This is a genomic window from Lentibacillus salinarum (genome assembly GCF_042679865.1).
GTDB lineage: Bacteria > Bacillota > Bacilli > Bacillales > Amphibacillaceae > Lentibacillus > Lentibacillus salinarum.
This window is the reverse complement of record NZ_JBHTNH010000022.1, coordinates 1-40,835: the sequence shown is the minus strand read 5'-3', so window position 1 is coordinate 40,835 and position 40,835 is coordinate 1. Positions and strand designations below refer to the sequence as shown.

Annotated in this window: 37 protein-coding genes and 2 pseudogenes; 1 reads left to right on the top strand and 38 read right to left on the bottom strand. The window is 48.0% G+C overall.

The window, feature by feature from the left end:
• Positions 1 to 176: 176 nt before the first annotated feature.
• Complete coding sequence (gene mreB, locus ACFQ4A_RS10240) at positions 177 to 1,178, bottom strand: rod shape-determining protein (RefSeq protein WP_382400215.1); 1,002 nt, start codon at positions 1,176 to 1,178, stop codon at positions 177 to 179.
• 606 nt (positions 1,179 to 1,784) lie between these two features.
• On the opposite strand from mreB, the gene ACFQ4A_RS10235 reads away from it, so the two are divergent.
• The gene (locus ACFQ4A_RS10235; RefSeq protein ID WP_382400213.1) at positions 1,785 to 2,828 is read left to right on the top strand and encodes a nuclease-related domain-containing protein; all 1,044 of its coding nucleotides are present in this window, start codon (positions 1,785 to 1,787) and stop codon (positions 2,826 to 2,828) included.
• Between the two features lie 570 nt (positions 2,829 to 3,398).
• Here ACFQ4A_RS10235 and spoIIID read toward each other — a convergent pair.
• From spoIIID to prfA, 37 genes and pseudogenes are all read right to left on the bottom strand, one after another.
• Positions 3,399 to 3,686: a sporulation transcriptional regulator SpoIIID gene (gene spoIIID / locus ACFQ4A_RS10230; protein WP_382400211.1), complete on the bottom strand. Its 288-nt coding sequence runs from the start codon at positions 3,684 to 3,686 to the stop codon at positions 3,399 to 3,401.
• A 436-nt stretch (positions 3,687 to 4,122) separates the two neighbouring features.
• On the bottom strand, positions 4,123 to 4,365 hold the full coding sequence (locus tag ACFQ4A_RS10225) for a hypothetical protein (RefSeq protein WP_382400209.1): 243 nt from the start codon (positions 4,363 to 4,365) through the stop codon (positions 4,123 to 4,125).
• 98 nt (positions 4,366 to 4,463) lie between these two features.
• Positions 4,464 to 5,513 carry an AimR family lysis-lysogeny pheromone receptor gene (locus ACFQ4A_RS10220; protein ID WP_382400207.1) on the bottom strand — a complete coding sequence of 350 codons (1,050 nt, stop codon included), beginning with the start codon at positions 5,511 to 5,513 and terminating at the stop codon, positions 4,464 to 4,466.
• Between the two features lie 255 nt (positions 5,514 to 5,768).
• A complete protein-coding gene (locus tag ACFQ4A_RS10215) occupies positions 5,769 to 6,686 on the bottom strand; it encodes a peptidoglycan DD-metalloendopeptidase family protein (protein ID WP_382400205.1) in 918 nt (305 codons plus the stop codon).
• A 253-nt stretch (positions 6,687 to 6,939) separates the two neighbouring features.
• Positions 6,940 to 8,064, bottom strand: a complete 1,125-nt coding sequence (spoIID, locus tag ACFQ4A_RS10210) for a stage II sporulation protein D (RefSeq protein WP_382400203.1) — start codon at positions 8,062 to 8,064, stop codon at positions 6,940 to 6,942.
• Positions 8,065 to 8,281: 217 nt separating this feature from the next.
• Positions 8,282 to 9,304: an ABC transporter ATP-binding protein gene (locus tag ACFQ4A_RS10205; RefSeq protein WP_382400201.1), complete on the bottom strand. Its 1,023-nt coding sequence runs from the start codon at positions 9,302 to 9,304 to the stop codon at positions 8,282 to 8,284.
• Positions 9,301 to 9,873, bottom strand: a pseudogene (locus ACFQ4A_RS10200) (C40 family peptidase); the annotation flags it as partial. The pseudogene ACFQ4A_RS10200 and the gene ACFQ4A_RS10205, both read right to left, overlap by 4 nt.
• Positions 9,874 to 9,942: 69 nt before the next feature.
• Positions 9,943 to 10,164, bottom strand: a pseudogene (locus ACFQ4A_RS10195) (peptidase); the annotation flags it as partial.
• A 131-nt stretch (positions 10,165 to 10,295) separates the two neighbouring features.
• Positions 10,296 to 11,213, bottom strand: a complete 918-nt coding sequence (locus ACFQ4A_RS10190; protein WP_382400199.1) for a S66 peptidase family protein — start codon at positions 11,211 to 11,213, stop codon at positions 10,296 to 10,298.
• A 246-nt stretch (positions 11,214 to 11,459) separates the two neighbouring features.
• Positions 11,460 to 13,118, bottom strand: a complete 1,659-nt coding sequence (locus ACFQ4A_RS10185) for a peptide ABC transporter substrate-binding protein (RefSeq protein ID WP_382400197.1) — start codon at positions 13,116 to 13,118, stop codon at positions 11,460 to 11,462.
• A 20-nt stretch (positions 13,119 to 13,138) separates the two neighbouring features.
• A complete protein-coding gene (locus ACFQ4A_RS10180; protein WP_382400195.1) occupies positions 13,139 to 14,146 on the bottom strand; it encodes an ABC transporter ATP-binding protein in 1,008 nt (335 codons plus the stop codon).
• Positions 14,147 to 14,155: 9 nt separating this feature from the next.
• Positions 14,156 to 15,112 carry an ABC transporter permease gene (locus ACFQ4A_RS10175; protein ID WP_382400193.1) on the bottom strand — a complete coding sequence of 319 codons (957 nt, stop codon included), beginning with the start codon at positions 15,110 to 15,112 and terminating at the stop codon, positions 14,156 to 14,158.
• A gap of 1 nt (position 15,113) precedes the next feature.
• Positions 15,114 to 16,046 carry an ABC transporter permease gene (locus ACFQ4A_RS10170; protein ID WP_382400191.1) on the bottom strand — a complete coding sequence of 311 codons (933 nt, stop codon included), beginning with the start codon at positions 16,044 to 16,046 and terminating at the stop codon, positions 15,114 to 15,116.
• A gap of 273 nt (positions 16,047 to 16,319) precedes the next feature.
• Positions 16,320 to 17,654 carry a UDP-N-acetylglucosamine 1-carboxyvinyltransferase gene (gene murA / locus ACFQ4A_RS10165; protein ID WP_382400189.1) on the bottom strand — a complete coding sequence of 445 codons (1,335 nt, stop codon included), beginning with the start codon at positions 17,652 to 17,654 and terminating at the stop codon, positions 16,320 to 16,322.
• Positions 17,655 to 17,687: 33 nt separating this feature from the next.
• Positions 17,688 to 18,404, bottom strand: coding sequence for a YwmB family TATA-box binding protein (locus ACFQ4A_RS10160; RefSeq protein WP_382400187.1), 717 nt, complete (start codon positions 18,402 to 18,404; stop codon positions 17,688 to 17,690).
• A gap of 101 nt (positions 18,405 to 18,505) precedes the next feature.
• A complete protein-coding gene (locus tag ACFQ4A_RS10155) occupies positions 18,506 to 18,739 on the bottom strand; it encodes a DUF1146 family protein (RefSeq protein ID WP_382400185.1) in 234 nt (77 codons plus the stop codon).
• A 740-nt stretch (positions 18,740 to 19,479) separates the two neighbouring features.
• Positions 19,480 to 19,875 (bottom strand): F0F1 ATP synthase subunit epsilon, encoded by a 396-nt coding sequence (locus ACFQ4A_RS10150; RefSeq protein WP_382400183.1) that lies wholly within the window; start codon positions 19,873 to 19,875, stop codon positions 19,480 to 19,482.
• Positions 19,876 to 19,972: 97 nt separating this feature from the next.
• The gene (gene atpD / locus ACFQ4A_RS10145) at positions 19,973 to 21,376 is read right to left on the bottom strand and encodes a F0F1 ATP synthase subunit beta (RefSeq protein ID WP_382400181.1); all 1,404 of its coding nucleotides are present in this window, start codon (positions 21,374 to 21,376) and stop codon (positions 19,973 to 19,975) included.
• Between the two features lie 38 nt (positions 21,377 to 21,414).
• A complete protein-coding gene (atpG, locus tag ACFQ4A_RS10140) occupies positions 21,415 to 22,278 on the bottom strand; it encodes an ATP synthase F1 subunit gamma (protein WP_382400179.1) in 864 nt (287 codons plus the stop codon).
• Positions 22,279 to 22,377: 99 nt separating this feature from the next.
• The gene (atpA, locus tag ACFQ4A_RS10135; RefSeq protein ID WP_382400177.1) at positions 22,378 to 23,889 is read right to left on the bottom strand and encodes a F0F1 ATP synthase subunit alpha; all 1,512 of its coding nucleotides are present in this window, start codon (positions 23,887 to 23,889) and stop codon (positions 22,378 to 22,380) included.
• A gap of 21 nt (positions 23,890 to 23,910) precedes the next feature.
• Positions 23,911 to 24,450 (bottom strand): F0F1 ATP synthase subunit delta, encoded by a 540-nt coding sequence (locus tag ACFQ4A_RS10130; RefSeq protein WP_382400175.1) that lies wholly within the window; start codon positions 24,448 to 24,450, stop codon positions 23,911 to 23,913.
• Positions 24,447 to 24,971 carry a F0F1 ATP synthase subunit B gene (locus ACFQ4A_RS10125; protein WP_382400173.1) on the bottom strand — a complete coding sequence of 175 codons (525 nt, stop codon included), beginning with the start codon at positions 24,969 to 24,971 and terminating at the stop codon, positions 24,447 to 24,449. The genes ACFQ4A_RS10130 and ACFQ4A_RS10125 overlap by 4 nt, the downstream gene beginning before the upstream one ends.
• Positions 24,972 to 25,096: 125 nt before the next feature.
• The gene (gene atpE / locus ACFQ4A_RS10120) at positions 25,097 to 25,306 is read right to left on the bottom strand and encodes a F0F1 ATP synthase subunit C (RefSeq protein ID WP_135110686.1); all 210 of its coding nucleotides are present in this window, start codon (positions 25,304 to 25,306) and stop codon (positions 25,097 to 25,099) included.
• Positions 25,307 to 25,406: 100 nt separating this feature from the next.
• Positions 25,407 to 26,129, bottom strand: a complete 723-nt coding sequence (atpB, locus tag ACFQ4A_RS10115; RefSeq protein ID WP_382400171.1) for a F0F1 ATP synthase subunit A — start codon at positions 26,127 to 26,129, stop codon at positions 25,407 to 25,409.
• 24 nt (positions 26,130 to 26,153) lie between these two features.
• Positions 26,154 to 26,522 carry an ATP synthase subunit I gene (locus ACFQ4A_RS10110; protein WP_382400169.1) on the bottom strand — a complete coding sequence of 123 codons (369 nt, stop codon included), beginning with the start codon at positions 26,520 to 26,522 and terminating at the stop codon, positions 26,154 to 26,156.
• 389 nt (positions 26,523 to 26,911) lie between these two features.
• The gene (locus ACFQ4A_RS10105; protein ID WP_382400167.1) at positions 26,912 to 29,080 is read right to left on the bottom strand and encodes a S8 family serine peptidase; all 2,169 of its coding nucleotides are present in this window, start codon (positions 29,078 to 29,080) and stop codon (positions 26,912 to 26,914) included.
• A gap of 292 nt (positions 29,081 to 29,372) precedes the next feature.
• Entirely contained in the window at positions 29,373 to 30,488 is a 1,116-nt protein-coding gene (gene wecB / locus ACFQ4A_RS10100; protein WP_382400165.1) for a non-hydrolyzing UDP-N-acetylglucosamine 2-epimerase, read from the bottom strand.
• 14 nt (positions 30,489 to 30,502) lie between these two features.
• On the bottom strand, positions 30,503 to 31,132 hold the full coding sequence (gene upp / locus ACFQ4A_RS10095; protein ID WP_382400163.1) for a uracil phosphoribosyltransferase: 630 nt from the start codon (positions 31,130 to 31,132) through the stop codon (positions 30,503 to 30,505).
• A gap of 1,430 nt (positions 31,133 to 32,562) precedes the next feature.
• The gene (locus tag ACFQ4A_RS10090) at positions 32,563 to 33,798 is read right to left on the bottom strand and encodes a serine hydroxymethyltransferase (RefSeq protein ID WP_382400161.1); all 1,236 of its coding nucleotides are present in this window, start codon (positions 33,796 to 33,798) and stop codon (positions 32,563 to 32,565) included.
• Positions 33,799 to 33,853: 55 nt separating this feature from the next.
• Positions 33,854 to 34,411, bottom strand: a complete 558-nt coding sequence (locus tag ACFQ4A_RS10085; protein ID WP_382400159.1) for a TIGR01440 family protein — start codon at positions 34,409 to 34,411, stop codon at positions 33,854 to 33,856.
• Positions 34,412 to 34,476: 65 nt separating this feature from the next.
• Positions 34,477 to 35,091: a low molecular weight protein arginine phosphatase gene (locus ACFQ4A_RS10080; RefSeq protein ID WP_382400157.1), complete on the bottom strand. Its 615-nt coding sequence runs from the start codon at positions 35,089 to 35,091 to the stop codon at positions 34,477 to 34,479.
• A gap of 404 nt (positions 35,092 to 35,495) precedes the next feature.
• The gene (locus ACFQ4A_RS10075) at positions 35,496 to 36,050 is read right to left on the bottom strand and encodes a manganese efflux pump MntP (RefSeq protein ID WP_382400155.1); all 555 of its coding nucleotides are present in this window, start codon (positions 36,048 to 36,050) and stop codon (positions 35,496 to 35,498) included.
• Positions 36,051 to 36,218: 168 nt separating this feature from the next.
• Positions 36,219 to 37,241: an L-threonylcarbamoyladenylate synthase gene (locus ACFQ4A_RS10070; RefSeq protein WP_382400217.1), complete on the bottom strand. Its 1,023-nt coding sequence runs from the start codon at positions 37,239 to 37,241 to the stop codon at positions 36,219 to 36,221.
• 290 nt (positions 37,242 to 37,531) lie between these two features.
• A complete protein-coding gene (locus tag ACFQ4A_RS10065; protein WP_382400153.1) occupies positions 37,532 to 37,933 on the bottom strand; it encodes a hypothetical protein in 402 nt (133 codons plus the stop codon).
• A gap of 66 nt (positions 37,934 to 37,999) precedes the next feature.
• Complete coding sequence (gene spoIIR, locus ACFQ4A_RS10060; RefSeq protein ID WP_382400151.1) at positions 38,000 to 38,632, bottom strand: stage II sporulation protein R; 633 nt, start codon at positions 38,630 to 38,632, stop codon at positions 38,000 to 38,002.
• A gap of 65 nt (positions 38,633 to 38,697) precedes the next feature.
• Positions 38,698 to 39,558: a peptide chain release factor N(5)-glutamine methyltransferase gene (gene prmC / locus ACFQ4A_RS10055; RefSeq protein ID WP_382400149.1), complete on the bottom strand. Its 861-nt coding sequence runs from the start codon at positions 39,556 to 39,558 to the stop codon at positions 38,698 to 38,700.
• Positions 39,559 to 39,562: 4 nt separating this feature from the next.
• Positions 39,563 to 40,633: a peptide chain release factor 1 gene (gene prfA / locus ACFQ4A_RS10050; protein ID WP_382400147.1), complete on the bottom strand. Its 1,071-nt coding sequence runs from the start codon at positions 40,631 to 40,633 to the stop codon at positions 39,563 to 39,565.
• Positions 40,634 to 40,835 lie beyond the last annotated feature (202 nt).

Sequence of the window (40,835 nt, the reverse complement as noted above, 5' to 3'; positions counted from 1 at the left end):
AAAAAAGAGGCGACCTCTGACCTGCATTAACATAATGTACAGGATTCTTTACAATTAAACCGCTAACCCCCATTTTCATTTATTGCGGTGTCTGACAAGACATGGGGGTTTTGAACACGCACTTTTAAAAATAAGCACATTTTGCTCATTGGAAAAATGATGACATGCAAACAGAATCAGACGATTTTTTTTCGCTCAATTTTATCGATGTTCTCCAGCATGATGCCTGTCCCTTTGGCAACGCAATCCATCGGGTCTTCAGCCAGGAGGACAGGTACTTTCAATTCTTCGGCAAGCAATTGGTCAATGCCGTGCACCATCGCACCACCACCGGTCAGGATCACACCGCGGTCAATGATGTCGGCCGATAATTCAGGCGGTGTTTTTTCCAGCACCTGTTTGGCTGCCTGGACGATCATGGCAGCCGGTTCGCGCAGGGCTTTTTCGACCTCTTCTGAATAAACCGTAATCGTCCTTGGCAGACCGCTCACCATATCACGTCCGCGAATGTCCATCTGTTCATGACGCGAATCTTTCCAGACGGTCGCGACGTTAACCTTGATATCTTCGGCTGTCCGCTCACCGATCAACATTTTATATTCTTTTTTGATATATTGGAGAATCTCCACATCGAATTTATCCCCGGCCATTTTCACCGATTCAGCCGTCACGATATTGCCCATGGACAGAACCGCCACATCGGTTGTGCCGCCGCCGATGTCCACGACCATATTCCCGCTCGGCTGGTAAATCTCCATCCCGGCACCGACTGCTGCCACTTTTGGTTCCTCTTCCAGGTATACTTTTTTGCCGCCCGATTTCTCAGCCGCTTCTTTAATCGCCTTCTGCTCGACTTTCGTAATATTAGTCGGACAACAAATCAGCATCTTCGGTTTGGAGAAGAATCCTTTGACATTGATTTTATCAATAAAATGCCGCAGCATCGCTTCCGTCACGTCAAAATCGGCAATCACGCCATCTTTCAATGGGCGAATCGCTTCAATATTGCCTGGTGTCCGTCCAACCATGCGACGCGCCTCTTCCCCGACCTCCAGCACACGGCCGGTATTACGGTCCATCGCTACAACTGACGGTTCATTCAGGACGATTCCCTTTCCTTTCACATGAATCAACACATTGGCCGTCCCAAGGTCGATCCCGATGTCTCTTGAAAACATTCATTAGATCCTCCCTGCTATCAATTACTTTCTCGTATCCGTATGTAAACACACTACTACTAATATTATATTTTACCACAAAATACAACATATAACTGCGATTTCCGAAAAAAAGATTTGAAAAAAAACACACTGTGCAGCGTAAGTAGAGGCTCGCGCGCCGGTCGATGTTGCGGGTGCTCCGGTTGATGTTGCGCCCGCTCCGGTCGATGTTCTGCGCTCTCCGGTTGATGTTGCGCCCGCTCCGGTCGATGTTCTGCGCTCTCCGGTTGATGTTGCGTGCTCTCCGGTTGATGTGCGCCCGCTCCGGTTGATGTTCCGCGCTCTCCGGTTGATGTTCCGCGCTCTCCGGGTGATGTGCGCCCGCTCCGGTTGATGTGCGCCCGCTCCGGTCGATGTTCCGTGCGCTCCGGTTGATGTTCCGCGCTCTCCGGTTGATGTTGCGCCCGCTCCGGTTGATGTTGCGCTCGCTCCGGTTGATGTCCACGCTATGTTTCAGTATCAGAAGTATTTTGTAAAAATTATGATACTTAGGCAGGAGTTTGCAAGAATATGTCGAATTGTAATTCTGAATAAAAAATATTACACAAAAAGGAGTGGTTTCTTTTGTTCCCAACAACCATAAAGCACCGAAAAAAGTCCCATGAGCTGCTGGCCTACGAAGCGTTGTTTAGGCGTATTTTGGAACAGTACCGGCAACATGAGGCTATCGTTCCAGAATACAAACGGGAAAAGGCAGGTTACGACGGCGAGAGAAATGTTGACTACAAGCTTTCCACCTACCCGCATAAAGATTTCTTCATTTTTCAAGGCATCCGGCTGAAAAACTCTCCATTTTTCTTTCAAATCGATACGCTTATCCTGACAAAAAGTGTAATATACATTCTCGAGATTAAGAATCAAAAAGGAACATTCAACTATGATTCAGAACAGAGGCAGCTGACACAAATAGTCGATGGAACGGAGAAATCGTTAAAAGATCCGATCCTGCAGGCCGAGGCACAAAGGGGACACTTGCTGGGATGGCTGGCACGGCATGGCATTTTCAATATCCCGATTGAAACCCTTGTTGTCGTCGCTTATCCCTCAACCATCATCGAAAATGTCAGAGAAGATCCTGATGTTTATAAAAAAATCATTCATAACGAAAGCCTGCATCAGCATCTGGATAGGCTGGATAGCCGCCATACCAGAGATAAACTCACAACGACCAGCTTGAAAAAGTTGTGCCAGGCCTTGCTGGATGGAGACACACCACTGCGCACCGACCTTTTGCGGCAGCACAATATAGGCCCGCAGCATTTAATAAACGGTGTTCCATGCCAAAGATGTCACCAATATCCGATGAAACGTTTATATAAAAAGTGGCAATGCCCTAACTGCTCCGCTGTCAGTACCAGGGCCCATGAACGTACTATTCTGGATCACTTTCTTCTTCATGACATCACGCTCACAAATAGGCAATGCCGCGAGTTGTTACAGGTTGATTCGCCAAGGACAGCCTATCTCTTAATCAATTCGATGAACCTTTCCAGATCTGGTAACAATAGTGCGAGGATATACCATTCACCTTTAATAAATGACTTTCCGCAAAGTTCCACGATTCCGGTTACGTTTAAAAATCATTTTGCAAAGCAAAGTCTGGACTGAAGGGTATTCTGTCGAGACGATGTACGCGCACTCCGGTCGATGTGCCGCCCACTCCGGTCGATGTTCCGCGCTCTCCGGTTGATGTTGCGCCCGCTCCGGTTGATGTTCCGCGCTCTCCCGTCGATGTGCCGCGCTCCGGTCGATGTGCCGCCCGCTCCCGTCGATGTGCCGCGTGCTCCGGTTGATGTGCGCCCGCTCCGGTCGATGTGCGCCCGCTCCGGTCAATGTGCCGCGCTCTCCGGTTGATGTTCCGCCCGCTCCGGTCAATGTGCCGCGCTCCGGTTGATGTTGCGCCCGCTCCGGTCGATGTGCGCCCGCTCCGGTTGATGTTGCGCTCGCTCCGGTCGATGTGCGCCCGCTCCGGTCGATGTGCGCCCGCTCCGGTTGATGTGCGCCCGCTCCGGTCGATGTGCCGCGTGCTTTAACTGATACGTGATTCGCTTCAGCACGCCAAAAAACCCGGCCTCGCGGGGGTCGGGTTTTTGGCAATCGACTGCACCTCCTGTGAACCGGGTTGGGCTGGTGCGGTTGAACCACCTCCTTTGATGCTCGTCAGTCACGGGAAAACGATTATCCGACTGGTTTGAAGGTGGGGTCGTCTTCCGGGCTGGTGCTATCCCGGTATTTATTCCGGGTTGCTTCTCCACCGCGGAGATGGCGGATTGATTTGTGGTAGTTGAGTACATCTTTAACCTGGTTATAGAGTTCGGGATTGATTACCGGTAAGCGTTCTGTTAAATCTTTGTGGACTGTGCTTTTTGAGACACCAAATTCTTTCGCGATCAACCGGACAGTTTTCCTCGTCTCCACGACATATTTCCCTATCCTGATTGTCCTTTCTTTGATGTAATCGTGCACACCGTTCGCCTCCCTAAGTTGGATATTTCCGAGGTGTGGTTTGAGACAAGGTGATACAATGTAAGCTGTTCACTTATTCTCTGAACATGTCTTTCTGTGCAGCTCTAGCTGTATTGCGATCACGGTATTAAATGAGAATAGACTCCTTTCACAGATGAAGTTTGTATGTATCAAAGGAAAGATTTTGATGGCTGGATGGAAAGCTACACAAGCTCTCACCTCAGACTATTCTGAATGCTTGGTTTGTATCAGTTTATTAACGACTGGAGAGGATTATGATTAAAATTGCATCTTTCGGGGCAGTGGACAAGAAGTATTTTCTGTGGTACGCATAATATATAGAAAAAAGAAAAATAGGGTTCAGGCTTTTGGCAGTGCTTAAAATCCAATAGACAGCTTGTTGGTTTTTCTATTGACAGGTTTCCCCTGCCTGTGATTAATCCAGATCGCCCATGACTGGATCGGAATCAAGGTCGCCCATCACCGGATCAGAATCCAGATCACCCATAATCGGATCATTCGCCGGTTCGCCCATTACAGGCTTGTGATCCAGGTCGCCCATCACCGGGTCATTTTGAATAATCGACAGCTGTTCACCAGCCATGTCAGCTGCATCAAACGTCAATGTTCCCACCAGTACGGTTGCTACAACACCTAACAAAACGATCATTTTTTTCATTTAATTAACTCCTTTCCATTTCATTAATGATTGAAAGCCTTACCCTATTTTTCTATCAAACACGTTTCAGGGCGGGACAAATGGACCCGCCATGCGGATCAGGGTGTTCCTGATCCACCCATCCGTTGAACGGCGCTAAGTGGCAGTCGGCTGAAGAAGTAGTCACTGCGTTTTTCAATAAAATAGCTGTATGATTGAAGCAGAATACGTTTATCCTGTTTGGCCATGCCCAGATAATACAGTTTAAACGGGCTGTTAATCTCGATCTCCTGCAAAATAGCCTCTGCCCGGGCATAGTTCCCTTTCGCTATCTCAATATGGGCCTGCTCACTTTTGTCGGTCGATGTCACACCATCTACTTTTTTAAAATGAGCTGATAAAAATGGTATATTATGTTGCTCTATGATGTTCACAATATGTGGCATGTCCTCATTCCTAGCGATTTTCCGTGCTTCGGTCAGATGGTACATGCCCTGGTCATATGTATCAAACAAATACGATAACGCGAGATTGATGTGCAGACTGATTTTCGTTTTCGGATTGGCAATCCGCGTCAAAACCCGGAACGCATATTTGCGCGCCATAATCACTTCGTTACGGACGAGATAATAAACGAATAAATTATGATATAAACGATCACGGAAAAATTTCAGCAGATAACCATCCCTTATTTGGTCGAATAACTGCTGCTGTTTTTCCAGGATGTTACCTAATTCGCCATATGCAAACCGCCCGTAATAAATGGTAACTTTAATAAATTCGAGCAGGCATTCCAGCTCAGGTTCTTCCGTTTTCATTGTCTTGATACGCCGCAGAATCTCTTCATCCCGGTACCGTTTTTGCTTGCGGTCCAGCGTCAATTGATAGACCTCTGCCCATTTTTGATTCGAGGGATTGCTCAGCGATTTATTTTTATCAATCAGCTGCTGCAAATCATCGTAAAAACCATTCATATATAAAAATTCCATACCTTTTTTGCGAATATCATCCGAAGTTGTTTCCAGGCAATATTGACGCACCAGCTGCTGGACCGTTTCTTCCTCATGCTCCTGACGCCACATTAACAGGATTTGTTCCATTGTCAGCTGATTATGATTGGACAAGGTTATGATTGAATCAGACATCCGGCTTGCCTTGGAATTTGGCATGAAAACATCTCCCTTATCACTCCTGTTAGCAGGCCAATCGACCCATGACATTATGACTAACTGACTAAAGATTCTGTAAAATAATTGGATACATCTCTATATTACCACAAAATTCGTCAAAATAAAGGGTAATTCTTCGACAAATTTCAGCAAACACAACTGTTTCGGAAACAAAAAAACGACCCCGGTCAGTAAAGCCAAACCAGGGTCGCTTGCGTCCATTGTTTATCCCGATTATGCTGAAAAGACGTGTCTTTATTCTTCAGCATCAGGGTCTTCGGTTTCGTTCTCGTTATCCGGTGCTTCTTCCTCGTCCATTGCGTCGTCTGCATCGTCTGCGTCGTCTGCATCGCGGTCTGATGCCGGATCGCCTTCTTCCGGCATATCAAGTGGCGGACCTACTTCTGCTTCATCGGATTCGGCATCTTCTTCAGTTCCTTCCGACTCCGCATTTTCGTTACCGGATTCTTCATCCTCAGCCACCGCTTCATCCAGCTCACTTAACGGCTGATTGAAATAGCTTTCCGGATTGACGTCCTGTCCGTCTTGTTTGATTTCAAAATGCAAATGGGTTCCGTTGTCTTTTCCGAACAGATTTTCGCCAGCCGTTCCAACGACATCACCCTGTTCAATTGACTCATCAGCAGAAACCTGAACATCGCCAAGACTCGCGTAATGGGTTGTGACATCATTCTCATGTGTCAGCGTCACGACGTTACCTAGAAGCGGATCTTCTTTCACTTCCGTAACCGTTCCACTCAATGATGCCAACACATCAAATCCTTCACCGTCAGCAGCTGCCACGTCGATACCTGTGCTTTGGTAATAGCGTTCGTTAAACACGACAATGGCATTCTCCTGATCTTCTTGGTCGGCGTTGTAATCATAGTATTTAGTTACGATTTCTGCTTCATCCATGTTTTCAACAGGCATTTGAATGATTTCCTGCTGATCCATGACAGGTTGTGCGTCTTCATCATGTTCAACTGGTGTATACTCTTCTGTATTTTCCTCTTCTTGGGTCTCATCAATCTGGTTGCCAAGGTTCTGATACCATACGACCAGCGACAGGAGAAGAGCAGCAATCGTCAAATACACGGCTGGAAAAAACCACTTCTTGCGGAAAATGCGACTCCACTTGTTTTTTGGAGTTCCGTTGTTTTCCTCATTCATTGTCATCACCTCAACAACCATTCTGATCAGAAAAATGGAAAACTATACATTTAATCCAAAAAAATTCCTCGTTTTATGCATTTTTTCCAGAATGTCGGGTAAATTAAGAGATTAATTTGATTGTTGAGGGGACGTATTACTATCATCCTAAGCTTCTTAGTCGCTGCAGGCGGACATTTTCGAGAAACGCAACATAAAAATGCCCGGGAGATAAGCTTCCCGGACATGTCCCCCGCCCAAGCGGGTGCTTCTATCATTCTTTGGCTGCCAGTGTCGGCGCTGTGTCCGATACGGTGCTGATTTCCACATCCTTGTAGTAATGCTGAACGATGTCTTCATATGACTTGCCTTCTGCTGCCATGCCGTTTGCGCCGAACTGACTCATGCCGATGCCATGCCCATATCCTTTCGTCGTAAATATTAGATGATCGTTCTTTTTCTCAATGGAAAAGTCACTTGACCGCAAGCCTAGTTCCTCGCGAATATCCCTTCCCGAATAAGATGCGTCACCCAACGTTAGCTGGTTGACACGATTGCCTTCCGTCCGGCTGATTTCCATGGACAGTTCGTCAATCGATGGGAGATCGGTGTCAAGCTGATCTTCCACTTCACCCACCGTGAAAATTTTTTGATCCATAAATTTCTGTGTATCCTTATCCCATGGGCTTTCAACACTGCGCAAATAAGGGACTTCTTCTTCCCAATAATCCTCCGAGTTTTCCGTGTAGCCGTTACTGGTGGAGAAAAAGGCAGCTGTGATCGGCGTATCCTGATACGTTAAAATTTCCCCGCTTGTTTCGTTCACCGCCTGATTAATTTTACGCATTTCTTGCTCATACTCGCTTCCCATCGATTTTCGCAGTTCCTCTTCATTATGGTAAACCTGATCACTTGTCGTGTCCGTGACGTCCGGCTGATCGGCGTCCTCTTGGTGAAGCAGCCGGTTGACAATAAATGTTCTGGCCGCCAGCGCCTGTGCTTTCAAGGCTTCCGGCTCAAATTCGGCCGGTGCCTCGGACGCGACCACCCGGGACACGTATGTCTCCAGCGGTACCTTCTCCACCTCGTCGGAACTGGCCCGCATCACTTCAACCGCAAATGAGGAATCTCCCATAGCGATTTCCACATCCTCGGCAACTTGTTCAACGGCCGCTTTCTGCTCGTCTGTATCAGACATAAATGGCACGACGATTAGTGTAGGAACGACCAGGATCACCGCGATTAAACTCGACAGGAATAAAGCAGTTGAAGCTTTCCAGGAGGACAGGGACTTATTCAGACGAATCGGTTTTTTATTTTTTTGCAGCAGCTGAACCGATTGACTTTTCCGTTGTTTGTTCTTTTTCCGTATTTCCGAGATGATTTTGTTTTTTTTCATGAATGGCCTCCTTCATCTAAGATTGGGATAATTTGATGTCTGGTACAACTTCTAGCATGCCTACTATTAAATTTATACAGTTCGGCAAAACAATAGAACCTGGAATTGCGATTATTCACCGGAAGGCTCGTATGGCAGGTATTCGTGACCGGAAGATCGACATAGGAGCGGGCGTTTTCCAGCGTTTAATAGATACCCAATTGAAAAGCCTGGGCAATCATGATGACTGCACAGGCTTTTTTTGGATAGTAATGGCTGGATGGGCGGGCTGATCGTGTGTTTCATTATATAAATGACAGGCGACATAGTGGTCTTGTTCAACCTCACGCCATTCGGGTTCTTTCGCGGCACAAACAGCCATCGCGAACGGACACCTTGTTCGGAACACACAGCCGCTCGGCGGGTTGATTGGACTTGGCAGTTCCCCTTCCAGAATAACCCGCTCCCGCGTATCTTCAATGTCCGGATCGGGAATCGGGATAGCGGACAGCAATGCCTGAGTGTACGGATGAAGCGGATTGTCATAGAGCGAATCGCTTGATGTCAGCTCGATCATATGGCCAAGATACATGACACCGATCCGGTCGGAAAATTGTTTAACCATCGATAAGTCGTGCGCGATGAATAAAAAGGTCAACCCTTTTGCCTGCTGCAGACGTTCTAATAGATTTATGACCTGCGCTTGAACCGACACATCCAAGGCAGAAATCGGCTCATCGGCAATGATGAAGTCCGGATCAAGCGCTAGGGCACGGGCGATCCCAATCCGCTGCCGCTGTCCACCGCTGAACTCATGCGGGTACCGGTTGGCGTGATCACGGTTCAGCCCGACTTCCTCAAGCAGCTGAATCACCCGGTCGAGCTGGTCCTGTTTATTGGTGAATAGACTGTGCACCTCCATCGGCTCAGCGATGACTTCTTTGACCGTTGACCGTGGGTTGAGTGATGCATAGGGATCCTGAAAAATCATTTGCATCTTCCGGTAAAATTGAAACGTTTCCCTGCTATCAAGTTCGTGCACATTTTGGCCCTCGTAAAGCACATGGCCTGCCGTTTTATCATAAAGTCCCATGATAGTGCGGCCGACCGTTGTCTTGCCACAGCCTGATTCGCCGACGAGGCCAAATGTCTCGCCTTTTTTGATTTGGAATGTCACGTCATTGACCGCCTGGAGCATTTGGCCTTTTCCCATATTAAAATGCTTGCGCAGCTTGCTTACGTCTAAAATGTTCGAGGTCATAATGATGGCTCCTCTTCCTGCTGCCAATAGCGTCTGGCAGCACATAGCTCTTGTTCATACAAGGTTCCTTTTAGCTCAATCCGTTCAATCCCTCTGCCCGTTTGCGGTGAGTGCAGCATCTTCCCGTCACCATCGTAAAATCCGACATGGTGCAGTCGCCCTTTTCCTTTCTCATAGGCGAAAAAAATTAAATCACCCGGCTGGAGCGCATCGTATGAGACAGATTTCCCTGATTTGGCCTGGTCGCCGGCATCCCTTGGTATCTGGTAACCGTTCGCTTTATGCAGTGCGTAAGCGAAACCGGAGCAGTCATAACCGAACGAGCTCATCCCGCCCCAGAAATAATTCAGTCCCAGATAGCTCTCGCCTGATTCCAGCAGGTGGCTGCCCGGCTTTTGTTCGAGTCCCTGGTTTGACGGAAAAACCGTGACAGCATTTTTCGGCAAATAGCCGCGGCCATGTGGTGTCACCACTTGAATACGATCGTCCTGTTCTTTGTGGACCGGCAAAATCGTCATATAGCTGAGTTTCATCGTGGGGTAGCCTTGTTCCGTTTCCAACCAGGTATGGGGTGCCGTGACAGCAGCTGACTGTTTGCGTTGCCAGTCCTGCCTGGTCACTTTTTTGAGTTGATTCAGCGGCATCCAACCGGGGTAACCGCGTTCATCCTTTACGGAAGGCTGCGTGGGGACGACGACGTGGGCCCAGTCATCCTGCGTTTCGGTGATGATGACCGCTTCGCCGAAAAGGGTCTGTGTCTGGATGCGATTTTCATCGGACAGGGCGACTGTTGCTGCAAATGTGAGCTGGCTGAGCCATTCATCGATATCTGTGGGGTTGGTGACACCTGGCTGATCCATCTCTCTTGGCGATGCTGGTGATGTCCATACTGTCGCGACCTGTACCGCGGTTACCCATAACGCGCCGGCATGTTGATCAAACGTTTGTTCAGTCATAAGTTTTCCCCCCTTATGTTCGGTTAACAAGCCGTTCACATGACGCCCGGTTCAACCGTCAATGCCTTGTCTTTCGTTGTCAGCACGGCTTTTGACCCTAATGGCACGGCAAAGTGCGGAAAACAATGGCCGATTTTAAATCCGGCCATAACGGGACAAGTGAGATCGGCCAAATAATCATGCAGGACCTGGTCCAATGACAAGGACGGTTTTCCTTCCAGCGGATCAGCTTCGGCAAAGTCGCCAATGATAATCCCGGCTGCTGTTTGCAATTTGCCTGCCTGTTTCAGCTGATTGAGCATGCCATCCACACGATACGGCTCTTCCCCGATTTCTTCCAGCAGCAGCATTTTTCCGTTCATTTCAATTTCATAGGGTGTCCCGAGTGTGCTGACCAAAAGTGACAGATTGCCGCCGACAAGTTCACCTGCAGCTTCTCCTGGAACGATGACATCCAGCGGTGAGATGGCTTCGGTGTAGTGTAATCTGACAGGATCGAACAACTGCCGGAACATATTAGCAGACAACGGATCAAAATTTTTTTTGACGATATCCGAGACGGGCATCGGGCCATGAAATGTCGTCAGCCCGGTCTGCTGGCGAATGGCTGTATGTAAATAGGTGATATCACTGTAGCCCCATAAAATTTTCGGATACTTTCTAATGAGATGATAATCAATTCTGTCAGCAATCCGTGGTGTGCCGTAACCGCCGCGGGCAAAGATAATCGCCTTGATGTCATCATCCGTTATCATGTGATGAAAGGCCGTCAGCCGCTCTGCATCCGTCCCGGCCAGATAACCATACGCAAGACAGGTCGTTGGGCCAAATTTGACACGCAGTCCCATCTGTTCAAAAAATGGGACGGCTCGCTGCAGCTGATCGGGGTCTGCGGGGCTTGCCGGTGCCATGATGCCGATTGTATCACCTTTCGCTAAACGTTGCGGTTTCATGCGGATCCTATCCTTTTTCATGTTTTGGTTAATCGTTCGGTATCGTCCTATATAAAAGTGATAGAAGGAGCGGCCGTTATGGGCCGTTCCTCCCACATGTCAGATTACCACGCGTTTGGATCGCACAGGTTAGTGCCGCTCCTGCTCGGTTTGGTGCTGCCCCACGCGATGTGACGTTGCTCTCGCGATGTGCTTGTGCGCTTCTTAACCGGAAGCGTTTTGGCAGCTGCCGAATTCACCCACACGTTAGTCTTTATCCGCCCACTTCAGCTCCAGATAACCGACTGGGTGGCGTACAATGTCCTGGACGTCATCTTTGTAAATATACACCTGGTTATAATAATGGATTGGAAAGATCGGCATTTCTTCTGCCAGCAGCTTTTCCGCTTCAGACATCTGCTCCCAGCGTTTTTCCTCATCTGTTTCCTGCTTGGCCTGGGCGATCAGCTCATCGTATTCGTCATTTGACCAGCCTGTGCGGTTCATTGACGAATCCGTGATGAAGCTTTCCAGGAAGTTGACCGGATCACCGTAATCAAAGATGAACGAGCTTCTGGAAAATTGCAGGTTCAATGCCTTTTGATCGTCCAGGAAAACGTTCCATTCGGTATTGGCCAATTCCACGTCGACCCCAAGATTTTCACTGAACATATTTTGCAGCGTCTCCGCAATCGCTTTATGATCGTCACTCGTGTTATACGTCAGTGTCACATCCGGCAGTTCATCATAGCCTTCCTCTTCCATGCCCTCTTCCAGCAGCTTTTCTGCCTGCTCCGGGTCAAAGTTTACTAAATCATCGTTTACATCCCGGTAATCCTCACCGGACGGGTTGGTGAAACCTGGTGACACAAATGCTTTGGCTGCCTCTTCTTTGTTTTTGGTGACATAATCAACAATATCCTCCTGGTTCACCGACAGCGCAAAGGCTTTCCGGATTTTTTCGTTCTGGAATGGTTCTTCCGTTACGTTAAACCGGTAAAAATAAACGCCTGCCTGATCTTCAATGACCACATTGTCACCATCGATCAGCTGATCAGCCAAATCAGATGGAATTTCAGTGACGTCCAATTCATCGCTTTCAAACATTTGATATTCAGTATTGACATCATTTACCATTGCCCAGTGCACCTGATCAAGATTGACCGTATCCTGATCCCAATACGCATCGTTTTTCGCCATCACCATTTCCTGATCATGTGTCCATGACTCAAGTTTAAATGGCCCGTTGGCAACAAATGAATCGGCCTCTGAATACCATTCCGGGTTTTCCTCGGCAACATCTTTGTTGACCGGGAAGAATGCCGGGTTAGTCAGGACGTGCAGGAAGAAACCGGTTGGTGCTTCCAGCGTCACCTCGAATGTCTTGTCATCAACAGCTTCCACTGCCACATCCTCTGCTGATCCATCACCGGCGTTATAAGCTTCTCCGCCTTCAATAAAATAGCCGAGAAATGCGGCTGACGAGCCTGTTTCCGGATCAAGAAGCTGCCGCCATGCATAAACAAAGTCCTCAGCTGTTACCGGATCGCCATTTGACCAGTTGGCATCGTCACGGAGATTGAAGGTATATGTTTTCTCGTCATCGGAAATATCCCAGTCCTCCGCTATCGCCGGTTGTGGCGTATCATCCTGCCCCAGACGCGTCAAGCCTTCCATCAGGTTATTCAGCACGTTCCAAGACACGGAATCAAAGCCGATCGGCGGATTCAGTGATGTCGGCTCTTCCCCATTGTTCATGTAAAGTACTTTTTCCCCGCTGTCATCGTTTTCTTCTGCTGCCTCTGCATCAGAATCGGCACCTGAGTCTTCTTGTTCATCACCGTCATTTCCGGTTGACGTTGTACATGCCGCCAGCACCAGAATGAACGCCGTGAACAGAAGTAACAACAAACTGTTTTTCTTCATACGCTTCTTTGCCCCCTTTGTTATGATTTATCGGCTGCATGAGCCAGTAGCTGTTTAGCCCGCTCATCCTGGAGCCAGCAATCCACTTTATGTGTATCGCTTCGTTCTGATGGGAACGGGTAAACTTTATCACACACCTCCATGGCCATGGGACACCGCGCTGTGAACGGACATCCTTGTGGAGGTGAGAATAAATCAGGTGGTGTCCCGTCAATCGGGATCAGTTTTTCCCCTTTGATATCAAGTCTTGGCACGGACTTCAGCAATCCTTTTGTATACGGGTGCTGCGGCTCGTAAAAAATCTCCTTCCGTGTGCCTTCCTCGATAATTTTGCCGGCATACATGACGACAATGCGGTCAGCTATTTTTGCGACAACGCCAAGGTCATGGGTGATTAAAATAATCGACACGCCGGTCTGTTGCTGAATGCGTTCAAACAGCTCCAAAATCTGCGCCTGTATCGTTACATCAAGAGCTGTGGTCGGTTCGTCAGCAATCAGCAGTTCCGGTTCACAAATCAACGCAATGGCAATCACAATCCGCTGCCGCATCCCCCCGCTGAATTGATGCGGGTATTGTTTGAACCGTTCGTCCGGATTCGGTATTCCGACAAGGTGCATCATCTCCAGCGCTTTCGCCTTCGCATCGGCACTTGACGTGTGGTTGTGTTCCATCATACCTTCCGTCAGCTGAGTGCCAATCGTTAACGTCGGGTTCAATGCGGTCATCGGATCCTGAAAAATCATCGAAATATCAACGCCGCGGATTGATCGCATGTCTTTTTCGGACACGTGGGTGAGCGTTTTTCCTTTAAAGGTAATCGTTCCGTTGGTAATTTTCCCCGGCGGATCGGGAATCAGCTGCATAATCGCGTTCGACGTCACACTTTTACCACAACCGGATTCACCGACAATCGCCAGGGTTTCCCCTTTATGTAAATCAAAGCTGACACCGCGTACTGCTTTAACGGCTCCGCCATATGTTGAGAATGTAACATGCAGGTCACTGACTTCGAGAATTTTGTCCATCTGTCCCACCTACTCTTTCAGCCTTGGGTCAAGGGCATCCTGAAGCCCGTCACCCAATACGTTAAAGGCAAACATCGTAAACGAAATGAAAAATGCCGGGAAAAATAATGTCCACCAATTGCCGGATAAAATCGCGCCCAGGGCATCATTGGCCATGACACCCCAACTGGCATACGGCGATTGGATTCCCAAACCGAGAAAACTCAGAAATGCTTCCGCAAAAATTGCATTGGGCACGGTGAGGGTCATCTGCACAATGATCGGCCCCATCGTGTTTGGTAGCAGATTTTTCCGGATGATGCGCGGTGTTTTCGTGCCAAAAGACTTTGAGGCAAGCACAAATTCGAAATTCTTGATTTGCAGTACCTGGCCTCTGACGATTCGGGCCATCCCGACCCACCCGGTGACTGACAAGGCAATGATTATCGTCGCCAGACTTGGTCCCATGACAACAAGAAGTAAAATAACGACCAATAAATACGGCAGCCCATAAAGAATTTCGATAATCCGCATCATGATACTGTCAGTGCGTCCGCCTTTATAGCCGGAAAGGCCACCGTAGACGACCCCGACAAAAAAATCGATCAGCGCCGCCATTAACCCGACAAACAGGGAAATCCGTGCCCCATACCATGTCCGGGTGAACACATCACGTCCGAGTGAATCCGTACCGAACCAGTGGTCGGCAGATGGCGGTAAAAACTGATTCGGACGGTTTTGATCCACGACAGAATACGGTGACACCATCGGTCCGATGACTGCCAAAATCCCCAATAAAATCAGAAAAACGAGGCCTGCCATTGCCAGTTTATTTTTCCGGAGGCGTTTCCATGCATCTTTCCAGTAAGAAAGCGACGGACGCGAGACGGTTTCGGCCGCTTCGAGATCTTTATCTTTCCATTTGAACCAATCATCCGGGATACCGGCAGGGGCATGAATGGTTTTGCTGTTATCGCCTGCGCTCATCTTATTCGCCTCCCTGTTTGTGCAGTTTAATGCGCGGATCGAGGAACCCGTAAGCCACATCGACCAAAAACAGCATGATAATCAGGAAAGCACTGTAGAAAACGGTTGTTCCCATAATCACCGGATAATCCCGCTGGTTGATACTTTCAACAAAATATTTTCCCATGCCAGGGATGCCAAAAATCTGTTCAATGACAAATGTACCTGTCAGAATGCCGGCAAGTAATGTCCCCATGATCGTCACCACCGGCATCAGCGCATTTTTCAAGGCATGCCTGATAATCACTTTCCACGGTTTCAATCCTTTGGCACGAGCCATTTTAATATAATCCTGTGTCAGCACTTCCAGCATCGTCGACCGTGTCAACCGGGCAATGATTGCCATGGGACCGGTTGCCAGCGCGATGGTCGGCATGATCATATGCAGCGGACTTGACCACGTGGCAGCAGGCAGAATTCCCCAGTAAACAGCAAGCGTTTGAATAAGTAATGTGGCCAATACAAAGTTTGGAATCGATATCCCCAGAACGGCAATGGTCATCGCCATATAATCAATCATGCCGTTATGTTTCAAAGCGGCAAAAACCCCGAGAATAATCCCGGAAATGACCGCAACGCTAATGGTCGCAATCCCCAATTCAAAGGATATCGGAAACCCGCGCCCCAGCAGATCATTGACCGTTTCCGTCGGCTGTTTGATTGATGGCCCGAAATCAAAGGTCACAATGGATTTGATATAAAGGAAATACTGTATGTAATAAGGCTCATCGAGATTATAGTGCTGCTCGAGATTCGCCTGAACCGTCTCATTCGTTGTCCGCTCCTCATTAAGCGGTGATCCCGGCAGCGTAATCATGAGAACGAACGTCAGCGTCACGATAATCCAAAGCGTCACGAGCATAATGGCAAACCGTTTTAAAATATAATGCAGCATCCTGTCACATCCCTGTCGAGTTTATAGCTATTGAAACCGTTTACAAAAGATATGATATGTCATCATCGATTACACCAAAAACACGTTAATTTAATAATTGTTCCGATTATAAATACCGTTTTCGGAATCTTTTTTGTTTTATAAAATTCTACCATATTTAAGAAAAAATGCAAAGTGCCATTTGCAGCATAAAATGCCATTTAAGTATAATAGTGCAGTAAAAAAACAGATGCCGGGCCATCTGTTTTTTTAAACTGTACCATTCTGTTATGATTAAGAGAGTTCCGCCATAATGTCATCATCTGCCGGTTGCTTAGTTACATGGGCGAACGGGTTGACCTGATCTCCATTTTCATCCACACGTTCAATGTCAGCACCCAATCCAGCCAGTTTGCCAGCAAAATCCACATAACCGCGGTCAAGATGCTTTAATTCCGTAACACGGGTATACCCATCTGCGCGTAACCCTGCCAAAATGAGTGCGGCCGCTGCACGCAAATCAGTTGCGGCCACTTCAGCACCCTGCAGCTCCCCGGGTCCTTCAATAATCACACTGCGGCCTTCAATTTTCATTTTCGCATTCATACGCCGGAATTCTTCCACATGCATAAACCGGTTCTCAAATACAGTCTCGGTAATCACACTCGTGCCATAAGCATTCAGCATTAGCGCCATCATTTGCGATTGCATATCAGTTGGAAATCCTGGATGTGGCAATGTTTTAATATCGGTTGCGAGCAGTTTGTCAGGTCCCATGACCCGAACGCCTTCATCCTCATCAAAAATGGTGACGCCCATTTCTTCCAGTTTGGAAATGACCGAACGGAAATGCTCACTTTCGACATTTTCGATCAGGATATTGCCGCCTGTAATGGCACTGGCGACCATGAAAGTACCTGCTTCAACGCGATCGGGTATGATGGTATGTTTTGCTCCATACATTTTTTCGACGCCTTCGATACGGATTGTCTCTGTACCTGCCCCGACCACTTTACCACCCATTTTATTCAGGAAGTTTGCCAGATCAACAATTTCGGGTTCTTTGGCACAATTTTCGATGATTGTTTTGCCTTCTGCCAGTGCGGCCGCCATCATAATGTTTTCGGTCGCCCCGACACTCGGCATATCAAGGTAAATTTTTGCACCGTGCAGACGGCCCTCAGCCTCCAATTCCACGTAGCCATTACCAACGTGGACATGAGCTCCCATCGCTTCGAAGCCTTTCAGGTGCAAATCAATCGGCCGCGAACCAATCGCACATCCGCCCGGCATTGCAACTTTGGCATGGCCGTAACGCGCCAATAACGGTCCAAGCACTAGTACAGACGCGCGCATTTTTCGGACATATTCAAAGGGAGCTTCTGTCAGTAATTGATTGGACGTATCGACGTAAACTGTATTGTTGTCAAATTGTACATTCGCATTCATATTGCGTAATACTTCATTGATCGTATACACATCTGCCAGTACGGGAACATCAGTAATAACACTTTCGCCTTCACTTGCCAGCATACTGGCCGTTATAACCGGCAGCACCGCGTTTTTGGCCCCCTCCACCTTGACGGAGCCATTCAGCCGTTTCCCGCCTTTTACGATGATTTTTTCCATATTCTATTCCCCTTATAATCCAATTTCACTATATTAGTATTCAGTAATCAGGATAGGTGTGCCTATCGTTATACGCTTGCCGTCATGGGTACTGTTTTGGACCACCATCTGCAAGTTCATCGGCTTCTTCATCGTTATCTCTTGTTCCCACAGTGGTGTATACCCGTAAACGATTTTTTTAACCGTTGAATTTTTCACATTATCGGTTTGCATGTCAATATGTTTTAAATGCAGCGATTCTTTCAGTTGACTAAAAAAATAAGCATTATCTATTTTATCATCAACGTTCGTCGTTAGACAAGCAAATTTTGTCGACTTGTTTGTGAAATATGTCGATTGTATCGTTTCCAATCTAGTAAAATAGACGTCTGCGATGGCACTGTCCCAATCTTCCCCTTCCAGAACCGCAATCAGTTGCGCATCTTGCAGCGGATTTTTTGGAATCACAACATTATAAGTTTCGGTGATGCCTGATTTTTTCTGGGTGTCCTCAATGAAATATTTTACGGCGTTTTCATCTTCCGTACCAGTGACCTTATAACCAGTTTCAGCCTGAATTTTGTCCAACATACGGCTGATTGTGTCCGCGTCCATTTCCTCTTTGATGGTAACCTGCCAGCTGTCCACGGATAAGTCGTTGTCCATCACGACAGCTGCCAAATCCGTTAGCTCATCTGCCTGTTCGGCAGCAACGCCAGAATTTATCACCATTATGAAACAAATCGTTAATATAAGTGCTGACTTGCGCATAAAAAATCCCTCCTAGTTTACTATATTAATAGTATGATCAGAAGGGATGTGTTCCATACGGTATTCATGTTAAATAGACAAGATGATTTTGCGAGGAGCGCTCAAAACAGATACATAAGATCCTGTGACCATTGAATAAACTCGAGAAAAAAACGGCTGACACCCGTACCGATAAAAATCGTAATGAAGACAATCAGCACGCGCGCTTCCGTTTCGCGGCCTTTTCTGATTAGCGGATCAAAATTGATGGTCGTCATGACCCGCCAGGTAATATAAATAAAGATTAAATGCGATACCATACTTACGATGGCTGTTAAGCCGATTGATGAAAACATAATTCCACACCTTGTATGTCAATTTCACTTATTAGCGCTAAGCTTTAACGCTTGATGCTATATGTCACTTTGCCATGGTTCATGTCTGTTGTCAATGAATTGGTCGCTAATCGTCGGTTTCTGTTTACGACATTATTATTATTGCCCGGGAAATATCGACAGAAGTTTATGTCTTCCGCCGATGTTTCACCGATCCTGTTGATATTTTTGTATTATCAACAGATATTTCACAACTTCTGCTGATGATCCTATTCTTCTGTTGATATTTTCGCTCTTCTGTTGATTCCTTCGATCTTCTGTTGATTCCTTCGATCTTCTGTTGATTCTTCCGCTCTTCTGTTGATTCCTTCGCCCTTCTGTTGATACTTTCGATCTTCTGTTGATTCCTTCGATCTTCTGTTGATACTTTCGCTCTTCTGTTGATTCCTTCGCTCTTCTGTTGATATTTCCGCTCTTCTATTGGTTCAAGTCGAAACGGCTCGTCTTTTTGTAAGGTTTTTTACCTCCGCCGATGGTAAGACTGTATTTCACGCGATAATATGGGAAAAGCAGCAATTTTTTAGAGCAAAGACAAACAGAAAAAATCTCTCATAACAACAATTTGTTACAAGAGATTTTTGTTCACCCCGCATCTAATGGACAGTAACCCGCCAGAAAACGGCGGATAACTGTCCCTAAATGTCCGATTCGGCTCAACTAACAATCAGTGGGAAAAACCACCCACTGATTGAAGTTTCGCTTTATCGTGCGATATCTAATCGGTTCATTGCGCGTTTGAGTGCTAATTCTGCCCGTTGGAAGTCAGTGTCATCCTGTTTGGACTGGAGACGACGTTCGGCGCGCTGTTTTGCTTCTTCTGCCCGTTTGACATCGATGTCTGCCGGATTTTCCGCCGATTGGGCCAGAATGGTGACTTTCTCCGGTCGTACCTCCAAAAATCCGCCATTAACAGCCAGATGCGTCGTATCGTTTTCATCCTTCAAACGTACGGAACTGATTGTTAAGGGCGCAACCATCGGAATATGACCCGGCAAAATACCGAGTTCGCCGTTTTCTGCTTTGCAGCTGATCATTTCATAGCTGTCTTCCAATACTGGACCATCAGGAGTAACAACACTCACTGTCAGTGTTTGCAATGTAACCCCTCCTCAAGACAGGTGAATGACTGGATGAAAATGACAGAAGCCATTAGAAAGCATCGCTGCCCTTTTATCCAGCATTACATCTCTGTTATTATGCCATGTTTTTTGCGTTTTCAACGACTTCCTCGATACGTCCGACCAGACGGAATGCATCTTCCGGCAGATCATCATATTTACCGTCCAGGATTTCTCTGAAGCCTTTGACCGTTTCGGTTACCGGTACATACGAGCCAGGTTGTCCGGTAAATTGTTCAGCTACGTGGAAGTTCTGTGACAGGAAAAATTGAATGCGACGTGCGCGGGAAACGGTCAATTTATCCTCGTCAGACAGCTCATCCATACCAAGAATGGCGATGATATCCTGCAGCTCTTTATACTTTTGCAGCGTTTGCTGCACTTCACGTGCTACATCGTAATGGTCTTCACCAACAACTTCTGGGTCAAGGGCTCGTGATGTGGACGCCAACGGATCCACTGCTGGATAAATCCCCTGCTCGGATAATCCACGGTCCAGGTTCGTTGTCGCATCCAAGTGGGCGAATGTCGTGGCCGGTGCCGGGTCTGTATAGTCGTCGGCAGGCACGTAAATCGCCTGAATCGATGTGACCGAGCCTTTATCCGTTGTGGTGATACGTTCCTGCAGTTGTCCCATTTCCGTTGCCAATGTCGGCTGATAACCAACGGCTGATGGCATACGGCCAAGCAATGCGGAAACCTCCATACCAGCCTGGGTAAAACGGAAAATGTTATCGATAAATAACAGCACATCCTGGCCTTCTTCATCACGGAAGTATTCAGCCATTGTCAAGCCGGTTAGGGCAACACGCATACGAGCGCCAGGCGGTTCGTTCATTTGACCGAACACCATGGCTGTTTTGGAAATAACACCGGAATCTTTCATTTCATAGTAAAGGTCGTTTCCTTCACGGGTACGCTCACCAACACCGGCAAACACGGAAATACCGCCGTGTTCCTGTGCCACGTTGTTGATTAATTCTTGGATCAGGACGGTTTTACCAACACCGGCACCACCGAATAGGCCGATTTTACCACCTTTTGTATAGGGTGCCAGCAGGTCAACAACTTTGATCCCTGTTTCCAGAATTTCCGTATCGGTTGTCAAGTTTTCAAATTCAGGCGGCTGGCGATGAATCGGGTCCCGTCTGGTGTCTTCGGGTACCGGTTCATCAAGGTCAATGTGGTCACCAAGGACGTTGAAGACACGGCCAAGTGTCGCATCACCAACCGGTACTGAAATCGGTCCGCCTGTATCCTCAACAGGCATGTTGCGCTTCAGGCCATCTGTTGAATCCATCGCAACTGTACGAACGGCACTATCGCCAAGATGAAGCGCGACTTCAAGTGTCAGATCAATATCTAAAACGTCATCTTTGAAACGGACAACTAATGCATTATTAATATCCGGGAGCTTGCCTTCGTCGAATTTGACGTCGACAACAGGTCCCATGACTTGTGTAATGTGTCCTTTGCTCATCGATTTCCCTCCTATCCAACTATCAAACGTTCGGGTGCCTATTCCAGTGCAGCCACACCGCCGATGATCTCGTTGATCTCCTGTGTGATCGCTGCCTGGCGTGCACGGTTATACGATAATGTCAAATCATCAATCATCTCGTTCGCATTGTCGGTAGCATTGCGCATAGCTGTCATACGTGCAGCATGCTCACTTGCTTTGCCGTCCAGCAGTGCACCGTAAATGAGGCTCTCCGCATATTGGGGCAGGAGCACTTTAAGAATCTGCTCCTGATCGGGTTCATACTCGTACTGACTCGTGCTGGCACTTGCCTTTTCCTCAATGTCCGTCAGCGGCAATAACGGTTTTGCTGTGACGACCTGGGAAATGGCACTGACATAGTGGTTATAATACATGGTCAGTTCGTCAATTTCCCCATCAATAAACATCTGAACCGTTTCAGATGCGAGTTCTTTTATATCATTAAAGTTCGGCTGATCCGCCATTCCGAGAATGCTTTTGGCAATCGGCATTCCTCGTTTTTGGAAAAATTCATAGCCAACACGGCCGACAACAATAATGGTGTACTCATCCGTGGATTGATGACGTTTTTGAATGGTTTCATAAGTCTTTTTCAAAACACCGCTGTTATACGCACCTGCCAAACCGCGATCGGACGTGATGACAAAATAGCCGGTCCGTTTCACATCGCGCTTCTCAAGCATTGGATGAGCGGCGTCCATATTGCTGCTGGCAATGCTGGCGACAACTTCCTGAATTTTTTCACTGTAAGGAACAAATGATTTGGCATTTTCTTCCGCCTTGCTCATTTTCGAAGCCGAAACCATTTCCATTGCCTTCGTAATCTGCTTTGTTTTAGATGTCGAATCAATCCGTTTCTGGATATCTCTCAGTGATGCCAAGCATTTCACCACCCTTCTTTCAGAGGTTGGAGGTTAGAAGACAGAGGCTGGCATAAAAACCGGAGCCTCTTTTCCAAACTCTCTTTACTGCCTGATCATTTATTGTTCAGTCGGCAAAAATGTCTTCTTGAACGACTCTACTGCTTCCTTCATTTCCTCATCCTCAGCTAGTTTGCCGGTTTCGCGGATGGTGGATAGCAGTTCGCTGCGGTTGTCCTCGAGCCATGCATGGAACTCGGCTTCAAAGCGGGTGACATCGTCGACCGGTACATTATCAAGGTGACCTTTTGTCAATGCATAAATAATCATGACTTGTTTTTCAACAGCCAATGGTTTATGCAATCCCTGCTTCAAAATTTCCACTGTCCGGGCACCACGGTCAAGTTTGGCTTTTGTCGATTTATCCAGGTCAGAGCCGAACTGGGCGAATGATTCCAGTTCACGGAACGATGCTAGATCAAGCCGCAATGTCCCGGCAACTTTCTTCATCGCTTTCAGCTGTGCTGAACCACCGACACGGGATACGGATAAACCTGCGTTGATCGCCGGGCGTACACCTGAGAAGAACAAGTCTGACTGCAGGAAGATTTGCCCGTCGGTGATGGAAATGACGTTTGTTGGGATATACGCACCGATGTCGCCTGCCTGTGTTTCGACAAATGGCAGAGCTGTCAGTGAACCGCCGCCTTTCGAGTCATTCAGTTTAGCCGCACGTTCAAGCAAGCGGGAATGCAAGTAGAAAACGTCCCCGGGGAAGGCTTCACGGCCTGGCGGGCGGCGCAGTAACAAGGAAAGTTCACGATAGGCCGCTGCCTGTTTTGTCAGGTCATCATACACAACAAGCACATGCTTGCCGTTATGCATGTATTCCTCACCCATGGAGACACCTGCATATGGTGCCAGATATAAGAGTGGTGCTGGATCGGATGCACCCGCAGACACGACAATGGTGTTGTCCAGTGCGCCATAGCGACGGAATGTTTCAACCGTGCTTCTGACGGTCGATTCCTTCTGCCCGATGGCAACATAAATACAAATCATATCCTGATCTTTTTGGTTCAGAATCGTATCAACTGCAATCGTCGTTTTACCAGTCTGACGGTCACCGATGATCAATTCACGCTGTCCGCGACCGATCGGTACAAGGGCATCAATCGCTTTAATACCTGTCTGTAATGGCTCATTAACTTCCTGCCGATCCATAATGGATGGCGCGGGGGACTCAATTGGACGGTTTTTGGTCGTTTCCACGGTACCTTTGCCATCAATCGGCTGTCCCAGCGGATTGACAACACGTCCAAGCAATTCCTCCCCGACAGGTACTTGCATAACGCGTCCTGTACGACGAACCTCATCGCCTTCATGAATATCTGAGAACGGGCCAAGGATGACAATACCGACGTTTCCTTCTTCAAGGTTTTGCGCCATTCCCATAACACCGTTGGAGAACTCGAGAAGCTCACCGGCCATGGCATCATCAAGGCCGTGTGCGCGGGCAATCCCGTCACCGACTTCAATAACAGTGCCGACATCCGAGACTTCAATTTCCGAGTCAAAATTCTCGATTTGCTCTTTAATCAGCGAACTGATTTCTTCAGCTTTAATGCTCATACCATTTCACCCCTATCTTCATTAGTCTGCCGCTGTAATACGCCGTTCGATCCGTTTTAATTTGCCTTGAATCGTCCCATCATAAATGGTATTGCCGATCCGCAGTTTCAGTCCGCCGATAATCGACGGGTCGACAATGCTTTCCAGTTTGATGGCCTGCTTATTAAAGCGCTTGGCAAACGTAATTTCAAGCTGTTCTTTCTCACTTTCCGACAGTTTCCGGACAGAATATACTTTAGCTTCCGCGATCCCTTTGGCCTCATTTACCAGATGAATAAACGCGTCCAAAATGGCCGGGACGATGCCAATGCGATGGCGCTCCGCCAGTAGTTTGAGCGTCTTAAGCACATCATCTGAAAATCCTTGGAACACATCGCCAAGAAACTGCATCTTTTTGTCATGATTGATACGCGGATGCTCCATAAATGTCACGAGCTGTTCATTTTCATTAAAAATCGATTTCAGGACCTCGGACTCCTTAACCAATTGCTCCAATGTTCCCTTTTCATTGCCGAGCTGGAAGAGAGCTTCTGCATAGCGGTTAGCTGCTACTTGACTCATTTCTCTTCTCCTGCCTCTTTAATGTATTCATTAATCAGGTCTTCTTGATCCTGTGCACTGATTTCTTTCTCAATCACTTTGCTGGCAATGAGTACGGATAGGGAAGCGACTTTGTCCTGAAGTGTCTGAATCGCTTTTTCTTTTTCACTTTCGATTTCTTCCTGCGCTGATTCTTTGATGCGTTCTGCCTCACGACGGGCGGAATCAATAATATCCTGCTCCTGTTTCGTACCGGCACTTCGCGCATCTTCTATAATCTGTTGCGCTTCCTGCTTTGTCTGCTTCAATTGATCAGCTGCTTCCGCCTGTGCCTTTTCAGCTTCGGCCCGGCTCTGTTCAGCTGCTTCAATTTCACCTGCCACATGTTCTTCACGTTTTTGCATGACGTCCATTAACGGCCCCCATGCAAATTTACGCACTAAGACAATTAAGACAATAAAGAAGAAAAGCTGGGTCAGCATATCGCCAACTTGAAGTCCGCCGATCGCAGCGTAAATCGTTGATCCAGTGAATGCCTGCACAGAATTCACTCCTTTCGCTTTACATATCGAATATCGAACTTTCTATTGATTGGGCCGGAAGTACAGACAACGGCGAAGGTCCTTTGTGAAGAGCAGCTTCGCCATTATCGATATGACGCATCCAATTACATAACGATGAGTGCGATAACAACCGCGATGATCGGCATCGCCTCAACCAGACCGACACCAATAAACATGGTCGTCTGCAGCTGACCTCTCAATTCCGGCTGACGGGCAATCCCTTCAACCGTACGACTTACGATCAAACCGTTACCGACACCGGCACCTAATGCCGCCAAACCTACTGCTATTGCTGCTGCTAATGCTCCAGACATAATATAAATCCTCCTCAAATTAATTATATTGGTTTTTTTAGTAATCTCCTGTTTCAGCAACCTTTTGCTGAAACAGGTTACTTAACAATTTTTGTGAAGCCTAATGGTCGCTTGATACCTTTTGCGAGATATAAACCATTGACAGCATGGTGAAAATGAATGCCTGGATGGTACCGATAAACACACTAAATCCCTGCCATGCTAACATTGGTAACGCCCCGCCGAGGAATCCCCAGACCGATGCAGATGTCAAGCCGGCCAACAATCCTAACAGCACTTCACCGGCATAAAGGTTTCCAAACAAACGAAGACCCAGTGTCAAGGTATTCGCAAATTCTTCAACAACCTTGATCGGAAAAAACAATGGGAACGGGCGTAAATAATCTTTTCCGTAATCTTTGACCCCGCGTGTTTTGATGCCGTAATAATGGCTCAATACAATAACCATTGCCGCTAATGTCAAGGTGACGCCGGCATCCGCTGTTGGTGATTTCCACCACAATTCATGCCCGAATACCATCAACGTCATGACACCAAGCATGTTGCTCACTAGAATATAGGAGATGAGTGTAAGCCCTAAAGGCAGAAACACTTTCCCTGTTTTCCAATCCATCGTGTCACTGATCATCCCTTTGATAAAATCAAGGACCCACTCCATGAAATTCTGGGCACCTGTAGGCTTCATTTGCAGCTTTCTCGCGCCCAGGACACAAATGACAAATACGATAAGTGATGAAATAGCTATCATCATGACATTGGACAAATTAAAATCGAGCCATGATATCCCAAACACATCATGTACGATTGGTGCTTCATGATCCACTTTGCTTCACCCCTCTTCCACGCACTATTGTTTAGATTTTGACATAAAAAAATCTATCATAATGACCAGATAGGATGTCATTAATCCCACTAAAACAGAGACCATGTCGAAATATTCTTCAAACTGAAGTGCCACTAGAACGGCCAAAACGGCTGCCGCCATTCTGGATAATGTTCCGAGGCCGGTTGCGGATTGACGTTTTTCCACTGATTCTGCAAATGCGTCAATTTTGCGCTGCAGCAGCCATAAATTGTAGAAGCTTACAGCACCGCCTAAAAGAAGCCCGAGGAAAATTTGCTGGTATGGTGTGAAACCTGCGCCAAGTACGAATAGAGCGAGAAGGTAAAACATCCATTGGCGTTGCCTGTTGGCCATACTTCGATAGTTCGACATGATTTGACTCTTCTCCCAAACATCCGCGCATGATAGATTATTCTCCGCAGCGCTCACTTAATGAATAGACCCTTTGTCAAAGCAGTGAGGAAAATCACTGAACGTGCGACATAAACAACATAAAATTATGTAAGGTTTTGGCACATCTTCAGTAAAAAGACATGAAACCCTTACCATTCCACACTTAGCTAGTTTACATGAGCCATATCCTATTGTCAATCAGTATGTGGACAAATTACATTGCCAGCTGCTGCCATTTTCCCGGTGCTTTCCGGCCACCATTCAACGCCGTTTTTGCCCTATCGATTCCTTATTATATAGGAAATGGACGGCTCATTTCTATGAACATTTTGTGAACAAATGAACAGCCCTCTTACTCCGTAGTAACGTCATGGTATGTGAATGCTTGTCTGATAACTTTCCATCGTTCCATTGTCGAGTCTGACATTGATGACAGCCAGATATTGTCCCGGATCGCCAATTTCCGACGTATCCAGTTGCCCTTCATTCATTCCAATTTGAACGTCGTCCGATTGCAGCAGTGTCCGTTCATAAACAAGGGTTTCCGGATCATAAAGCATCACCTCGATACGTTCGGTTGGGTCCGGCACATAAACCTGATATTGATAGGCCTCATCGGAGAACGGTTTTAAGGAAAAGTCAAATCCCATTGCTTTCGGATAATCAGCTGTTTTGTTGACAAACAAATAGGGCAGCCGGTATTGTTCATCATCCTGATTCAGCGTCAGCCAGCCCTGGTGGATACCGGTGTCGAGCTGGTGCGAATTGATTGTCAATGCGATCGGTAGGTTTGTCGTTTCACCTTTAGCCAATGTAAACTTGAGCGGTAAATCCCAGCGTAACCCCGGTTGTTGTTTTGGCATGGAAAATGTGTAGGTCTGCTGCTTGTCGGATGTGTTTTTGACCGTTATGTGCTCTGTTTCTGTTTCCTGATTTTCAGTGGTTTTTCCAAACGACAGTAATGGGTTATCAATAATGGTTGTTGTACTGCTGGCTTGCTTTGGCCGAATTTCGCCAGCACCCTGGATAATCGGCTCAAATGGCTCTTCATGGCCACGTTTAATTGGCTTGGCTGTTGTTTTTAACGCGCCTGTCAGTTCTTCCACGGTCCATTCAGGATGTGCTTCCATCAAAAGGGCCATTGTCCCGGTCACTTGTGGTGCCGCCATGCTCGTCCCCTGCAATTCCTGGTAACCACCGGGGATCGAGCTTAAAATGCTGGTCCCCGGTGCACTGATATCCGGCTTCAAATCCCAGTTCACGGTAACCGGTCCCCGGGAACTGAATTCAGCGACGGTCTCGTCAGTTGTTTCGTATTCGGTTTTCAAGTAAGAACGGCTGCTTCTGGCGTTTTCGATCAGCCATTCGCCGTCCCTTTTCGTAATGGATGCGACGGGAATCTGAATCGGATCTTCTGTTTCAGGCAACATCCCTTGGAAATGTTCTTGTTCGTTATTGTAAATGACAGCTGCAACTGCACCAGCTTCCTCAGCCTGCTTGGCCAGCTCAGAAAATGGTATCTCGCCACGCGCGATCAGGGCAATCTTCCCTCGGACATCTTGCTCTCCCAGCCTTGCTATGTCATAACTTTTGGATAAGGTCCACGGTTTTGAGCCATCCATTTCGGTCAGCGGAATTTTTTTATCCGACCGTGATTCAAACAAGTACGGAACGGTTTGCGGGCGTGATGTCGCCCCGACAGAAAGGGCATTGGCTGCTGTTGCCGGGGAACCGATTGTCCAGTTTTCCGGACCATCGTTGCCATTGGCAATCACGACAGGGACCCCGAGATCCACCGCCCGGTTGACCGCCACACTTGTCGGAAAGTCCGGTCCGTTAACGGTATTGCCTAACGACAGATTAATAATATCCGCCCCGTCATCAACCGCCTGCTCCAGAGCGGCAATCACTTGAACAGACGTCCCCATACCACCGGGGCCAAGCGCACGATAGGCATGAATATTGGCATCCGGTGCGACGCCTTTCAGCTCACCATCCGCCGCAATGATGCCCGCCACATGTGTGCCATGCTGGGTCGGCATCCCTTCTTCAGCTGGTGTCTCCATCGGATCATCATCTAAATCGACCAGATCATAACCACCGGCGTAATTTTTGGTGAGGTCAGGATGGTTATAGTCAATTCCCGTATCAATGACCGCCACTTGAACACCTTTCCCCGTATAGGCGGTATCATTGATTTCCGCCGGGATAACACTGTTGTCCGTTTGGTTTACTGCATCGGTTTGGGTTTCATAAGTAACGGCTGGGTGTACAGCCTTAATAAATTCCAGCGAGGCCAGTTGTGCAAACCGTTTCGGATCACCTTTTAACGCCAGGCCGTTAAATAACGTATCGTATGTGTGTACCACGTCGATGGATGGATGATGGGCGGTCAAGTAGTCTTTATGCCTGTCAGGATGGCCGTCCACTTCGATGATCACGGCCTCTTCCCGGCTGTTGTCGTCCGTGGTTTCGGCTGCTGCAGGCAGACTTGCTATGGCGGCGAAGGCCATAAGGGAGATGAGGATACGGTACATGGCTGGTGCTCCTTTATCGTTTGAGATATATGGTTAGCATTTGGAAATGGTAGGAAAAACATGCATTGAAGTGGGATTGGTATAGATGATGGGAAAGCCGTTCGGACCAACGTTTCTGTTTTCAGGCTCATGTTTCGGGCTCTCACCGTCCATGGTTTCGGGGCCCGCGCCCATATTTGCCGCGTTCGCGTTCATGTTTTCGGGTTTCGCACCCATATTCCGCGGCAGCGTCCTATATATTACCGCCGAATCAACGAGGAAGGACCCGGCACAAGCCGGGTCCTTCCTTTATCTACCTATCAAAATAAGCCACAATCGCGTCAGCAATTTTGCCTGATGCTTCGCCGTCACCATATGGATTCGATGCTTTAGCCATTTGGTCATGGCGGGCGTCATTCCTTAATAGTTCATCGGCAAGGGTGAAAATGGGTTCCTCATCTGTTCCGGCTAATTTCAATGTACCGGCTTCGATGCCTTCCGGGCGCTCCGTCGTGTCGCGGAGGACAAGTACCGGAACACCCAGTGACGGCGCTTCTTCCTGCACGCCGCCTGAGTCCGTCATGATCAAATGGGCCCTAGCGGCAAAGTTGTGGAAGTCCACCACACCGAGTGGTTCGATCAATTGAATCCGATCGTCGTCCCCTAAAATATCGTTGGCGACTTGCTGTACAGCCGGATTTAAATGGACCGGATAAATGACCTGGATATCCTGATGCGTATCGACGAGCCGCTTGATGGCCCGAAACATCTGCTCCATATTACGGCCGAGATTTTCCCGGCGGTGTGCCGTCACCAACACGAGCCGCCGGTCACCAATATCATTCAAGATCGAACTTGAATACGTTTCATCGACAGTTGTTTTCAGGGCATCAATCGCCGTATTCCCAGTCACCACGATATGATCAGCTGATTTATATTCATTCAGCAAATTGTGCTTCGCCTTTTCCGTCGGGGCGAAATGCAAATCAGCCATAACGCCGGTAAGCTGCCGGTTCATTTCTTCCGGATATGGCGAATATTTATCCCATGTACGTAGGCCTGCTTCAACATGCCCAACAGCAATCTGGTTGTAGTAGGCGGCCAGTGATGCCGCAAATGTTGTCGTCGTATCACCATGGACGAGCACGATATCCGGTTCCGCCTTTTTCATCACCTCGTCAAGCCCCTCAAGCGCACGCGTCGTTATTTGGGCAAGCGACTGCTTTGCTTTCATGATGTTTAAATCAAAATCCGGTTCAATTCCGAAAATGTCCAGCACTTGGTCAAGCATTTGCCGGTGCTGGGCGGTGACCGCTACGATCGGTTCAAATTGCGCCGGACGCCTCTGCAGTTCCAGGACGAGCGGGGCCATTTTAATCGCTTCCGGTCTTGTCCCAAAGGTGGTCATGACTTTAATCCGTCCAGCCATATGTCGCACCAGCCTTATTTCGTGCCATATAAACGGTCACCGGCATCCCCAAGTCCTGGAACGATATAGCCGTGATCATTCAATTTGTCATCAAGCGCTGCCAAGAAAATATCAACATCAGGATGGTCGTTTTGAATAACTTCCACGCCTTCCGGGGCAGCGACAAGGCACATGAGCCGAATTTGTTTGGCCCCGCGTTTTTTCAGGGAGTGGATCGCATCGTTCGCTGATCCACCTGTAGCGAGCATCGGGTCGATCACAATCAGTTCCCGTTCTTCAATATCGGATGGTAACTTAAGGTAATATTCGTGCGGTTTTAATGTTTCTGGATCCCGGTAAAGACCGACATGTCCGACCCTTGCAGCCGGGATCAGCTTCAACATCCCATCGACCATGCCGAGCCCCGCGCGCAAAATCGGAATCAGCCCGATTTTTTTGCCGGCGAGCACCTGCGATTGGGCCTCCATAACCGGGGTCTCAATTGTTTTTTCTTGCAATGGCAAGTTGCGGGTGATTTCAAACGCCATCAGCATCGCAACTTCGTCCACCAGTTCGCGGAATTCCTTTGTTCCGGTCTGTTTATCGCGTATGTACGTCACTTTGTGTTGAATTAATGGATGATCCAGCACATGTACTTTTCCCATTTCACCGATCACTCCTTCATTTTAGTGGCATCTTAAAAATTGTACTGAAAAATGGATGAGCTTGCAAGTCAGGATTACATTTGTACCCGATCTGATCATCTGCGTTTTATTGTTATGGTGCGATTGATACATTTCTGGTTCCAGTATTATAAAAAAAGATGCCCCTAAAAGTGCGTGTTCAAAAAGGAGGATAAAAAGGACCGGTCGGCTAAGTTCGCAACGTCCTGTTGCAACGCCGACACTAGCACGTCCTGTGCGTCGAAAGTTCGAGGCGGTGCCGTTTCGAGCAGCGGGCTTCCACAGGATGTGTGTGGTGAGTTCTGCGTTGTCCACAGGACGTGGACGGTTTTAGCAGAACTTCCCCTAGATACATGAGCGGCGGAGAAACAAGCCAACGAAGAAATTCGACGTGTCATTTTTACCGGACTTTTTGAACAACCTCTAAAAAGGGAAATTCACTACCTTGTTCAATCATCGGGCACTTTAGTTAAGCAAAATGAAAATAAATAAAAGATAAAGCTCAGTTGTAGTTAACTGAGCTTTATCTTTTATTTTTGACTCTTTCGCAAATTTTGTTGCTCTTAAACTCTCGCAGTTGATAATAAGTGCGACGTAACTGCTACGTTGATTTCCGCTCCGGGCAGTCACTTTCCGCGGGCAACGCTTCAGCTTCCTCGGAAGAAAACCGCTTCCTCGAAAAAGGAAACCACTTTTTCTTCGTGCGATGTAACGCTGCCGCAGCTTTCCTTGTCCTGCGGGATCTTCAGCCGTTGCTTCGACGAACAGGACGTTCTAGTGTCGGCGTTGGTCACAGGAGGTGACCGTTCTTAGCCGACGACCGCAGGAGTCGACAGCCCTCCGCTCCAATCAACCAGTGTATTTGTAGCTACAATGTTAAGGATTCGAATACCACAAAACTAGCGTAGGAAATACACGGTGAAGCTGCACTCCTCGCAACTCGAAGTTTACTGGGTGGAGGTATTGCTCGTCGCGTTGCAAGCTAATCCGGCGAGGCATACGCTCCTCGCAGAAAAGATTGCTGACGCACTGCGGGGTCTCATCTAGGCCTCTGCTCCCACAGGAGTCTCCGTGTTTTTCCGCCGCTAGTTTGGATTTACTAACCGTGGTAGTAATCNGCGGTGACTCCTGCGGGAACAGCACGTGTCCGAAGACCCCGGAAGAAGCGTTCTTTGCTTCTGAGGAGGCTGAGGCCGTGCCCGCGGAAAGCATCCGCCCGAAGCGATCCCGGACGGCGGGAATGACACGTACTTATAGAAAACAATCCAGCAACAGTTACGTTGCAGTTTATGGATGTTGTGTCAAAAACAACAGTAATTGACCTATTAATTACGGTGTTAAAGTGTTGTAACTTTTAAGATAATTGTACTGTTTTTTCAACTTTTTTCCACCATATAGGGACGCCTTTTAACTTATGCATATAATGGATGCCGGCCGGTTAAAGCTTTGACACGCTCTTCTGCTTCCTTCAGGGCATGTTCATCTTCATGATTTTTCAAAACAGACGCGATAATTGAAGCCATTTCCTGCATGTCGGTTTCTTTAAAGCCGCGGGTGGTGACGGCTGCTGTTCCGATGCGAACACCGCTGGCGATAGACGGCTTTTCCGTATCAAAAGGAATGGTGTTTTTATTGGCCGTGATGCCGATATCATCCAGCGCTTTTTCGGCCACTTTACCAGTAAGCTTGAGTGGTGTGACATCAACCAGAAGTAAATGGTTGTCCGTTCCACCTGATACGATCCGCAGACCTTCGCTGGCCAATGCGTCACTTAATGCCTTCGCGTTTTGGATGATCTGCTTCGAATACGCTTTAAAATCAGCCGTCAACGCTTCTTTAAAGGAAACAGCTTTGGCCGCGATCACATGCATGAGCGGGCCCCCCTGCATAACCGGGAACACCGATTTGTCAATCTTTTTGGCATATTCCGCTTTGCATAAAATCATGCCGCCACGTGGCCCGCGCAACGTTTTATGAGTTGTCGTCGTGACAAAATCAGCGTACGGCACCGGATTTTGGTGAAGTCCTGCTGCAATCAGACCAGCAATATGGGCCATATCAACCATCAAGTACGCACCGACTTCATCAGCAATTTCCCGGAATTTAGCAAAGTCAATTTCACGAGGGTATGCACTCGCACCGGCAATGATCAATTTCGGCTGAACGTCTATTGCTCGGTCGCGAACGGCCTCATAATCAAGCTGCTCTGTCTCCCGATCGACACCGTAATCAACGACATTGTACAATTTTCCGCTGAAATTCACCGGGCTGCCGTGGGTTAAATGCCCGCCATGGTTCAAATTCATACCAAGAATCGTATCACCCGGCTCCAGGACAGAGAAGTAAACTGCCATGTTCGCCTGGGCGCCGGAGTGGGGCTGAACGTTGGCGTGATCCGCACCGAAAAGTTCCTTTGCCCGGTCGCGTGCCAGGTTTTCCGCGACATCCACATGCTCACAGCCGCCATAGTACCGCTTACTCGGATACCCTTCCGCATATTTATTTGTCAACACCGAGCCCATCGCTTCCATGACGGCCTCAGATACAAAATTTTCCGACGCAATTAATTCAATTTTTTCCTGCTGGCGTGTTTCTTCGGCGTTAATGGCTTCATACAGTTCGTGATCGGTTTGCTTCACATGTTCCATTAATAACTCCCCCTTGTTTTATTGTGTATTGGTTTGCCTGTGTCTGCTCATGACGTCAATCATAGACAGCCCGTTTGCCGCCGATCAGCTTCGGACGTGTACGGGCCGCTGTCACCCGGGCGTTGCCGATCATACGCTGTTCAAAACGGAGCGGTACAGCAACCGGTTGCAAATGCATGCCAATCATTGTGTCACCGATGTCGATGCCGCTGTCGGCTCGGATTGTTTCAACGACAGCCGGATTTTCCATCTGTTTATACGCGTAAGAGGCCATTGAGCCCCCCGCTTCAGGGACAGGGATGGCTGACACTTCCTCCAGGTTATGCTTGTTTTGGGTTGCTTTATCCACAACCAATGCCCGGTTCAAATGTTCACAGCATTGAAAAGCGACTGCAACGCCCGCCTCCGCCTGTAACGATGCCAAGGCTTCAAAAAGAACCGCGGCAATTTCTTCGCTGCCGGACGTACCGATGCGCTCGCCGACCACTTCGCTGGTGGAACAGCCGACTACAAATACGTCTCCTGCGCGTAAATGGCCGCTCGCCAGCCATTCATGGATAATCGCTTTCATATCCTCTCCGACTTGCTGTTTTAAATCTAGTTGACCATCCATACGCCACCACCCCATTTTGCGTTATGTTCGTACCGGTCAAATTGCCGAGCCAACGGTCATGGCCGTCAAGATTCATGGTCACGCAGCTTTTTTACCAACGCATCAATCTGTTTACCAAGTTCCTCCAGTGTTTGCTCGTATACGGACAGCTCGCCGCCGAACGGGTCCGAGATATCATAATTGATCAGGCTGGCCTCAAGCTTTTGAATCGTTTCCCAGTCCTCCTGCAAATACGCTTGCAGTTCTGTGTCAAGCTGCGTGTGACTCATTTTATGCTGATGCCGCTGAATGAACTGCGAGCGTTTTTCTTCATACGCAGCATACTGCCGTTTCAGTTCGTTCCAGATCTTATGGTCAGCATGTGACACATATTCTTTTAACGTAAAATATTTGTCCTGGAAGTCAGGGTATTCCATGATCAATGACTGTTTATGCTGGGTCGTCATGGTGAGGACAACATCCGCCCATTGCAGCAATTCACCGGTCACCGGCTCTGATGTTGTATCCAGCGTTACACCTTGGCGTTTTAACGCTTCGACAGCATGATCATTCGGACGCTGGTGGCTCGCTGCAAAAATCCCCGCCGACCGCACGTCAGCATCAGGCATTTTATCTTTCAATAACGCTTCCGCCATCGGGCTGCGACATGTATTTCCGGTACATACAAACAAAATCTTCAAAAGAATAACCTCCGCTCTTTATTCAGTGGCGTGGCTATCGACGCACAGGAAACGGAACGCTTCGGCAGCGGACGTGCTTATGCAGGCGTTACCCAAGATTGTGCCGTAAATGGGCCGGCGCCATTGGTTAAATCTAATCCTACCAAAAACTATATCATAAAATCACGCCGTTGTCAGAAAAAATCGGAAAATCAATGGGGAAAAAGCGGTTTGGCAATGGCCCTATTGCAACTAAGAAAAAACGCTAACGCGTCTTTTCAGATGCCAGAGGTCAGAAGTCGGATTGGAGGAAATCGGCGAGGTAGCCGATTTCTGTATTGAAAGCGTCGTCCAAAGTTTTATCCTTTTTTATCTTAAGAAAAAGACACGCCGCCTGACAGCTGGAAACTCTATGGTCTCCTTATTCAGCCAAACAATATATGTAACCCGAATCCGCAAAGAATGCTGCCGCCCAATATTTCACTGTATACGCCAAGCAAGCCGTGCATTTTCTTTCCCAGCAGCATACCGATCCAAGTGAGAATAGTGCTGGCTGCGCCAAATAACAGCAAGGCGATCACCGTTTTGACTTCCGACAAACCGAGACTGAGACCGACCGAAAAACTGTCGAGGCTGACACTGATCGCGAAAAAAATAAGCCCGATGCCAACCGGCTGTGCGAGTTGTTTTGACTCGTGGTTAAACGCGGAAAAAATCATTTGTGCGCCGATCCCGAAAAGCAGCAATCCGCCGCTGAGTGTGGCGTATTGACCAATTTGTTCTGAGATGGCCTGACCGAGTAAAATACCGGCAAACGGCATCATAATATGGAATAAACCCACAACGCCGCCGACCATGGCTATCCGCTTCAGCCTAACTTTTTGCATCCCCATACCAAGACTGACCGAAAAGGCGTCCATCCCTAATGCGACAGCCATAAAAATTAACGAGACGATTTCACCAATTTGATAAGCCGACATCCATACTCCCCCCTGGACATGCTATTAAACTATATGCATGACCAGGGCGTCATATGCAGCGAACCCGTCCGGCGTCTGTTCGTCTGCAGAAAGCTGCATTCCGTGACACCGTCTGCACGATGATCAGCGGAAAAAAATCAGCTTATCCACAAGATTGATGCAGCTGTCTCAGTTATCCACAAAATCGGTGGCGGCTTTTTCCAGTCGGTTCATAATCGCCTGACCGATATCTGTTTTTGAAAACATTTCGCATAAAATGATATCCACATCCCCACTTTTGAAAACCCTAAGGGCATCATAGAGGTTTGCCGCAACGGACCGCAAGTCGGAACCGAGCGGGATAATACGGGCTGAGTGCAGCTTGGCCGCCGTTTCCGTGCTAGCCATCACGCCGATGCGTTTCCGGTTGGCGTGTTCTCGGTCAATGACCGCCTGCACATTATCCGGTGGGCCGGCCACCAGCCACAGCGGAACTTCCGGTGCGTAATGGGTATATTTCATACCCGGGGCTTTCGGGTTTTCAGCGGTGCCAGCCAATGCGGGATCGACCATAACCGAACCAGCTACCGCTTCAAGTTGTGCTTTGGTGATGCCGCCCGGCCGAAGAATGACCGGTATTTCCTGGGTGCAATCGACGACCGTTGATTCCACGCCAACCCCTGTTGGGCCGGCATCAACAAGTCCGGCGATTTTCCCCTGCAAGTCAGCCCAGACATGGTCGGCGGTCGTCGGGCTTGGTTTCCCGGACAAATTGGCGCTCGGGGCTGCAATTGGACGATCGCACGTTTTCAGCAGGGCCTGGGCCACCGGATGATCCGGAATGCGCACCCCGATTGTGGATAACCCTGCCGTAACGTTAGCAGCGCATGTACCATTGCTTGGTAACACCAGCGTTAACGGCCCGGGTGTAAAGGCATCAAGCAATTTTTCGGCAACCAACGATAGACCGGTCACCAGATTGAGCAGTTGCTCTTTTGTGGCGACATGGGCAATCAGCGGATTATCTTCCGGCCGCCCTTTGGCTTGAAAAATCCCGGAAACCGCTGGCGCATTCGTCGCATCAGCCCCAAGTCCATAAACCGTTTCAGTCGGAAATGACACCGTCCGGCCGTTTTGCAGCAGGTCAACGGCTTCTGCAATCGCCTGCTGATCAGGTTGCTCTGTTTTAACGTTCCAGCGTTTTGTCTGCATCATGGCTGTCCCTCTTTTCCTATTGATCATTCTAGCCGAACGGTTTTTTGAACGCAAAAAAATAAGCCTGATGGAGTCTTTCCACAGGCTGTACACAGGTTATCATATATTTGATTTTCTTTATTTTTCCGTCATTCTCCGTGCTGGACACCGGGTTTGATGACATCAGTAGACTGAGCAATAGCTGATCAAATTTATTCTTCCACAATCATGTGGATAACGATAAAAGGTTGTACACGTCTTTTTAACAGGTTGCCCACAGGAAATTGTGTATAGTTGTGGATAAATCATTAGGATACATGATAAGTCCACCAGTTGCCTTCCTGATTCGGCGTTTCCTGCACAAATGCATTGTCCTTTTGTGGATGAAATTGCAATGCTTCCAAGAGAACGTCAACCATTGGCTGGTGGCTGTGGACAAATACTTGTCTGGCCTGCTTTTCTTTGGCAAGCGCCAAAATCGTTTCCAGTAAAACAGGCAATGACGTTGCAGCCTGCTTGGTCACATGAAGCTGTTTAAGCCAGTAAACATCGGCATCAACCAAATCCATCACAAAACAGCCTTCAATCGTACCCTTAAACGTTACGACATAACCCTTTTCCAGAAGCAATTCCCGTTCCACATTTTCGTTATGCTGTAAAAATTGTTCCAGTTTTTCTTCTGGTGCATGGTTCGCTGCGATTAATTCCATTTTTCTCACCTCAATGATTTTGGCAGATTTTCTAGTATATTATGCGGAAACTGGTAAATCTATGACTTAGCCAAACCATTCAAAGAGAAAAAATTTAACATCGGCCTCTTCTTCTTCCTCCTCCTCTTCTTTCTCCTGCTCCGATTCTGTTTCGGCTTCTTCCGCCTCAGCTACCGTTGTGCCGTTGGAAAAATCCAGAAAGCACAGCGGCGGGAACAGGACACACCACCAATTCGCGCCCTCACCTTCACCCAGTGTAATCAAAACCGCTTCATATTCACCCGGCGGATACAGATACGAACCGTACAATTTGGCCGGGAAGGTGATATTTTGACCGTATTCAACGTCAACTGTCTGCTGCTTGTTCTCTGCTTCCAGCACATCTTCCACAATGCTGCGGATTTCCGGGATATGTGCTTCAATTAGCTTTCTCGCTTCGTCAATGTCGGTCATGTCCTCCACCCATTCGCTGATGGCCGCATTGACGTCATCACGTACTTTCCGCTTTAATTGCTGATCCGCGTCTTGGTCACTGTTCGCCAAAATGCGTAAACGAATCGCGTCATCCGGGATCACTTTTATGTCGGCTATATCAGCATCGGACGGTGTATCAGAGCCGGCTTTCTGGGTTGTACCCGTCATTGGCATGGCAAATACAATCAAAACAATAATAATAGCTGAAACCGTTAACTTCTGCATGCTCAAAAACCCCTCTCCAACCTGTTTTATAAACAGTATGGACAGGGGGCTTTCTTGTTATACTATCAATCTATTATTGGACCTGCTTTCACGATGCGATCTTTTCCGTTAATGTCCTGGATAATGGTCACATCACGTTGCGGAAAGGTCGATTTTACCAGCGACTGAACGGCGTTTCCCTGCTGGTGGCCAATTTCGAATAAAACATAGCCATTCGGTTTCACTGCTTCCGGCAGCTGCTCGACAATGGCTTTATACGCGGCCAGCCCATCATGCCCGGCAAAAAGTGCTTCTTCCGGCTCAAAATCCCTGACCGTATCGGACAGCAGCGTTTTTTCATGCAAGGGGATATAGGGCGGATTGGTAATGAGCATATCAACGTGGATGTCTCGATCGATCAGCGGCTGCACGTAATCACCCTGCAGGAAGGTGACGTTCGCACCCAATTGAGCCGCATTTTGTCGGGCAACAGCCAGTGCTTCCGCTGACATGTCGGTTGCATATACGATCGCGTCAGGCAGTTCCAGTGCCAGTGTTATCGCGATATTGCCACTGCCGGTACCGATATCGGCAATGGTAAGCGGCCCTTCCGATGCTGTTTGGATAGCGAGCTGTGTGAGTTCCTCGGTTTCGGGGCGCGGAATCAGGGTATGCTCGCTGACATCGAAATAACGACCGTAAAATGGGGCGCAGCCGGTTAGATGCTCCAACGGCACACCGGTTTCCGCATGCGTTGTTACGGCATGCCGGAAACACTGTAACACCGCTTCCGGTACCGGATCGTGCATCATGGCCAGAAATGTTGTCCGGTTCACATCAAGATAATGCTGCAGCAGCAGTTCAGCCACTTTCGGCTCGCGGTTGTTTTCTTCTAAAAAAAGTGAAGCCCGGCGCAGGACTTCATACAGCTTTGGATCACGTTCCATGGGGTTATTCTCCAATTTGTTCCATTTTATTTGTCTGTTCTTCCAGAAGTAGCGCATCAATGAACGCATCCAATTTTCCTTCCATCACCTGATCGAGCTTCTGGAGTGTCAGGCCGATACGATGATCGGTCACGCGGGTTTGCGGAAAATTGTACGTGCGAATACGTTCCGAACGGTCACCCGTCCCCACGGCGGATTTTCGGTTTTCATCAATTTCCTGCTGTGCTTCCTGCTGGTATTTATCATATATCCGTGCACGCAGCACGCGCATTGCTTTTTCCTTATTTTTGATTTGCGATTTTTCATCCTGACAGGACACGACAATCCCAGTCGGGTCATGGGTCAGCCTGACAGCCGACATGGTCGTGTTGACACTCTGACCACCGGGACCGCTGGAAGCGAATGTATCGATACGGATGTCTTTTTCATTAACATCAACTTCCACTTCCTCTGCTTCCGGCAGCACCGCTACAGTGGCTGTCGATGTATGGATACGGCCGCCGGACTCGGTTTCCGGAACACGCTGCACGCGATGGGCGCCATTTTCATATTTCAACTTGGAATAGGCACCCGTCCCATTGACCATAAAAATGATCTCTTTATAGCCGCCGACAGCGGACGCATGCGCTTCGACCACGTCAATTTTCCAGCCTTGTATTTCAGCATATTTCGCATACATACGGTAAAGGTCACCGGCAAACAAAGCCGCCTCATCGCCGCCGGCTGCCCCGCGAATTTCCATAAATACGTTTTTGTCATCGTTTGGATCTTTTGGCAGAAGCAGGATTCTTAACCGTTCTTCCAGTTCTTTTTCTGTTTCGGACAGTTCCTCGATTTCCGCCTTTGCCATATCCTGCATGTCATCATCTGATTCTTCTTCAAGCATTTCTTTTGTATCTTTCAATTGTTTGGTTACATCTTTATACTGTCGGTAAGCCTGCACGACTTCCTCAAGATCGGATTGTTCCTTGGAGTATTCGCGCAGCTTCTTCGTGTCGCTTATAACATCAGGATCGCTGAGCAATTCATTCAGTTTATCATAGCGATCCTCCAATGATTGTAAACGTTCTAACACAACGGTCACCTCTCTTCGATTAACAGTCTAATTATAGTATACTCCTGCCGGCAGGTCAAAGTTATGCGGGATGCTTCAGCGCTGAGGATTAAAATTATTTTCATTTCACTTGTTTCTTGAAATTCATCATATTATAAACCGAATATTCGAAAATTATCATTCTCCTGTTATACGAAAAAAGAGAAGCCGAATTTTCGGGAAT

Bases quoted from the DNA above. Each gene is read 5' to 3' on its own strand.
- ACFQ4A_RS10070 (WP_382400217.1), bottom strand. From the start codon at position 37,241: ATGCAGACAAAACGCTGGAACGTTAAAACAGAGCAACCTGATCAGCAG.
- ACFQ4A_RS10085 (WP_382400159.1), bottom strand. From the start codon at position 34,411: ATGGATGGTCAACTAGATTTAAAACAGCAAGTCGGAGAGGATATGAAA.
- ACFQ4A_RS10065 (WP_382400153.1), bottom strand. From the start codon at position 37,933: ATGGAATTAATCGCAGCGAACCATGCACCAGAAGAAAAACTGGAACAA.
- ACFQ4A_RS10155 (WP_382400185.1), bottom strand. From the start codon at position 18,739: ATGTTTTCATCAATCGGCTTAACAGCCATCGTAAGTATGGTATCGCAT.
- wecB (WP_382400165.1), bottom strand. From the start codon at position 30,488: ATGGCTGGACGGATTAAAGTCATGACCACCTTTGGGACAAGACCGGAA.
- ACFQ4A_RS10185 (WP_382400197.1), bottom strand. From the start codon at position 13,118: ATGAAGAAAAACAGTTTGTTGTTACTTCTGTTCACGGCGTTCATTCTG.
- ACFQ4A_RS10175 (WP_382400193.1), bottom strand. From the start codon at position 15,112: ATGAGCGCAGGCGATAACAGCAAAACCATTCATGCCCCTGCCGGTATC.
- atpD (WP_382400181.1), bottom strand. From the start codon at position 21,376: ATGAGCAAAGGACACATTACACAAGTCATGGGACCTGTTGTCGACGTC.
- atpE (WP_135110686.1), bottom strand. From the start codon at position 25,306: ATGTCTGGAGCATTAGCAGCAGCAATAGCAGTAGGTTTGGCGGCATTA.
- upp (WP_382400163.1), bottom strand. From the start codon at position 31,132: ATGGGAAAAGTACATGTGCTGGATCATCCATTAATTCAACACAAAGTG.
- ACFQ4A_RS10105 (WP_382400167.1), bottom strand. From the start codon at position 29,080: ATGTACCGTATCCTCATCTCCCTTATGGCCTTCGCCGCCATAGCAAGT.
- spoIID (WP_382400203.1), bottom strand. From the start codon at position 8,064: ATGAAAAAAAACAAAATCATCTCGGAAATACGGAAAAAGAACAAACAA.
- ACFQ4A_RS10190 (WP_382400199.1), bottom strand. From the start codon at position 11,213: ATGAAACCGCAACGTTTAGCGAAAGGTGATACAATCGGCATCATGGCA.
- prmC (WP_382400149.1), bottom strand. From the start codon at position 39,558: ATGGAACGTGATCCAAAGCTGTATGAAGTCCTGCGCCGGGCTTCACTT.
- ACFQ4A_RS10160 (WP_382400187.1), bottom strand. From the start codon at position 18,404: ATGCGCAAGTCAGCACTTATATTAACGATTTGTTTCATAATGGTGATA.
- mreB (WP_382400215.1), bottom strand. From the start codon at position 1,178: ATGTTTTCAAGAGACATCGGGATCGACCTTGGGACGGCCAATGTGTTG.
- atpA (WP_382400177.1), bottom strand. From the start codon at position 23,889: ATGAGCATTAAAGCTGAAGAAATCAGTTCGCTGATTAAAGAGCAAATC.
- ACFQ4A_RS10205 (WP_382400201.1), bottom strand. From the start codon at position 9,304: ATGACCTCGAACATTTTAGACGTAAGCAAGCTGCGCAAGCATTTTAAT.
- ACFQ4A_RS10110 (WP_382400169.1), bottom strand. From the start codon at position 26,522: ATGTCGAACTATCGAAGTATGGCCAACAGGCAACGCCAATGGATGTTT.
- ACFQ4A_RS10225 (WP_382400209.1), bottom strand. From the start codon at position 4,365: ATGAAAAAAATGATCGTTTTGTTAGGTGTTGTAGCAACCGTACTGGTG.
- ACFQ4A_RS10220 (WP_382400207.1), bottom strand. From the start codon at position 5,513: ATGCCAAATTCCAAGGCAAGCCGGATGTCTGATTCAATCATAACCTTG.
- ACFQ4A_RS10090 (WP_382400161.1), bottom strand. From the start codon at position 33,798: ATGGAACATGTGAAGCAAACCGATCACGAACTGTATGAAGCCATTAAC.
- ACFQ4A_RS10215 (WP_382400205.1), bottom strand. From the start codon at position 6,686: ATGAATGAGGAAAACAACGGAACTCCAAAAAACAAGTGGAGTCGCATT.
- ACFQ4A_RS10170 (WP_382400191.1), bottom strand. From the start codon at position 16,046: ATGCTGCATTATATTTTAAAACGGTTTGCCATTATGCTCGTGACGCTT.
- ACFQ4A_RS10130 (WP_382400175.1), bottom strand. From the start codon at position 24,450: ATGAGTCAAGTAGCAGCTAACCGCTATGCAGAAGCTCTCTTCCAGCTC.
- spoIIR (WP_382400151.1), bottom strand. From the start codon at position 38,632: ATGCAGAAGTTAACGGTTTCAGCTATTATTATTGTTTTGATTGTATTT.
- ACFQ4A_RS10180 (WP_382400195.1), bottom strand. From the start codon at position 14,146: ATGGACAAAATTCTCGAAGTCAGTGACCTGCATGTTACATTCTCAACA.
- murA (WP_382400189.1), bottom strand. From the start codon at position 17,654: ATGGAAAAAATCATCGTAAAAGGCGGGAAACGGCTGAATGGCTCCGTC.
- ACFQ4A_RS10075 (WP_382400155.1), bottom strand. From the start codon at position 36,050: ATGTCGGCTTATCAAATTGGTGAAATCGTCTCGTTAATTTTTATGGCT.